Below are 54,523 nucleotides of genomic sequence, written 5' to 3' on the forward strand. Positions count from 1 at the left end.
GCATGCGGCTCTCGGCTGTTCTGGCGTCGTCGGTGCTGACTAACACGCCTTTCATGGCGGATGGTAGCGCGCCCGCGGTTCACGTGACCTGCGGGATTGGAACCGGGCACCGCTCGCTGCAGGCGCCAGTTAACCAGACGTTAGGGTTAACAGTCTATTGCTGGCACGCTCGGCTCGATCATTTGCCCGATTTCGTGAGTCACAGTGCCATGCGTCGACAGTCCATTTTGACCCGGCATCTCGCTTCCGCAGCCCTCGTGGCGGTTTTGGCCGCAGGACTTGGCGGTTGCCAGACCATGTCCGACGTGACGGGATCGATCGCGTCCCGCTCCGACCCGGTGCCCGATGACCCGCGTCGCGGGGTCGAGATCTATGGCGAGCGCTATCGCAAGAACCCCAAGGACGTCGACGCCGCAATCGCATACGGCCAGGCGTTGCGCATGAGCGGACAGCGTTCCCAGGCCTGCGCCGTACTGGAGCAGGCCACGCTTGCCACTCCCGGCAGCAAGCCGCTGCTCGCTGCCTACGGCCGGGCGCTCGCCGACAACGGCAATTCGCAGGCCGCATTCGACGTGCTGAGCCGCGCGCACAGCCCTGATAATCCGGACTGGCGGATCCTGTCGGTACAGGGCACCACGCTCGACAAGCTGAACCGGCACGACGAAGCGCGGCGCTATTACGCCAGCGCGCTGCGACTGGCCCCGGACGAGCCGTCGGTGCTGTCCAATCTCGGTCTGTCCTACATGCTGACCAAGGAATTGCCGAAAGCGGAAGAGACGCTGCGCCAAGCCTATGCCAGCGCCCGCGCCGACACCAGGATCCGGCAGAACCTCGCGCTCGTCGTCGGCCTGCAGGGCCGCTTCGCCGAGGCCGAGACGATCGTCAAGGCCGACCTGCCGGCCGACGAGGCGGCGGCCAATGTCGCCTACCTCCGCGACATGCTGAACCGCAAGGACGGCCCGCGCATTTCATCGCGCGCCGCACCCGTCGTCGCCAGGGACGACTAGCCAATATGGCCACCTTCCAGACCTCTCCTTGAAAAAGGGGGCCTTCGCTCGTCGAGCAAAGCGGTGGGGATCATCTCTCTCCATGTGCAGCGGTGTCTGCGGCTGACCCCCATCCCGGCCTTCCCCCTTTCAGGGGGAAGGAGAAGGGCGGCCGGCGCAGCTCAATGCATCGCGGCGATCTTGATGTAGGACGGCCCGAGGATCACGATGAACAGGCAGGGCAGGAAGAACAGGATCATCGGCACGGTCAGCTTGGGCGGCAGCGCGGCGGCCTTCTTCTCGGCCTCGTTCATCCGCATGTCGCGGTTCTCCTGCGCCATCACGCGCAGGCTCTGGCCGAGCGGCGTGCCGTAGCGTTCGGATTGCTGCAAGGCCATGCACACCGACTTCACGCCTTCGAGCCCGGTGCGGCGCGCCAGGTTCTCATAGGCGGATTTGCGGTCCTGCAAATAGGACAATTCAGCGGTCGTCAGCGCGAACTCCTCCGACAGCGCGATCGACTGTCCGGCGATCTCGTTCGCGACCTTTCGGAACGCGACCTCGACCGACATGCCGGACTCGATGCAGATCAGCAGCAGGTCGAGCGAATCCGGAAAGGCGCGCTTGATCTGGAGCTGGCGCTTGGAGATCGCATTCTTCAGGAACAGCATCGGCGCCTGCAGGCCGGCATAGGCCGCGCCGACGCAGATGCCGATCTTGAGCGTGAGCGACCAGTTCGCGCCCGCGATGAAGAACGTATAGATGATGGCGAACACCAGCATCAAGACCGGCGTGATCGCGCGCGCTGCCAGGAAATAGACATAGGGGGCGTGGCCGCGATAGCCCGCCATCACCAGCTTCTCGATCGCCGCTTCCTGGGCCAGCCATTTGGTGAGGTTGAGGTCATCCACCATCTTGGAGACGGCCTGCTTCGGCGTCTGCCGCAGCGTCACCTTTTCCGACTTCGAGAGCCGTTCGCGCTCGCGCTGCCGGAGGCGCTCGCGCTCGCTGGCGACCGCCTTCATGCGCTTGTTGAGATCGCCGCCGGCGAGCAGCGGCATCACCAGCGTGTAGACCGTCGCGCTTGCCGCGAAGAAGGCAAGCAGCATCGTCATGAACCTGACGTCGTGGAGCTTGGCAATCAGAATATCAATCATGCTGCACCGTCAGAAATCGAAATTGATCATCTTCTTCATCACCAGCACGCCGCACGTCATCCAGAGCGCGCAACCGACCAGCATCAGCTGGCCCATCGAGTTGGTCCACAGCAGGGCGATGTAATCCGGCGTCGTCAGGAACACGAGGATCATCACGATCGGCGGCAGCGAGCCGATGATGGCGGCGGAGGCCTTGGCTTCCATCGACATCGCCTGGATCTTCTCGGCCATCTTCTTGCGGTCGCGCAGCACGCGCGACAAATTGCCGAGTGCCTCCGACAGATTGCCGCCGGACTTCTGCTGGATCGCGATCACGATGCCGAAGAAGTTCGCCTCCGGCAGCGGCATCCGTTCATAGAGCCGGGCACAGGCCTCGCCGAGCGGCATGCCGATCGCCTGGGTCTCGATGATCGCGAGGAACTCGCTGCGCAGCGGCTCCGATGCGTCATTGACCACCGCCTTGAGCGATTCGAACAGCGGCAGGCCGGCCTTGATGCCGCGCACGATGACGTCGACGGCGTCGGGCAGCGCCTTGAGGAAGGCCTTCTCCCGGCGCTTCTTCAGCCAGCCGAGCAGCCAGCGCGGTGCGCCGAGGCCCATGGCAAAGCCGATGCCGGCCGCGCCGAGCATGCCGCCGCCGGCGAGGAACGCGGCGCCGAACCCGAACAGGCCGAGCGCGCCGGAGATCATCCAGAATTTCTGCTCGGACCACTCCAGGCCGGCCTGCGAGATGCGCACGCCGAGCGGGACCTTCCTGTCCTTCTGGCGCCGCGCCTCGAGCTCCTTCAGCGATCCTTCGACCTGCTCGCGGCGGGAGCGCTGCGTGCGGTCGGTGCTTCGCGTCGTCGTGGGCTCGCTGCGCGCCACCGTCGCGCGACGCGACTCGGCCTTCTTCTCCCCCGAGAGGTACGGGTACAGGAAGACCCATGCGATGCCGCCCACCGTGGTGGCAGCGAGGAAGGCCAGGGCAAGGGTTTGCGTCTGCATCCTGCGTTCCCCTAGACCGGCGCCGGCGCGTCGGAGGCGTCCAGCGCCGCCGCCAGCCGCTTCTCTTCATTGTAGTAACGCGCACGCTCCCAGAAGCGCGGCCGGCCGATGCCGGTCGAGCGGTGCTTGCCGATGATCTTGCCGTTGGCGTCTTCCCCGACCACGTCGTAGAGGAAGATGTCCTGGGTGATGATGGTGTCGCCTTCCATGCCCATCACCTCGGTGATGTGGGTGATGCGGCGCGAGCCGTCGCGCAGGCGCGCGGCCTGCACGATGATGTCGACCGAGGCGCAGATCATCTCGCGGATGGTCCGGGACGGAAGCGAAAACCCGCCCATGGTGATCATGGATTCGCAGCGCGACAGCGCTTCGCGGGGATTGTTGGCGTGCAGCGTACCCATCGAGCCGTCATGGCCGGTGTTCATCGCCTGCAGCAGGTCGAACGCTTCGGGTCCGCGGACTTCGCCGACGATGATCCGCTCGGGACGCATACGCAGGCAGTTGCGCACCAGTTCGCGCATCGTGACCTGGCCCTCGCCCTCGATGTTCGGCGGCCGGGTTTCCAGCCGCACCACATGCGGCTGTTGCAGCTGAAGTTCGGCGGCATCTTCGCAGGTGATGATGCGTTCGTCGTGCTCGATATAGTTGGTCAGGCAGTTCAGCAGCGTGGTCTTGCCCGAACCGGTGCCGCCGGAGATGATCACGTTGCAGCGGACCCGGCCGATGATCTGCAGGATGGTCGCCCCTTCCGGCGTGATCGCGCCGAACTTGACGAGCTGGTCCAGCGTCAGCTTGTCCTTCTTGAATTTGCGGATGGTGAGCGCGGGCCCGTCGATCGCCAGCGGCGGCACGATGGCGTTGACGCGGGAGCCGTCGGCGAGGCGGGCGTCGCAGATCGGCGAGGATTCGTCGACGCGGCGGCCGACCTGGCTGACGATGCGCTGGCAGATATTGAGCAGCTGCTGGTTGTCGCGAAAGCGGATGCCGGTGCGCTGGATCTTGCCGGCGACTTCGATGAACACGGTGCCCGCGCCGTTGACCATGATGTCGGCGATGTCGTCGCGCGACAGCAGCGGCTCCAGCGGGCCGTAGCCGAGCACGTCGTTGCAGATGTCGTCGAGCAGCTCTTCCTGCTCGGCGATCGACATCACGATGTTCTTGATCGCGATGATCTCGTTGACGATGTCGCGGATTTCCTCGCGCGCCGACTCGCTGTCGAGCTTGGCGAGCTGGGCGAGATCGATCGCCTCGATCAGGGCGCCGAAGATCGTTGCCTTGACCTGGTAGTAATTGTCGGAGCGGCGGGCTTCGACGGCGGGAGCGGGCGGCGGCTTGCTCGGCGCCAGCGGCGGCGACGAGATCGTCGGTGCGACGGGCTCGCGCACCATCGCAGACGAGCCGGCAGGTTCCGGCGCCTGAAAAGCGGGCTTGGGTGCCCGCACGTCCCCATCGTTTCCGCTACGCTTACCAAACACGACGTCTTGACTCCATGCGGACCACTATTTGGACCGCAGCTTTTCGAGCAGGGGCGACAGGAAGGACCCCCTCGGCTTCTTGGTCTCGCCGCGGCCTGTCAGCCGCTGCGCCATCTGCAGGAACATCTCGACCGCGCGGTGATTGGCGGAAATTTCCGCGATCATCTGGCCGTTATTGGCGGCCGACCCGAAGATCTGCGGATCGAACGGGATCGCGGCGATCGGCTGGCTCTCGATCGCCTTGGCGAACTCGCCCGCCGCGATCTCCGGACGCTTCGGCACGCCGACCTGGTTCAGGCAGTACAAGGGCGCGCGGTCGTTGGGCCGCGACGCCTTCAGCAGGTCGAACATGTTCTTGGCGTTGCGCAGATTGGCGAGGTCGGGCGCCGCCACGATCAGGATGTCGTCGGCCGCGATCAACGCGCGCTTGGTCCAGCCGGACCATTGGTGCGGCACGTCGAGCACGATGCAGGGCATCGTGGTGCGCAGCGTATCGAAGATCGCATCGAACGCCTCGGCGCCGAAATCGTAGACCTTGTCGAGCGTCGCCGGCGCCGCCAGCAGGCTCAGATGATCGGTGCATTTCGACAGCAGCCGGTCGACGAAGGCGGTATCGACGCGGTCCGGCGAGAACACCGCATCGGCGATGCCCTGCGCCGGATCCTGGTTGTAGTTGAGGCCGGCGGTGCCGAACGCGAGGTCGAGGTCGGCGACCACGGAATCGAGCGCCAGATCGCGGGCGATCGCCCAGGCGACATTGTGGGCGATGGTCGAGGCGCCGACGCCGCCCTTGGCGCCGACCACGGCGACGATGCGGCCGACCGCCTTGGCTTCCGGCGCCGAGAACAGGTTGCAGATCGCGCGCACCACGTCGATCGCATGTGCCGGCGCGATCACATAGTCGCTGACGCCGCGGCGCACCAGCTCGCGATACAGCGTGACGTCGTTGATCCGGCCGATCACCACCACGCGGGTGCCGGCGTCGCACACCGTGGCAAGCTGATCGAGGCCGGCCAGGATGTCGCCGCGGCCCTCGGTCTCGAGGATGATGACATTGGGGGTCGGCGCCGAGCGGTAGGCCTCGATGGCGGCCGCCATGCCGCCCATCTGGATCTTGAGATGTGCCTTGGCCAGCCGTCGATCCTCGCCGGCCGACTGCACGGCGGCGGCGGTCTCGACCGTTTCGCAGAACGCCTGGACCGAAACCCGTGGCGCCGGAGCAATATGGTCGTCCACGGCCTGCGGCGGGGCGTCCATCTGCTCTTCGGAGTTTTGCTGCGCGTAGGTGATCATTTTCCTGTGTCGCTTAGCTTGGCCCTGTCGGCCTCGGGATAGGTCGTGGCGGTGGTCGTGCCCTTGCGATACTTCTCGAAGGCGATGTTACGACGCGGCGTGTAGGCAGGGGTTTCCGCGCGCGGCTGCACGAGGTCGGTCGGGTCTTCGACCATGGCTGCGAGGTTGCGCTGATTGGCGCAGCCGAAATTGTAGTACTGCTTGTTCTGGATGTAGGACCCGTTGTGAATCGACGGGCCGAGATCCTCCGGCCAGAGACCGCAGGGTCCGGCCTCCGCCTTCATCTTTGGATAGTTGACGCGGATCGCAGGCATCAGGCGCGGATTCTCGGGACGATATTTGCGGACCAGGATCCCGCGCGGCGGCACGCCGGCGGCGGCGAAAGTCGCCTGGATCTCGCGCAGCGATTCCTGGGCGGGCCGTGCGTTCGCCGTGTCGGTGGGCACGTCGATGGTGACGGCGCCGGTTCCTTCGCGCATCCAGTCCTGCGCCATTCCCATCACCTCGGCGCGCTGCTCTGCGGTCAGGCCGCCGCGGCTGCGGCCGACAAAGACCACGATCGAGCGGTCGGCCTCGGTGACCGCGATCGGATGGCGCAGGCGATAGTCGGCCGGCGAATCCGCCATCGCGAAACTGTTGTCGGCGGCGTGCTGGCAGGCGCCCAGCATCATGGCAAGACTGACGAGCGCTCCGGCAAGACCGATGCGCTTGTAATCGGCGGGTGTCCTGGATGTGGTCTGTGTCATCGTCCGCCTCAGTCGGTAATGAAGCCGTAGGTGCCGCGGTAATTACGTGCCGGCTCGGTGGTGCGGCCGGGCGCGCCATAGATGCGATTGAGGCTGCCCAGCAGGTCGGCCTGCGGATCGGACGCGTTGGCGAAACCGTCATCCGGACGCGACAGGTCTTTCTGCGCCACCGCGCGAACGACATAGGGCGTCACCAGAACCATCAGTTCGGTCTGGTTGTTGACGAAGTCGCGGCTGCGGAACAGCGTGCCGAGCACCGGCAGCGAGGCCAGTCCGGGCAGGCCGTTGATCGCCTGCTTGGTCTGGTCCTGGATCAGGCCGGCCATGGCCATCGAGCCGCCCGAGGGAATTTCCAGCGTGGTCTCGGCGCGCCGGGTCTTGATCGAGGGGATCGTCGTGCCGCCGGCACCGCCGGTCAGCGCGTTCTCGGTCGAGACTTCCGACACTTCCGTCATCACGCGCAGGCTGATGCGTCCCTCGGTCAGCACCACCGGCGTGAAGTTGAGCGAAATGCCGAATTTCTTGAAGCTGACGGTCTGGACGCAATTCCCGATCGTGCCCGTCGACGAGGTCTGACAGGTGACGCCGGTCGGAATTGGAAATTCGCCGCCGGAGATGAAGGTCGCCGATTCGCCCGAGATCGCGGTCAGGTTCGGTTCGGCCAGCGTCCGCACGACGCCGGCGCTCTCCATGGCGCGGATCGTCGCCGACACCGACGATCCGAACGACGTGGTGAGGGCATTGCCGGCAACCAGCGGCGCGCTGTTGGCCGTGAACGGGTTGCTGTTGGCGAATTTCACCACGGTCGTGCCGTAGTTGAGGTTCGCGGTGAGGTCGATGCCGAGCTGCTTGATCAGGCTGCGCGCGACCTCGGCGACCGTGACTTTCAGCATCACCTGGTCGCGGCCGCGGACCGCGATGGAGTTGACGACCTTTTCGGGACCGCCGACCAGCCGCGCGGCGATCTCGCCGGCCTGCTGCGCCTCGACCGGGGTCGCGGCGCTCCCGGTCAGCACGACGCCGTCGCCGACGCCCTCGATCTGGATATCGGAATTCGGCATCGCCGCGCGCAGCGCGGCGCGCACGCCGTTGAGGTCGCGCTTGACGGCGATGTCATAGGCCGCGATCTGCTGGCCTGCGGCATCGAAGAACACGATGTTGGTCTGGCCGACCGTCGCGCCGATGATGTAGGCGCGTTGCGCAGAGCGGACCACGGCGTTGGCGATCTTGGGATCGGCGACCAGCACGTCCTTGATGTCCCGGGGCAGGTCGATCACCACCGACTTGCCGACGCCGAGGGCGAGAAAACGCGCGTTCATCTGGCCGTCGGCCGTGCTGGGAGCCGGCGCGGCACGGTAGTCGCTCGCCACCACCGGCGTCAGCGCCGGGTTGAGCGTGAGCGCCGCGACGGCCGAGAACGACAATGCGCGGACCATGAAGGCCCGCATCGTCCGTTGAGTTGCCCCGCCCTTCATCACGTGTGTCCTCATGCTCACTTCTGCATCGTCGCCTGGTTGGCAACGCCGAAGCGGATGACGTTGATCGTCTCACCGCGCTTCTGGTGGTTGTCGTCGCTCTTGGTCTCGGGCGCGTTGTTGTCGGCGATGCTGCGCAGCGCCAGCGACAGGACGCCGCTCTGCCGTGCGCGCGCCAGCGTCTCGGTCTGTTCGGGCTTCAGCTCCAGCGTCACCGTCTTGCCGATCAGCGCGTTGGTGCCGTCCTTCTCCTTCGGCGCCTGGTCGATCGCGAGCACGCGGACATTGGTCAGGATGACTTCGGAATTGACGATGTCGGCGCCGTTGCGATCCGGATTCTTGTCCCGCTTCGACAACAGGACGTCGACCCGGTCATTCGGCAGGATGAAGCCGCCGGCGCCGGTCTCGGGCGAGATTTCGGTCGATACCGCCCGCATGCCGGTCGGCAGGATCGCGGCCATGAAGCCGCTTCCGTCGGCCTTGACGAGCTTCTGCTCGCGGATCGGCTCGCCCTGGATGAACGGGGCGCGCGCGATCGAGCCGGTGACGTCCTTGATGGCGTCGGCGTTGCTGTCCTTGCGCATGAAGCTGGCGCTGGCGGTTGCCGCCGGCCAGGTCTGCCATTGCACGTCGTCGGGCTTCACGGCCTGGCCGAGGCCGATGTCGGTGCGTGCGACCAGGATGTCAACCGTGGGCAGCTGCGCGACCGGCGGAGGAGCCGCGGGCTTGTCGTCGCTTCCGCTCGCCAAATAGAGCGCCGCAAGGCCGGCGCAGCCTGCGATAGCCAAGACCAGAATGCGGGCCCTATCCATTACGCTTCACTTTCCACATGACGCCGCGACGCTGCCGCCGCCGTGATGGGAGTTGACCAGCTATTCGTCAAAGCATGGTTAATGAGGCGTATCTAAATCGCCTTAACGGGCGGTTACCGCTGCTTTCTCAAAGCATCGCGAGGTGCGCGAGATTGATCGTCTTGATCCAGTCGGTCTCGGGGTAGATCAGGAGAGCACCGAGGGCGAGGGCGATGCCGTAGGGGATGCCGGTGTGTTTGTCGTGCAGGCGGCTGAGCCAGGCCTGGGACGCGAGCCGATAGGGCAGCGGCCACTGCCGCAGCTGCAGCAGCAGCACGGTCAGCGCACCGCCGAACAGCGACGCGAACACCAGATAGGGGAGCAGGTGCTCGAACCCGAACCACAGACCTGCCGCGGCCGCGACCTTGGCGTCGCCGCCGCCGACCCAGCCCATCGCAAACATGCCGAACGCCACCACCAGGACCAGCGCACCGGCGCCGGCATGGCTGAGGATCTCGTGGATGCCCATTCCGGTCAGCGGCGCGAGGATGAAGAAGCCGGCCACCAGCGCCAGCGAGATCCGGTTCGGGATCGTCATGGTCAGGAGATCGCTCGCCGCCGCGAAGGCCATCAGGGCCGGAAACAGCATCAAGCGTGCGATGTCGAGGATCATGGATTCATGCCGTCAAGCTGGAGCTGCGGTCGAGACCCGACGCTAGCGGCCAATGGTGAACATTCGGGAAAGGCTGCCATCGCCGCAATCGGGGCGCCGATCACCTGTCCCCCAAATAGCAAAGGTCCCGGGGGTTACCGGGACCTTTGATGCGAATTCGTCGGACCCGGCTTACTTCAGCGAACCGGCGATCGTGCTGAAGGTGCCCGAGAGATTCTTGCCGACGCCGTTGACTGCCGCGATGATCGCGATGGCGATACCGGTGGCGATCAGGCCGTATTCGATGGCGGTCGCGCCGGATTCGTCCTTCACGAAGCGCGAAACGAGGTTCTTCATAAATTCACTCCTGTGTACACGTGGCTGGTCGAACTAGTTTTGGTCCCGTCGGCGTTCTCAGCACCGTGACCATTGCGGCAACGTACGGATCGACAATTTCGGTGCAGTTAATTTGATCGTATAAACACCGCGGGAACCCGCAGTTGTTGGGCACAGTAAATTTGGCATTAAGCGGCCCGCTAAGATTGCAGATTGTTGCCGCGGCCGGCTGCCGGCACCTGTTCACGGCTCCTTAAGCGCCCATCTGTACCCATGGGGCTTCCGTCAAATGAGGTCGTGATGCCCGCCCTTCCCCTTGAAGTCATCGAGATGATCGGCGAGACGATGATGAAGGTGCTGCCGATCACGGTCGCGCTGGCCGTGTTCTTCTCGGTGCTCACCCATTTCTGGGCCTGCAATCCCGGCAAGCCGTGGTGGCAGAAGCGCGAGCTGGTCACCGACATCTGCTACTGGTTCTTCGTGCCGGTGTTCGCCCGCGTGCTGCGCATCGGGCTGCTGGTGGTGGGCGCCGCCGCGGTGTTCAACGTTCACGGCGCCGATGACCTGATCGCGTTCTACGAGAACGGGCACGGCCCGCTGGCGCAGCTTCCGCTGTGGCTGCAATCGATCATCTTCCTGGTCGGCTCCGATTTCATGCTGTACTGGCTGCACCGCATGTTCCACGGCGGCGGCTTCTGGAAGTATCACGCCATTCATCACTCGTCCGAGGATCTTGAGTGGATCTCAGCGGCGCGTTTCCATCCGGTCAATCTTCTGGTCGGCACGATCACGGTCGACGTCATCCTGCTGATGGCGGGCATCTCGCCTAACATCATGCTGTGGGTCGGGCCGTTCACCACATTCCACTCGGCATTCGTGCACGCCAATCTGAACTGGACGCTCGGTCCGTTCAAATACGTGATCGCGACGCCGGTGTTTCACCGCTGGCATCACACCGGGCTCGAGGAGGGTGGCGACACCAATTTCGCGGGCACGTTTCCGCTCTGGGATATTCTGTTCGGAACGTACCGCATGCCCGAAGGCAAGCTTCCGGAAGATTACGGTGTCGACGCCGGGCAGGGCGTGCCGACCGAGATCGGCGGACAGTTGGCCTATCCGTTCCGGCAGTGACGCCGTTGGCCGGCCGGTGCCGTCATGAGCACTGAGACCGCGACGTTCCCGCGGGCGAAAGCCTCCGCCTTCACCGAGATCCCGGCCTGGTTCTGGATCGCATGCGGCGTCTATGCGCTGCTCTTGACCGTCGGCGGCCGGCTGCTCGCCGATCCCGACACCTACTGGCAGATTGCCGTCGGCCGCTGGATCCTCGATCACCACGCGCTGCCGTCGGTCGACATCTATTCGTTCACCAAGGCCGGCGAGCCGTGGGTGTCGTCGTCATGGCTGGCGCAGGTGCTGTTCGCGAAGGCCTATGACCTCGCCGGATGGACCGGGCCCGCGGCGCTGGCCGCGGCCTGCAGCGCCGCCACTTTCGCGCTGCTCGCCGCCATCCTCGGCCGTGCGCTGCCGCCGGTCTATGCGAGCCTGGTCGCCCTTGCGGCGCTGGTTCTGACCTGCCAGCACCTGCTGGCCCGCCCGCATGTGCTGGTGATGCCCATCATGATCGTCTGGGCGAATGGCCTGATGACCGCCAGCGAACGCCGCGAGGCGCCCTCGTTCTGGCTGCTGCCGTTGATTGCGCTGTGGGGCAACCTGCACGGCAGCTTTCTGTTCGGCCTGGTCCTGGCCGCCGCCTTTGCGCTCGATGCGATGTGGAATGCCCTGCCGGCCCAGCGGCCGGCGCTGGCGTTGCGCTGGGCGGCGTTCGGCATCGGTGCGCTGGCGGCGTGCTGCGTTACTCCATATGGCTGGGGCTCGATCCTCGCCTCGCTCAGGATTCTCGGTCTCGGCGAATTGCTGAATCTCATCACGGAGTGGCGGCCGGCGAATTTCAGCGAGATCGACGCGTTCGGAGTGTCCATCCTCGGCCTGATCGGTGCCGCGCTCTATTGCCGGGTGAAGTTGCCGCTGCCGCGCATCGTCCTGGTGCTGGGCCTGCTGCACATGGCGTTGTCTCACGTCAGAAATCTCGAGCTCTTCGCCCTGCTGCTGCCGCTGGCGGTGCTGACGCCGGTCGCAACCCAGTTCGGGTTGCGTGCCGCCGCCGCCCTCCGTTTGAGGGCCGCTCCGGCAGTTATCCTTGTCGTCGCGCTGTGCGCGCTGACCTCGCTCGTCGCGGCGCGCCAGGCCATATCGCCACCGCCGGTCTATGCGCCGGCTGCCGCCGTCGACGCGATGAAGGCGTACAATGCCAAGCGCGTGCTCAACGATCTGGAGTTCGGCGGCTATCTGATCTGGCGTCAGATGCCGGTGTTCATCGACGGGCGCGCCGAGCTCTACGGTGAGACGTTCGGGATGACTTTCTACCGCGCGCTTCAGCTCAAGGACGTCAACGGCTTTCTCGATCTTCTCAAGACCCGCGACATCGATGCGGTGATGCTCGATCCGGCCACGCCGGCCTCCAGATTGCTGGATCACATCGGCGGATGGCGGCGTCTCTATGCCGACGAGCGCGTGGTGGTTCACGTCCGCGCCGGCGGCTGAAGCCGTTGCGGCGAGGTCGCGCGGCCGTGGAAGGGATACCGCTATTGCTGCGGCCTAGGCCGTGCGCACCGACGGCCTCGCAGAGCGACGAACCACCAGGATGGCGGCAATGGTCAGGCCGCCGCCGGCCAGCACGTCGGCGAGGTGATGGCCGCCCACCGGCATCGTCGCCACGATCATCGTGGCATTGACGACCAGCACGGGAATGACGAGCCAGCGCGTGTCACGCGCTGCATAGGTGGTCATGACGCCGAGCATGGTATGAAACGAGGGAAAGCTGACGATGCCGTCGACCGCCGACAGGTCGACCACCGAGAGCGATCCGTCGCGCAACATCGCGAAGGTTCGGCCGAACGTCCACATCTCGCCGTGCGCGGCGAAGTTCGCGTAACTGGGCGGTGCGGGATTGAAATAGGCGAACGCGCCCGCGGCCAGAATCAGCCACATGCCGATGCACAGCGCGACCGCGCTCAGGCTGAGCACCGCGATGAATTCCGCGAGCCGGTCGCCACGCCGTTGCAGGATGAGCCACACCAGGACCACCTGGGACAATACGCCGGTGCTTTGATAGGCCGTGGTCAGCAGCGTCGCGATCAGCGAGTTCGAATTGGTCGCAGCCAGGAAGCTCGGCCAGTCGAAGCCGAGCAGATGATCGACGCCGGCCAGCACGTCGTCTCCGAGCGGCAGCTTCGATGCTGCGATCAGGTAGCTGAGCGTGCTGCCCGCGGTCAGCAGCGCGCTGATCGGCAGGAGTGCACGCCAGAACAACTCGGTCGCAAACAGGCCCCATCGCAACATGACGGCCGGGCGTCGTTGGTCGGTGCCGAGCCGCCTGGAGGCGAAAGTGATGAACGCGGCGGCAATCCCGTAATACGCGATGCATTTCAGGATCGCGATCCAGTTCGAGGCCGCGAATGAAAGGCCGGAGTTCGGCAGCCAGATGATGTCGGCGAGGGTGCATGCGACGATGCAGGACCAGACGATCGCCATGTGGCGCTGCGCGGCATCGCCAAAGTCGCTGAACATCAACCAGCGCGCGGCGGCGTCACGGATCCGGATCGGGTCGACGATCAGGCCGCGCGCGCCGGAATCGACGGCGCGCTTCTCGATTCTTGATATCGACGACACCTGCTGCCCCGCGGTTGTGGCTGGCGCAGAAACTGCTTGGAGACTCTTAAGATAGCTATAATCGCGGACCGACGGGTGCGATGGCGCCGCCGATGCAACCAGCGCTCGGGGCGGGTCGGCGTGTCGGCCCGGGTCGTCGTGACATCTAAGCAATTCGGCGGTCGATTTTTGCTCTTCTTAAATGAATTGCCGTCAGATTTGCCTGCGTCGGGCGCCGGTCCGCTGCGTATCGTTTTTGCCGGCTCGTTAACGTCCCGGGGTAGAGTATGTCGTTTCAGTCCCAACCTATTCGCGCCGTCACGCGCATTGCAATCATCTCGCTGGCCGCAGCCGTGCTGCTGGGGCCCGCGCACGCAACGGCTGCGCCGGATCCCGACAGGATCGCGGTCAATGTCGATCAGGCCAAGCTCGTCAAGCTGCCCGGCGGCATTGCCACGATCGTGGTCGGCAATCCCTTGATCGCCGACGTCACCCTGCAGAATGGCGGGGTCGTCGTCGTGACCGGCAAGGGCTATGGCGCGACCAATTTCATCGCCCTCGACCGCACCGGCCAGGTGCTGGTGGATCGCCAGATCCAGGTCGAAGGTCCGAGCGACCAGCTCGTCACCGTCTATCGCGGCGTCGATCGCGAGACCTACACCTGCATGCCGGTCTGTCAGCGCCGCATCACGCTCGGCGATGGCGAGACCTATTTCCGCGCGACCATGGAACAGGCCGGGACGCTCAACAGCCAGGCGTCCGGCTCTGGCGGCGCCGGCAAGCCGCAGAATTGACGCGTGTCCGCTCCGGCGCCGCGCACGCCGGGGCCGCGGCCGATCGCGGGCCGTTGCTCGATATGGTTAGCAAAGAGCTAACGGATCGGGTCGCCCTGTCTCGATCCGGCGAAATAGTTCGACAATGAGTTTTGGGTAGTTGTTGCCGCCATGTTGATCCGGGGTCGTTGATGCCGCTGCCCACTCGCTCCTTCGCGAGCCTCCTCCGTCGCTTTCACCGCAACCGCCGTGGCGTGACCGCGGTCGAATTCGCGCTGGTCGCGCCGCTGTTTTTCGGGCTGCTGTTTGCGATCATCGAAGTGGCCATGATCTTCTTTGCCAGCCAGGTGCTCGAGACGGTGACGCAGGATTCCTCGCGCATGATCATGACCGGTCAGGCCCAGGGCGCAAATTATACCCAGCAGCAGTTCAAGGACTTCGTCTGCGGGCGGGTCAACGCGTTGTTCGATTGCACCAACGGTGTCTATGTCGACGTGCGCAGCTATCCGGCGACGAGCTTTTCCACCGTCAACCTCACGCCGATCACCGATCCGACCCAGGTGAAATGGTGTCCCGGCAAGGACGGCGACGTCGTCGTGGTGCGGCTGTTCTATCAGTGGCCGCTGTTCGTCACCAAGCTTTTCGCCTCCACCAACCTCACCAACGGCAAGCGGCTGCTGATTGCGACCGCGACGTTCAAGAACGAGCCCTCCGGAACGGCCGGGACGACATGCTCATGAGCAAGGTCATGAAAACGCTGCCTGCTGACGTGCTGCGCTTTGTCGTTGCTCTCGCGCATGACCGCCGGGGCCTCGCCGCCGTCGAGTTCGCTTTCATCGTGCCGCTGATGCTGGTGATGTTCTTCGGCACTGTCGAGTTTTCATCCGGCGTCGCAGTCGACCGCAAGGTTACGCTGATGGCGCGCGCGGCATCGGATCTGACCTCGCAGGCGACCCAGGTGGTGGATGCCGACCTGCAGAACTTCTTCAGCGCCAGCGTCGGCATCATGACGCCCTACGATCCGACGCCGACCAAGGTCACATTGTCGGAAATCTATGTCGATAAATCGAATATCGCGAAGATCGCGTGGAGCAAGGCCGGAGTGATGACCGCAGGCTCCACGCAGGCCTCGGTGACGGGCTCGAGCCGCAGCACGGGCGATATCGTGACGAGCATCGTTCCGGCGGCGCTGCTGGTTGCGGACACCTATCTGATCTTGGGCGAAGTCAGCTACAAATACGTTCCGACGGTCGGCTACGTGATGGCCAAGAGCGGCATCCCTCTCGGCGACGTTGCCTATACCAGGCCGCGGCAGTCGCGTTGCGTCTACTATGCCGCGACGACCGCCACCCTGCCGACGAGTTGCCCGTACTAAAACGCGGTGAGATGAGGCTGAGTCTTTCGGACCGCTTCGCGCTTTGCGCTGGTCCGGATCATGCTTTGACCCGCGCCGGCTTCCGATCCAGCCGAGCCCGCGATCCAGACAAAAAGGGCCGCACCCGAAGGTGCGGCCCTTGATGCTTTAACGACAATTTCCCGGAGCTGCGCGCTCCCGGAAATCGGCTTATCCGGCGGCGCGCAGATTGTCGGCCGAGGATTTGCCGGAACGGCGGTCAGCAACGATCTCGTAGGAGATCTTCTGGCCTTCACGCAGGGTGCCAAGGCCGGCGCGCTCGACTGCACTGATGTGCACGAACACGTCGTTCCCGCCTTCATCCGGCTGGATAAAGCCGTAGCCCTTGGTCGCGTTAAACCACTTCACGGTTCCCATGCTCACGTGGGTAGTCCCTTCTCAGATATACAAGTTCAAGACCCGCTGATCGGCGGGGTGGTGAGATCGAATTTTTGGAAGGGTCGTCAGCGTCTGAACCGGCTGTACCGGTATTGGCTAATGTCGTCCGGCCGAAAATCGATGGGTAGGATATTATTCGATAGAAGGCTTCAAAACAATCCTGACGTGCGCGATTTTTTGGCCGGCGCAGCCGCCGGCCAATTGCTGCGCAGGACATCAAATCGTCATGCGCGCAGCGGTTGCAATGTCGCCGCTAGCGGCGGCGGAACTGGCCGCCGCGCTGCGCTCCGCCCCGCGGCGGACCGCCGGGCGCGCCGCTCGGACGTTCGTCCTTGTGCCGGAAGATCAGGCGGCCCTTTTCGAGATCGTAGGGCGACATTTCGATCGTCACGCGGTCGCCGGCCAGCGTCTTGATGCGGTTTTTCTTCATCTTGCCGGCGGTGTAGGCGACGATCTCGTGTCCGGCGTCGAGTTGCACCCGGTAGCGAGCGTCGGGGAGGATTTCGGTCACCAGTCCTTCGAACTGGATCAGCTCTTCCTTAGCCATATGTTTCTCCAGATCGAGCGACGGCTAGTGCTTCGGTCGGTTGTTGCGGTTGTGTTGCGGATTCGGCCGGCTCTCGCGATGCAAGAAGGCGACGCCCTGGATGCCTTCGCTGTTGCCGGCCTGCGACGGACGCGGCGACTCGCCCCGGCTCGTCTGCGGCGCGCCATTATTACCACCCCGACGGCGGCGGCGGCGAGGGCCTTTTGCGCTTGGAGCGGCCTCATTCCCACGGACATTGTGCGCCCGCGGCGCAGAGCGTCCGCCACGATGGGGGTGGGTGGACTGCGCCGGCGCGGCGGTAGCCTCGCGGCCGCCCTGCTGGGTGCGGCGGTCTTCCCGCGGGACGGTAATCCGGATCAGCCGCTCGATATCCTTGAGGTAGCCGATCTCCTCGGCGCCGGCGATCAGCGAGATCGCGACCCCGTCGGCGCCGGCCCGCGCGGTGCGCCCGATCCGGTGGACGTAGGTTTCCGGGATGTTGGGCAGGTCGAAATTCACGACATGGCTGACGCCGTCGACGTCGATGCCGCGGGCGGCGATATCGGTCGCCACCAGGGTACGGATCTCGCCGGAACGGAACGCCGCCAGCGTGCGCTCGCGGTGGTTCTGCGATTTGTTGCCGTGGATCGCATTGGCCTCGATCCCGGCCTTGGCAAGGCTCTTCACCACCTTGTCGGCGCCGTGCTTGGTGCGGGTAAACACCAGGGCGCGGTTGACCGGTTCCTGCTTCAGCAGCTGGGCCAGAACCGCCGGTTTGGCGGCGAAATCGACCTGGATCGCGCGCTGGGCGATGCGATCCACGGTCGAGGCCACCGGCGTCACCGCCACGCGGGCCGGGTCGCGCAGCATCGCCTCGGCGAGCTCGGCGATGTCCTTGGGCATGGTGGCCGAGAAGAACAGCGTCTGGCGCCGGATCGGCAGCTTGGCGACGATTTTGCGGATGTCGTTGATGAAGCCCATGTCGAGCATACGGTCGGCTTCATCGAGCACCAGGAACTCGACCTGGTTGAGCTTCAGCCCGTTGCTCTGCACGAGATCGAGCAGGCGGCCGGGGGTGGCGACCAGCACCTCGACGCCCTGCATCAGCGAACGCACCTGGCGGCCCATCGGCACGCCGCCGATCGCGAGCGTCGAGGACAGCCGGATGTGGCGGCCATAGGTGTTGAAGCTGTCGAGGATCTGCCCGGACAGTTCGCGGGTGGGCGAGAGCACCAGCACGCGGCAGCTCTTGGGCTGCGGGCGGATGCGGTTCTCGAGCAGCCGGTGCAGGATCGGCAGCGCGAAGGACGCGGTCTTGCCGGTTCCGGTCTGGGCAATGCCGACGACGTCGCGGCCGGCGAGTGCGAGCGGGACGGTCTGGGCCTGGATGGGGGTCGGCGTGAGATAGTTTTCTTCTCGAAGCGCGCGGGCGATGGGATCGGCGAGGCCGAAATCCTGAAAGGAGGTCAAAAGATGTTTCTTTCCATAAAAGCCGTCATCGTCCCGGCCCAATCGGCCGGAATCGCATGAAGGCATTCGGGGACACCCGCGTGTCTGGGGCGTCAAGCTGGGTTAGCTGAAAGGCGAGCCAGAAGCCGCTTGGGGCAGCTTGAACACGCAGCTCGCGAAGGCACCGCGATGTCGCGGGCATGGCGAGGATATGGACCAGGAACTGGGCGGTTTCAAGGTGGTATCGCCTGGATTGGCACCCGAACTTCGCCGAACCATCGCGCAAACTGTCACAAATCGATGCCGGAAATTTAGCCAATGTGGCGATTTTGCCTACAAAATAACCTGATTGCTCCTTCGGCAGTCAATTTTTCGGCTCAATGATTGGGCAGTCGCTGTCCGTATTTGCCCGGAACTCATGAAATTATCTAGCTGGTTCATCAACTTACGGTGCCCCCGCACCGTGGCACAGTTCTTGCGATTCCCTTAACCGCAGGCGGCCAAGCGGCCGTTTCGCGAGCGTTCACGCCTGCGTCAGGGAGACGACATTTCATGCTTACTCAGCTTACTCACAAAATAACGACGATGACCCGCCGCCGCGCGCTCGCGGCGACGGCCGGCCTGGTTTTGGGCTTGGCTGCGTCCTCGTCGTTCGCGCCCGCGCAAGCGGCCGATGACACCATCAAGGTGGGCATCCTGCACTCGCTGTCGGGCACCATGGCCATCAGCGAAACCACGCTGAAGGACACGATCCTTTTCCTGATCGACGAGCAGAACAAGAAGGGCGGCGTGCTCGGCAAGAAGCTCGAGCCGGTCGTGGTCGACCCCGCTTCGAACTGGCCGCTGTTCGCCGAGAAGGCGCGCGAGCTGATCACCAAGGACAAGGTTGCGGTCGTGTTCGGCTGCTGGACCTCGGTGTCGCGCAAGTCCGTGCTCCCGGTGTTCAAGGAGCTGAACAACATCCTGTTCTATCCGGTGCAGTATGAGGGCGAGGAGTCCGAGCGCAACGTGTTCTACACGGGCGCGGCGCCGAACCAGCAGGCGATCCCCGCCGTCGACTATCTGATGAAGGAAGAGAAGGTGAAGCGCTGGGTGCTGGCCGGCACCGACTACGTCTATCCGCGCACCACCAACAAGATCCTGGAAGCCTATCTGAAGTCCAAGGGCGTCGCCCAGGACGACATCATGATCAACTACACGCCGTTCGGTCACTCCGACTGGCAGACGATCGTGGCCGACATCAAGAAGTTCGGCTCGGCCGGCAAGAAGACCGCCGTGGTCTCCACCATCAACGGCGATGCCAACGTTCCGTTCTACAAGGAGCTCGGCAACCAGGGCATCAAGGCGACCGACATCCCGGTGGTGGCGTTCTCGGTCGGCGAAGAAGAGCTCGCCGGCATCGACACCAAGCCGCTGCTCGGCCATCTCGCCGCCTGGAACTACTTCGAGTCGATCAAGACTCCGGCGAACGAGAAGTTCATCAAGGAGTGGCAGGCCTACACCAAGAATCCCAAGCGCGTGACCAACGATCCGATGGAAGCGCACTACATCGGCTTCAACATGTGGGTGAAGGCGGTCGAGAAGGTAAAGTCGACCGATCCGGACAAGGTGATCGACGCCCTCCCGGGCATCGAAGCGCCGAACCTGACCGGCGGTACCTCGAAGATGCTGCCGAACCACCACATCACCAAGCCGGTGTTCATCGGCGAGATCAAGGGCAACGGCCAGTTCGACGTGGTCTGGAAGACCCCGGGCCTGGTGGCCGGCGACGCCTGGTCGAAGGAGCTCGAGGGCTCCAAGGACCTGATCGGCGATTGGGTCGGCAAGAAGTGCGGCAACTACAACACCAAGACCAACAAGTGCGGCGGCCAGGGCTCGTAAGCTCCTGAGCTGATCAACGACACAACACAACCTTCCAACACCGGAGAAGGCGGCATGCTCGCCGCCTTCTCCTCCACTCCTGCCGGGGTACTGACGTGTTTGCCAATTGTATTGATCGCTTTCGCGCGCTGCTTCTCTCGATCCTGCTGCTGAGCTGTCTGGTGGTGCCGGCGCTGGCCGGCCCGTTCGAGGATTCGGTCGCCAAATTCGCCACTGACGATTTCTCCGACACCGAGGCTGCGATCGGCGAGGTCGCCGCATCCGGCAACGCGCTGGCATCGCCCATCATCAGCGCGCTGCAGGACGGCCGGCTGTCGGCCGATCCGGACAGCAAGAAGGTCTTCATCACCCAGGCCGACGGCAAGATCGTCGACGCCGCCACCGGTGCTGCGGTCGACAAGCTGCCCGACAACGCCGCGGCGGTACGTCTCAACAATCGTCTGCGCCGCACCGTGGAGGCCGCGCTCGGCGGCCTGACCTTGCTGTCGCCGGACCCGGCCAAGCGGCTCGCCGCGGCGCAATCGGTGTTCAAGAGCCACGAAGAGAACCTGCTGCCGACGGTGGAGGGCGCGCTCGCCAAGGAGAGCGTCAAGCCGATCAAGCAGGCCTTCGCCGAGGCGCGCGCCGCCATCATCCTGTTCAAGTCGGACGCGTCCGACAGCGACAAGCTCGATGCCGTCGCCGTGCTCAAGGCGCGCGGCGACCAGGAGGCGCTGGCACTGCTCACCTCCCTCGGCACCGACCAGCCGCCGCTGGTCGCCAAGGCGGCCGCAGGCGCGGTGTCCTCGATCCAGAGCAATCTTGCGATGTGGTCGATGGTGCAGAATGCCTGGTATGGCCTGTCGCTCGGCTCGGTGCTGCTGCTCGCCGCGATCGGGCTTGCCATCACGTTCGGCGTGATGGGCGTCATCAACATGGCGCATGGCGAGATGGTGATGATCGGGGCCTACACCACCTTCGTGGTGCAGGAGGTGATCCGCACCCGCTATCCGGCGCTGTTCGACTATTCGCTGCTGATCGCGGTGCCGCTTGCTTTCGTGGTCGCAGGCTTCATCGGCGTCCTGATCGAGCGCACCATCATCCGCTTCCTCTACGGCCGTCCGCTGGAGACGCTGCTCGCGACCTGGGGCCTGTCGCTGGTGCTGCAGCAGGCGGTGCGCACCGCGTTCGGCCCGACCAACCGCGAGGTCGGCAACCCGTCCTGGATGAGCGGCGCCTTCGAGCTCGGCCAGATCACCATCACCTATAACCGGCTCTGGATCCTCTGCTTCACGCTTGCGGTGTTCGCGATCCTGCTCGCGATGCTGCGCTACACCGCGCTCGGGCTCGAGATGCGCGCGGTGACGCAGAACCGCCGCATGGCGGCCTCGATGGGGATCGCCACCTCGCGCGTCGACGCGCTGACCTTCGGCCTCGGCTCCGGGATCGCCGGCATTGCCGGCGTGGCGCTGTCGCAGATCGACAATGTCAGCCCGAATCTCGGCCAGAGCTACATCATCGACAGCTTCATGGTCGTGGTGTTCGGCGGCGTCGGCAATCTCTGGGGCACGCTGGTCGGCGCCTTCACGCTCGGCATCGCCAACAAATTCCTCGAACCGATGGCAGGCGCGGTGCTCGGCAAGATCGCGATCCTGGTCTTGATCATCCTGTTCATCCAGAAGCGGCCGCGCGGCCTGTTCGCGCTCAAGGGCCGGGCGGTGGAAGCATGACGCCGCACATCCTGACCCGTTCGCTCGACCGCGCCGCGACCGCGTTCGTCCTGCTCGTCGCCGCGGTCGGCGTGCTGATCCCGTTGTCGAACCTGCTGTTGCCGCAGGGCTCGATGTTCCAGGTGCCGACCTATCTGGTGGCGCTGTGGGGCAAATATGTCTGCTACGCCATCCTCGCGCTCTCGATCGATCTGATCTGGGGCTATTGCGGCATCCTCTCGCTGGGCCACGGCGCGTTCTTCGCGCTCGGCGGCTACGCCATGGGCATGTACCTGATGCGCCAGATCGGCAGCCGCGGCGTCTACGGCAACCCGGTTCTGCCCGACTTCATGGTGTTCCTGAACTGGGACAAGCTGCCCTGGTACTGGTACGGCTTCGACAAATTCGCCTTCGCGGCGCTGATGGTGCTCTTGGTGCCGGGCCTGCTCGCGTTCTGCTTCGGCTGGCTCGCCTTCCGCTCGCGCGTCACCGGCGTCTATTTGTCGATCATCACCCAGGCGATGACCTATGCGCTGCTGCTGGCGTTCTTCCGCAACGATTTCGGCTTCGGCGGCAATAACGGCCTGACCGACTTCAAGGACATTCTCGGCTTCAACGTGCAGGCCGAAGGCACCCGTGCCGCGCTGTTCCTGCTCAGTTGCCTGGCGCTGATCATCGCTTTCCTGATCTGCCGCGCCATCGTGACCTCGAAGCTCGGCAAGGTGCTGATCGCGGTGCGCGACGCCGAAAGCCGCACCCGCTTCCTCGGCTACCGCGTCGAATCCTACAAGCTGTTCGTGTTTACGCTGTCGGCCTGCATGGCCGGCGTCGCGGGCGCGCTCTACGTGCCGCAGGTCGGCATCATCAATCCGAGCGAGTTCGCGCCGGGCAATTCGATCGAGGCGGTAATCTGGGTCGCGGTCGGCGGCCGCGGCACGCTGATCGGGGCGGCGATCGGTGCCGTCGTGGTCAATTACGCCAAGACATTCTTCACCTCGGGGCCGCTCGCGCCGTACTGGCTGTTCATGCTCGGCGCGCTGTTCATCCTGGTGACGCTGTTGCTCCCCAAAGGCATCGTCGGCACCTTCAGCAGCTGGCGTGAGACGCGGCGCAGTGCGGCGATTGCGGCCGACAGGAACAGCGCCGCGCGCGAAGACGGCGTCGGCGCGCCGAACCCGGCGGAGTAGGCAGATGAACGTGATGGATACCCGCGCCACCTCGGCCATGCTCTATCTCGACGGCGTGCACGTCTCATTCGACGGCTTCCACGCCATCAACAACCTGTCGCTGGCGCTCGAGCCCGGCGAGATGCGCGCCATCATCGGCCCGAACGGCGCCGGCAAGACCACGATGATGGACATCATCACCGGCAAGACCAAGCCGGATGAGGGCACCGTGCTGTTCGACGGCACCGTCGACCTGACAAGGCTTGACGAGACCCGCATCGCCGAGCTCGGCATCGGCCGCAAATTCCAGAAACCGACGGTGTTCGAGAGCCAGACCGTGCAGGACAATCTGCTGCTCGCGCTCAATGTCGATCATTCCGTGCGCGGCACGCTGTTCTGGCGCGGCAGCAAGGCGGAGTCCGAGCGGATCGACAAGGTGCTCGAGACCATCCGTCTGACCGATGCGCGCAACCGCCTCGCCGGCAGCCTCAGCCACGGCCAGAAGCAATGGCTCGAGATCGGCATGCTGCTGGCGCAGGACCCGAAGGTGCTGCTGGTCGACGAGCCGGTCGCGGGGATGACCGATGTCGAGACCCATCTGACCGCGGAGCTGCTCAAGGAGATCAACAAGAACCACACCATCATGGTGGTCGAGCACGACATGACCTTCGTGCGCGAGCTCGGCGTCAAGGTCACCTGCCTGCACGAGGGCACGGTGCTCGCCGAAGGTTCGATCGACCAGGTGTCGTCGAACGAGCGGGTGGTCGAAGTGTATCTGGGGCGCTAGGGCGATGCTGAAGGTCGACAACATCAATCTGTTCTACGGCGCGGCGCAGGCGCTGCGCGGCGTGTCGCTGACCGCCGAGCCCGGCAAGGTCACCTGCGTGCTCGGCCGCAACGGCGTCGGCAAGACCTCGCTGCTGCGCGCCATGGTCGGCCAGTATCCGATCGCCTCCGGCGCGATCAATTTCGACGGCAAGGACATCACCGCGCTAAAGCCCTATGAGCGGGCGCGGCGCGGCATCGGCTTCGTGCCGCAGGGCCGCGAGATCTTCCCGCTGCTGACGGTGGAGGAAAATCTGAAGACCGGCTTCGGCCCGCTGAAGCGCGAGGACCGCAACATCCCCGACGACGTGTTCTCGCTGTTTCCGGTGCTGGAGACCATGCTGGGCCGCCGCGGCGGCGACCTTTCCGGCGGGCAGCAGCAGCAGCTTGCGATCGGCCGCGCGCTGGTGATGCGGCCAAAACTCCTGCTGCTCGACGAGCCGACCGAGGGCATCCAGCCCTCGATCATCAAGGACATCGGCCGCGCCATCTCCTATCTGCGCAACCTCGGCAACATCGCAATCGTGCTGGTCGAACAATATCTCGACTTTGCCTGCGAACTCGGCGACAGTTTTGCGGTGATGGACCGGGGTGCGGTGAAATATGCCTGTGATCGCGCAAGCCTCGATCCCGCCGAGATCAGCCGCCAGATGGCGCTGTGAACAGGATGTGACGCCGCCCTTCGTGGCGTGGGTTGAGGGAGCGTCGGGGGATGCGGACTGGGATCGCAGGCGCGGCAGCGGCGACGTTTGCGGCAAACCGCGCCCAGGGCGCGGTCCGGTTCGACGTGCATCTGAAGGATGGAGCGACCCGCCGCGGCGACCTGCATGAGTCAGGCTCGCTGCGTGTCCGTTTTCCGTCACCGGAGGACGACGGCCTCTCGGCCATGTTCGTCAACACTGCCGGCGGCATTGCCGGCGGGGATCGCTTCGAGATTGGCATCGAAGCCGGCGAGGGCGCCCGCCTGACCTTGACCACCGCGGCGGCCGAGAAGATTTACCGTGCACCGGCGGCTGCGGCGCGGCTCGACATCGCACTGACCGTCGCGAACGGCGCGCATCTCTCCTGGCTACCACAGGAGACGATCCTGTTTGATCGCGCCCGCATTGTCAGGAGCTTTGACATCGATCTTGCCGAAGGCGCCTCGCTGCTGCTCTGCGAGATCGTGGTGTTCGGCCGCGCCGCGATGGGCGAGACCATGCGCCATGGCGAGTTCGTCGACCGCTGGCGGCTGCGCCGTGGCGGCCGGCTGGTGTTTGCCGAGACCATCAGGCTCGACGGCGAGATCGGCGAGAAGCTTGCTCGGCCCGCGATCGCGAACGGCGGCATCGCGATCGGCACGGCGCTGATCGTGCCGGGCGACGAGGCGCTGGTCGAGCGCATCCGCGAGGCCTCGGACAGCTTCGGCGGCGAGGTCGGCATCTCCGCCTGGAATGGCTTTGCAATGGCGCGCTTCTGTGCCCAAGATGCGGCCCGGTTGCGCGCCGACATGATGACGGTGCTCGGCCGCGCCTCCACTGTCCCGCTGCCAAGACTCTGGCTTAACTAAAGGCCTGTGGCTCAACTAATCCTTTTAGAACGATCAGAGTGCACGCATGAATTTGTCTCCCCGCGAAAAGGACAAGCTGCTGGTTTCGATGGCCGCCATGGTGGCGCGCCGCCGGCTCGAGCGCGGCGTCAAGCTGAACCATCCCGAAGCGGTGGCGCTGATCACCGATTTCATCGTCGAGGGCGCGCGCGACGGCCGCACCGTCGCCGAACTGATGCAGGCCGGCGCCAAGGTCCTGAGCCGCGCGCAGGTGATGGATGGCATCCCGGAGATGATCCATGACATCCAGGTCGAGGCGACATTCCCCGACGGCACCAAGCTCGTCACCGTGCACGAGCCGATCCGATAGGAGCGCAACATGATCCCCGGCGAACTCTTCATCAAGGACGGCGAGATCGAGCTCAATGCCGGCCGCAAGACCGTGACGCTGTCGGTCGCCAACACCGGCGACCGCCCGATCCAGGTCGGCTCGCACTACCATTTCTTCGAGACCAACCCGGCGCTGAAATTCGACCGCAAGAAAGCCCGCGGCATGCGCCTCGACATCGCCGCCGGCACCGCCGTCCGCTTCGAGCCCGGCCAGACCCGCGACGTCAAGCTCGTCGCACTCGCCGGCAAGCGCGTGGTCCACGGCTTCCGCGCCGAGGTGAAGGGGAAGCTTTAGTGCCTGCGAGATTCGCCGTGATGTCAGGTGAGGTGAGCACGCTGGCCGGGCTCCCTCCTCCCTTGCGGGGGAGGGTTGGGGAGAGGGGTGAGCCCCGAACTCAGGCAGAAGTGATTTCGCGATTCCCCGCCAATTGCCATGCCATCAGACACGAAGGGACGCTGTAGCCGCATGCTCCCTCCGCTCCGCATGGTCTCCGAAGCCGCCGAGCTTGCCGCACGTCGTCACAACGGGATGGCGCGCAAGGGGCGGGGGAGCGAGCCGTACATCAACCATCTTGCCGAGGTTGCCAACCTGCTGGCGCAGGTGACCGACGGCGCCGATGCCGAGCTGGTGGCGGCCGGCTGGCTGCACGACACCATCGAGGACACCGAGACCACGCGCGACGAACTCGCGCAAAAGTTCAGCGCGCGCGTCGCCGATCTCGTCGTCGAATGCACCGACGACATGAGCCTCGCAAAGCCGGTCCGCCGGCAGAAGCAGATCGAGGACGCTCCGCACAAATCGCCCGGTGCAAAGCTGATCAAGACCGCCGACAAGGTCAGCAATATCGGCGCGCGGATCGTGCCGCATCCGAGCAAGGACGAACGCGACGATCTCGCCGACTATGCGGCCTGGGCCGACAAGGTCGTTGCCGGCTGCCGGGGGATCAATCCGCGGCTCGACCGCATTTTCGACGACACCATTGCGCGCGCCAGGGCCGCGCTGGCTGAAACTGGGGGCTGATATGGCCGTGAAGATCAAGCGTTCCGTCTATGCCGACATGTTCGGGCCGACCACCGGCGACAGGGTGCGGCTCGCCGACACCGATCTGATCATCGAGGTCGAGAAGGATCTCACCACCTATGGCGAGGAGGTGAAGTTCGGTGGCGGCAAGGTGATCCGCGACGGCATGGGGCAATCGCAGGTGACCAACGCGCAGGGCGCGGCCGACACCGTCATCACCAACGCGCTGATCGTCGATCACTGGGGCATCGTGAAGGCCGACGTCGCGATCAAGGAGGGCATGATCGCGGCGATCGGCAAGGCGGGCAATCCGGACATCCAGCCCAACGTCACCATCATCATCGGCCCCGGCACCGACGTGATCGCGGGCGAGGGCAAGATCCTCACCGCCGGCGGATTCGACAGCCACATCCACTTCATCTGCCCGCAGCAGATCGAGCACGCGCTGATGTCGGGCGTCACCTCGCTGCTGGGCGGCGGCACCGGCCCGTCGCACGGCACCTTCGCCACCACCTGCACGCCCGGTCCGTGGCACATGGGGCGGATGATCCAGTCGTTCGACGCCTTCCCGGTCAATCTCGGCATCTCGGGCAAGGGCAACGCCTCGCGTCCGGCGGCGCTGGTCGAGATGGTCAAGGCCGGCGCCTGCGCGCTGAAGCTGCACGAGGATTGGGGCACCACGCCGTCGGCGATCGACACCTGCCTTTCGGTCGCGGACGATTACGACGTCCAGGTGATGCTGCATTCGGACACGCTGAACGAATCCGGATTCGTCGAGGATACGATCAAGGCCTTCAAGGGCCGCACCATCCATGCCTTCCACACCGAAGGCGCCGGCGGCGGCCATGCGCCTGACATCATCAAGGTTGCCGGCCTGAAGAACGTGCTGCCATCCTCGACCAATCCGACGCGGCCGTTCACCCGCAACACCATCGACGAGCATCTCGACATGCTGATGGTGTGCCATCACCTCGATCCGTCGATCGCCGAAGACCTCGCCTTCGCCGAAAGCCGGATCCGCAAGGAGACCATCGCCGCCGAGGATATCCTGCACGATCTCGGCGCGCTCTCGATGATCTCGTCGGACTCGCAGGCGATGGGCCGGCTCGGCGAAGTCATCATCCGTACCTGGCAGACCGCCGACAAGATGAAGAAGCAGCGCGGGGCGTTGCCGCAGGACAAGGGCAACGACAACGACAATTTCCGCGTCAAGCGCTACATCGCCAAATACACCATCAACCCCGCGATCGCGCATGGCGTGTCGAAGCTGATCGGCTCGGTCGAGAAGGGCAAGATGGCCGACCTCGTGCTGTGGTCGCCGGCGTTCTTCGGCGTCAAGCCGGACTGCATCATCAAGGGCGGCTCGATCGTGGCGGCTCCAATGGGCGATCCCAATGCCTCGATCCCGACGCCGCAGCCGGTGCACTACCAGCCGATGTTCGCCGCCTTCGGCAAATCTCTTACCGCGTCCTCGGTGGTGTTCACCTCGAAGGCCGCGGTCACCGGCGGCCTCGCCCGCAAGCTCGGCATCTCGAAGAAGCTCTACGCGGTGCAGAATACCCGCGGAAAGATCTCCAAGAAGAGCATGATCCACAACGACGCGACGCCCGAGATCGAGGTCGATCCCGAGACCTATGAGGTACGCGCAGACGGCGAGCTCCTGACCTGCGCCCCGGCCGAGGTGCTGCCCATGGCACAGCGCTATTTTATGTTCTAAAACCGCTCCCGGTATCCAAAGCCAAAACAGAAAACCGGGAGGAATTTCCGTGATTTACGTCGTTGCCACGCTGACCATCAAGCCCGAGACCCGCGCCGAATTCATCGCTGCGGCAACCGCCTGCATCAAGGAAACCCGCAAGGAGCCCGGCAACATCGCCTACGATCTGCACGAGAGCGTCACCGACCACAGCAAGATGGTGTTCGTCGAGCAGTGGGAAAACGCCGACGCGCTGGTGCCGCATCGCACCGCCGAGCACATGAAGACGTTCGGCCGGGTCGCGGTGAAGTGCATGGCCGCGCCCCCGAAGATCGAGGTGATCACGCCCGAGAAGGTCGACGTCCGCTAATAAAAACAAGAACGGGAGAGCCAGCATGATCTATGTGATCGCCACCACGCCGATGAAGCCGGAAAACAAGGACGACTTCATCAAGGGGCACAAGGCGTGCATCGCCGAGACCCACAAGGAGAAGGGCTGCCTCTCCTACGAGGGCCATGTCAGCGTCAACGATCCCAATCTGTACGTCGTGGTCGAGCGCTGGGAAACCCGCGACGATCTCACCGCGCACAGCAAGGCGCCGCATATGAAGGTGTGGCGCGAATATTCCGCCGACATGAAGACCGGGCCGACGGTGATCGAGATCATCAGCGACGGCAAGGTTCAGAAGCTCTGAGGCATTCGATGATCCGCGCAACCAAGGTCCTGGGACAGCATCGCTGGACGGAAGCCGCAGCCGATACCGTCGTGCTCGATTTCGACGACCGGCACCGGCGGCGGATGGCGATGACCGGGACGCGCGGGCTCGAATTCCTGCTCGATCTCGAGAACGCGGTCGCCTTGCGCGGCGGCGATGCGCTGGTGCTGGAGGACGGCCGCCTCGTCGAGGTGGTCGCAGCCCCCGAGCCGCTCGCGGAAATCCGCGGCAGCGATCCGCATCATCTGATCCGGGTCGCCTGGCATCTCGGCAACCGCCATCTGCCGACGCAGATCATGCCGAAGGGCCTGCGCATCCGCAGGGACCACGTGATCGAGGCGATGGTGACGGGACTGGGAGCCCGCGTCATCGAGATCGAAGCCCCGTTCGATCCCGAAGGCGGCGCCTATGCCGAGCATGCGCATGCCGAGGCGCACGCGCACGCGCACGCTGATGCCGGCCATGATCATGCCCACAGCCATGCGCATGATCATGGTCACCACCACGATCACGGGCATCACCATGATGCCCACGACCACCATCATGATGAGCATTGCGATCATGCCCATCATCACCACGACCACTCCCATGCTCATGACCACAAATGAGCCTGATCCCGCCGCGTTGCGCGGCGGGATGGCGGAGGACGAGGCAGCCGCGCTGTACCGGCTGATGACGTGGCTGTCGCCGTCGTTTCCGGTCGGCGCGTTCGCCTATTCCAGCGGCATCGAGTGGGCGGTGGAGGCCGGCGACATCACCGATGCCGCGACGCTGCGCAGCTGGCTCGCGGCGATGCTCGCCGACGGCAGCGGGTTTTGCGACGCCGTGTTTCTCGCGCAGAGTTTTCGCGCGGCGTCCGAGCCTGATCCGGCCGGGCTGAAGGCGATCGCCGAACTCGCGGCCGCCTTCGTGCCCTCGCGCGAGCGGCAGCTCGAGACCACGACGCAGGGGCGCGCCTTCATCGAGATCGCCCGTGCCGTTTGGAATTCGCCCGGCCTCGACGCCAGGGTCGCGGCCTGCGACGGGCCGATCGTCTACCCGGTCGCGGTCGGCGTGGTCAGCGCTGCGCATGGCATCCGGCTGGCACCCTCGCTGCATGCCTTCCTGCATGCCGTGGTCTCCAACTGGATTTCCGCCGGCAGCCGGCTGATCCCGCTCGGGCAGACCGACAGCCAACGCGTGCTGGCCGATCTCGAGCCGGTCGTCACCGCGACCGCAGCGCGGGCCATTGCGGCCTCGCTCGACGATCTCGGCAGCGCGACGTTTCGGGCCGATCTCGCCAGCCTGCGTCACGAGACGCAATATACGAGGTTGTTTAGGTCATGAGGCGCAATCAAGCGACGATACGTCCGCATCCTCAGCCGTCGTCCCGGCGAAGGCCGGGACCCATAACCACAGGCTTCTGTGATTGTTCAATGCTGTGGCCTCAGCTTCGCGCAACAATTCAATTCGGTGGTTATGGGTCCCGGCCTTCGCCGGGACGACTAGGAAGGAGCATCTGACATGCCCACTTCTCATGGCCCGCTGCGCGTCGGGGTCGGCGGTCCGGTCGGCTCCGGCAAGACCGCGCTGATGGATCTGCTCTGCAAGTCGATGCGTGAGCGCTACGACATCGCCGCGATCACCAACGACATCTACACCAAATGGGATGCCGAATTTCTGGTGCGCTCCGGCTCGCTGACGGCCGACCGCATCGCGGGTGTCGAGACCGGCGGCTGCCCGCACACCGCGATCCGCGAGGACGCCTCGATGAACCTCGCCGCGGTCGCCGACATGCGGGCGAAATTCCCCGACCTCGATTTGGTGCTGATCGAATCCGGCGGCGACAATCTGGCCGCGACCTTCTCGCCGGAATTGGCTGACCTCACGATCTACGTCATCGACGTCGCCGCCGGCGACAAGATCCCCTCCAAGGGCGGCCCCGGCATCACGCGGTCCGACCTCTTGGTGATCAACAAGATCGACCTCGCGCCCCATGTCGGTGCCTCGCTCGAGAAGATGGATACCGACGCCAGGCGGATGCGCGGCGAGCGGCCGTTCGTGATGACCAATCTGAAGAAGAGCGACGGCCTCGACCGCATCATCAGCTTCATCGAGACCAAGGGCGGCCTGCGGCCGCAGGGTTCAGGCAAGGCGGGTTAGGCGTTAATCATTGTGGCGGGGCGAATGCTTATTCCGTCATCCCGAGGAGCGAGCTTTGCGGCGCAATTGCGCCGCAAGGCTCGCATCTCAGATCACGGGGTGGTCCATTGGCTGACCCGCGCCCGCCGCAAAAAAGCTGCGCAATCGCCGGAACAAATTCCAACTTTGACGATTAGCAACCTTTGGCGCCGCCAAAGACCGCCGGGTGGCGTCGTCGTTAATGTTGCCGACCGGCTCCTGTTGCGTACCGATGATCGCTATTCCATATTCCATTGCGGCTGGCGTTCATCGCACCCTGATTTGTCGCCGCTCCCGCAGAAGCCAGATGCCGACCGTCCCCTTTCGCCACCCCCTGATTGCCGAGTAAGCGTGTGGTTCGACTGGGCTTCATCGTTGCATTGATTGCGCTGATCGGAGTTCTGCTCTCCGGTCTTGCCGCCTATCGGGTGCACGATCAGGAGCTCGCGATCGACGGTATCGCGCTGGCGCGGGCGATCGACGTCCATGCCAGCCTGGTGCAGGACCGCCTGACCGAGCGCGAGTTGCTGGCGCGGGTGGCCTCGGGTCTGTTCCGGACGCCGTCGATGGTGAAGGCCAACATGCTGCAGCCGCTGCGCTCGGCGATCTACGCCTTCAAGACCGACTTCGTCGTCGCCGCCTGGATCGCGCGGCTGAAGCCGAACGAGCTGACCGCGGCCGAGGCCGAGCTGAAGGCCACCGGCTTCACCAACCCCTCGATCCGCGATTTCGACGACCAGGCGCTCGACCTCAAGGCGCTCGACAAGCCGATCAACGTGCTGATGGACGTCGAGCCGCGCAATCCGGAGACCCTGAGCATCCCGGGCCGCGCCTTCGATCGCCACTCGGTGGTCGGCCCGATGCTGGCCAAGGCGATGGAGAGTGCCAAGCCCGTGGCCTCGGACCCGGTGCCGCTGCTGCGGCAGAACGGCCCGGTCGGCGTCGTGCTCGCCGCGCCGGTGTTCCAGGAGGGCGCCTCCGAGCCGGCCGGCTTCATCACCTTTTCCTACGAGCTTTCGTCGCTGATGCTGACCAACGACGATTCCTCGCTGTTCGCGGTGGCGCTGAAGGATCCGCGCGATTCCAACGACGAGTTCACCGCCAACGAGCAGGGCATCGTCACCTCGCGCGCGGTGCGCCAGGACGGCCCGTCGCCGTCGATGGTGCGCACGGTGACGTTCGGCGGCCGTGACTGGTCGCTGGATTATTACGCCAAGAGCAACGCCACGGTGCGTGCGCAGCAGACCGCGACCATCGTCGCGGCGATCGGCCTCGCGCTGACCGGCATTGTCTGCGGCCTGTTCGGCTACGTCGCCTACAACAATTTGCGGCTCAGCCGCGAGATCGAGGTCCGGATCGGTTTCGAGCGGCGGCTGACCGCCGTGATCGACGAGCTCAACCATCGGGTCAAGAACATCCTCGCGGTGATCCAGTCGATCGTGACCCGCACGCTGCGGCATGGCGCCGATATCGACGTCGCGCGCGAACTGTTGATCGGGCGCATCCACGCGATGTCGAACGTCGTCACGCTGCTCAGCGAGAGCCAGTGGCAGGGCGTCAAGCTGAAGGGCCTGTTCGAGTCGCGCGCGATCCCGCACGCCGACCGGATCGCGGTGAACGGACCCGACATCACGGTCAGCGCGCGCGCCGCGCAATCGCTGTCATTGCTGTTCTTCGAGCTCGCCTCGCACTCCGACGAAGGGCTGTCGCTGGTCGGCAAGCATCCGCACATCGTCGCCAACTGGGAGGTCACGGGCGAGGATGCCGACGGGGTCTTCCACTTCCGCTGGGAGGAATTCAACACCAGCCAGGCGACGCGTCGCGCCGACAGCGATTTCGGCCTGATCCTGCTCGACCGCGTCGCGCCCGAGGCACTCGGCGGCACCGCAAAGCGCTACTTCACCGACGTCTCCTATGTCTATGAGCTGACCGCGCCGATGGACACCGTGGTCGACATGACCGAGCGCGACCGCACCGAGCAGTTCTCGGCGCCGCTCCGTCCGGTGAAGAAATAGCCGCAGCGCCGCCACAGGTTGTGTGGCTCCGTCGCTGCGCGGATTGATCGAAATCAGGCTTTTGGGAAGCGGCTCCGGTGTCATCCGTGACCGGCGGCCGGTCTCCGTAATAGACCGCAACCGATTGTTAATGCTTCGTTGAACATGCTTCGGCATATACCGAGCAGGATACCGTCTGAGGACCCCGATGAGGCTTTGGGTCAGCCTGACCTTGCTCGCGGCAGTTTTGCCCGTAGGGCTGTCGCTTGCCCTGACCCCGGCGGCGGCGCCCAAGGACAATGCCCAGGAGCCTGCCAAGGACCCTGCGACAATTCGTGCCAGCTATCGCCGTCCGGATGTGGTTCCGTTCCCGAGCACCAATCCCTATTCCGAGGCGAAATCCGCGCTCGGCCGGATGCTGTTCTTCGATCCGCTGCTGTCGCGGTCGAAGACGCACTCCTGCGCGAGCTGCCACAAGCCGAGCCTGTCCTGGGCCGACGGCCTGCCGCGCGCCATCGGCGAGGATCCGAAAGGCCTGCCGATCCGTTCGCCGACGCTGATCGACGTGGCCTTCTTCGAGCCGCTGGGATGGGACGGCAAGTTCAAGGATCTGGAATCCGTCGCGTTCGGGCCGATCCTGAGCCCGATGAACCTGAACATGACCGAGCCGGAATTGATCGCGCGCCTTGCCGCGATCCCGGGCTATGTCGATGCGTTTAACCATGCCTTCGGCGACGGCGCGATCACGCGGCCGCGGATCGAGCAGTCGCTGGCGACCTTCGAGCGCTCCATCGTCGCGGGCGAGGCGCCGTTCGACCGCTGGATCAAGGGCGACGAGAGTGCGATCAGCGCGTCCGCCAAGCAGGGCTTTGAGCTGTTCAACGGCAAGGGGCGCTGCTCGTCCTGTCACAGCGGCCCGTCGTTTTCCGACGGCTCGTTCCAGGATATCGGCACCGCCAAGGGCCACGACATCGGGCGCGGCCGCTTCTTCCCGACGTCGGCGAAGCTGAAATACGCGTTCAAGACCCCGACATTGCGCGACGTCGCGCGCCGCGCGCCTTACATGCACGACGGATCGGTCGCAACGCTGGAAGATGTCATCGAACTCTACAACAGGGGTGGGATCGAGCGGCCGAGCCGGTCGCCGGACATCAGGCCATTGTCGCTGACGACGGACGACAAGAAGGACCTGATCGCCTTCCTGCAAACCCTGACTGCCACGGCTCCGCCGGTGGCGGGGATTCCCAAATTGCCGCGCTGAGGCGCGAGGTTGCCCGGGACAGGGCTCGTCAGGCGAGGTGGGGCAGCGCGGCGCCCAACAGGCCAAGTCCGACCAGCAGGAACGCGCCGGCGCAGGTTTCGAGGGCCGCTGTGCGCGACGCCGACGATTTGGTCACGTAGGCGAGGGCCGACCCCACCCCGATACTCACGACGCTCAACGCTCCGAACATTTAACCGGCCTCCCGATCCGATTTGTCCGGGTTTCACTACGACAGTTGAATTGAGCTCCCGTGCCGGAATTAGCTAAAATTCGATGGAACCAGCTCGAAAGACTGCATCGGGACGCAGGCTGGGGCCCGCCCGATCACGATTAACCACAATGCAACCGAGAGCTGTCGCAGGCGGGCGCAAAGCGTAAAATTTGATATAAGTTAAACAAGTCCTTAAGTGTGTGTGGGCGGTTGGTTCAATGTTTAGTTGGCAGGGGCGAGATGCCGGTTCGGCTGTGCGCTCCTTTTTCGCCACGTGCCTTGCGGCGGTGTTGTTTTGCGTTGTGGCCGCGCGCAGTGCCGAGGCACATGTCAAATGGTTCTGCGCCTACGATGTCGCCGGGCAGCCGCGCGGACTCGAGAATGTGCTTTGCCTCGACTTTGAGCTGCTGCTCGGTATCGCCGTGTTCTGGCTGTTTGCGGGCAGCCTGATCGAGCCGACGTCGCTCGGCGATGCGACCATTCGCGTGCTGGACCGCATCACCGAGGGGCTACGGCTGCACACCGAGACGATGATGCGCGCCGTGGCCGCGTTCTTCTTCATCTCGATCTGGGCGGTGGGCGGCATCCTGCTGACGCCCGAGTTGAAGACGACCTCGCCGCTGGTCGGCGCGTTGCAGCTTGCGATCGCCGCCGGCATGCTGTCGCGGCGTACGCTGCCGCTGTCGGCGGTGGGGATGGCGATCCTGTTCGGCATCGGCGTCCGCGGCTACGGTGTCTTCCATCTCGCCGACTACCCGATTTTCCTCGGCGTTGCCGCCTATTTTGCGCTTATCGGGCTGAACAAGGATCTGTTCGGAATCCGGCCGATCGACGTGATGCGCTACGCCGCGGCGGTGACGCTGATGTGGGCCTCGATCGAAAAATGGGCCTATCCGGAATGGAGCTTCCCGCTCCTGATCGAGCATGCCTCGATGACGCTCGGCTTCGACAACGAGTTCTATATGCGCGCCGCCGGCATGGTCGAATTCACGCTCGCCTTTGCCTTGATCTGGACTCCACTGATCCGGCGCTGCGCCGCCGCGGTGCTGACCGGGATGTTCATCAGCGCCTGCTTCGAGTTCGGCAAGATCGACACGATCGGACACTCGGCGATCATCGCCGTGCTGCTCGCGATCGTCGCCGACAACAAGGTGTTGCCGCGCGATCGCCGCGCGCCGTGGCTGGCGCCGGTCGCGCTCTGCGCCGCGCTGTCGGTGACGTTGTTCGTCTACTATTTCGGCCACGCCGCGCTGTTCAAGACGACGATCCTGTAGATCGTCGCGCTATTTGGCGACGTGGACGGCAAGCTTCATCTTCGGATGAATGCCGCACAGCACGGTGTAGTCGCCGGGGGCCGTAAAGGCGACGTCGAACTTGCTGCCCGGCTGCTGGTCGCCCGAGTCGAAACTGAAGGTATCGCTGCTCAAATAAGCGTGATGCAGCAGCTCGCCGTCATCGTTAATGAATCGTAAAACCTCGCCGCGCTTGATCGAGATCTCCGCGGGCTTGAATTCACGATCCTTTTGCGAAATCACGTAGGGACCGGCACCCAGGGCGGCTCCGGCAAGCGCTCCCGTAACAATCGCCGCGGCAAATGGCACGCGTCCGAACCGGCCCAGGCGCAAGCCGCGCAACAAGCCTGACTGCATGAGACCCCCGCTTGAACCTCGACACCCGACATCGGCTACCCCGGGGGCAGATCGTGCCTCCCGGATTACCTGTAACGATGATTATCGCCAGCTGATCTTAACGATTTCAGCATCAGTTCCAGTCACTACTAATGCAATTTTGAGCAGACAGTCATTTTTCCGCAGCGCTGCGCGTTTCTGCGTGGCTTGAACATCGAGCACTACGGCGAAACGCGGGTATGGAAAGCCTATTAGGCAACCTCAGGGCGAAGAGCGGTGCAGCCATCCGGTTTGCAACCGGCCGCCTGTCGCGTCTTGCCCTGACCAAGGGTTCGATCCGCACCCAGATTCTGATTTTTTGCCTTGCGATGAGCGCAGTCGCGGTTGCGCTCGGCGGATACTCCATCCTTGGCATCCGCCATGCCGGCGATCTGGTGGCGAAGACGTTCGACGAATCCCTGATGTCGATCAACTACGCCCGCGCGGCCGGCGCCGACTTCGCCTCGATGCGGGTCGCCTCGTCGCAGCGCCTGCTGACCACGGATCCGGAGATCCGCGCCAATTTGGATAGCCAGATCGAGAAGCTCGCGAAGACGCTCTCGGAGGATCTGACGATCGCAGCCGACCGGTCGCAGTCGTCGCGGGCCGCGCAGGCCGCCGCCAAGGTGCAGGAAGCCGCCGACGCCTGGATGGCGCTGCACCGCCGCGCCGTCGGATCGCCGCTGGAGGGAGGCGCCGCGGCTGATCCGCAGGCACCGGGCGCCACGGTCGGCGACGTCGATCGCTACTCCAAGATCGTCAGCCAGCAGGTCGAGCTGCTGGTCAACTACACGGCCGGCGACGGCTTCCTGTTCAGGCAGAAGGCGCTCTCGACGATCAAGCGGGATCTGCAGCTCAACGTGGCCGGGCTGACCGTCGCGCTGTTCCTGTCGGCGCTGTTCTCGTGGCTATTGGCGCGCCGCATCATCGGACCCGTCGCCATCGCATCGCGGGCCGCGCGCAGCATCGCCGGTGGCGATCTCGACGCGACCGTGCCCAAGGGCGGCACCGACGAGCTCGGCACGCTGTTGACCGCCATGGAAACCATGCGCGACAACATCAGGCGGATGGTCGATCAGGAGGTATCGCAGCGCCGCTCCGCGCAGGCGCGGCTGTCCGATGCGCTTGAAACGTCGCGCGAAGGCGTCGTGCTGCTCGATGCGGACGGCCAGATCGCGCTGGCCAACTCGCGCGCCAGCGAATTCATCCGGCTCTCGCCGCAGCTGCTGCAGTCGGATCGGCTCGGCGCCCCGAGCCTGGCGCCGGCCGACGGCGACATCGACGGCTTCGCGAGCGAGGCGCAGCTTTCGGACGGCCGCTGGCTGCGCGTCAGCCGCAGCGAGACGCAGGAGGGCGGTGTCGTCCTGGTCTACAGCGACATCTCCGCGCTGAAGCAGCAGAAGGCCGAGCTGCACGAAACCAATCTGCGGCTCGATGCGGCGCTCACGCATATGTCGCAAGGTCTGTGCCTCTACAACAGCGAGGCGCGGCTGCAGGTCGCCAACCGCCGGTTCTGCGAGATATTCGATATCTCGCCGGAGCTCGTGGTTCCCGGCATGACCATGGAAGACGTGCTCGGGCTGAGCGTTGCCGCCGGCAATCACGGCGAGCGGACCGTCGCCGACCTGCTGGCGGAGCGCGAGCGGTCGATGGCGTTGAACGAGGGCGGCACTTATCTGCAGCATCTCAGCGATGGGCGGATCATTGCCATCGCGCAGCGGCCGACGACCGACGGCGGCTGGCTCGTGACCTGCGAGGACGTCACCGAACAGCAGCGCGCCGAGTCGCAGATCGCGTTCATGGCCCGGCACGACGCCTTGACCAAGCTGCCGAACCGGACGCTGCTCGCGGAGCGGATCGAGCTGGCGGTCGCCCAGGTTGGCCGCGGATCGGGCTTTGCGGTGTTCTGCCTCGACCTCGACAATTTCAAGCAGGTCAACGACACGCTCGGGCATCCGGTCGGCGACGAACTGCTGTGCGCGGTCGCGGACCGGCTCAACGCCTGCGTCCGCGAGATCGATACCGTCGCGCGTCTGGGCGGTGACGAGTTCGCCGTCATCCAGTGCGGCGTGCAGGCCGGCGACGAGGCCGAACGCCTCGCCCGCCGCATCGTGGAATGCGTCGGCGCCCCGTACGAGCTGAACGGGCATCGCGTCGTGGTCGGGTGCAGCGTCGGCATCTCGATGTCGCCGGGCGACGGCACCACCGGCGAGAAGCTCCTGAAGAACGCCGACGTCGCGCTGTACCGCGCCAAGATGGAAGGCCGCGGCACCTGGCGCTTCTTCGAGCCTGCGATGGACGCCAGCCTGCAGCGGCGCCGCGCGATCGAGCTCGATCTTCGCGAGGCGATGGCCAAGGACGAGTTCTCGCTGTACTACCAGCCGCTCTACGATCTCAATCTCGACCGCATCTGCGGCTTCGAGGCGCTGCTGCGCTGGCATCATCCGAAACGAGGCATGGTGCCGCCCGACCAGTTCATCCCGATTGCCGAAGAAATCGGGCTCATCATTCCGCTTGGGGAATGGGTGCTCAATCGAGCCTGCGAGCAGGCAGTCACCTGGCCCAGCGAGATGAAGCTCGCAGTCAACGTTTCCGCGGTCCAGTTTCGCGACGCCGACTTCATCGACGTCGTGGTCAATGCGCTCGCGGCGTCAAAATTGTCGCCGCGCCGGCTGGAGCTCGAGATCACCGAATCCGTTTTCCTCGCCAACAGCAGCGAGACGCTGGCAACGCTGCACAAGTTGAAGGCGCTGGGGCTGCGCGTTGCGCTGGACGATTTCGGTACCGGCTATTCCTCGCTGAGCTATCTGCGCAGTTTCCCGTTCGACAAGCTCAAGATCGACAAGTCCTTCGTGCGCGACGCCACCGCGACGCATGGATCGAAATCGATCGTCCGCGCCGTCATCAGCCTCGGCCGCAGCCTCGGCATGACCACGATCGCGGAGGGCATCGAGACCGTCGAGCAGCTGGATCACATGCGGGCCGAAGGCTGCAACGAGGCCCAGGGCTTCCTGTTCAGTCACCCGGTCCCGGTGACCGAGATCGCGGGCAAGATCCTCGAATTGAGGAACGGCTTCAAGCCGCCCGCCGTCAAGCAGGCGATGGCGGGCTAGCCTTTCGTCTTGACGCGTTTTCTTCACGCGGACCGGTGCCCGCTTCGCTCCAAAACGCTCTATCGCGTCTGGCGGTCGCGCGGACGTGATCTGCTCTTCCCCATCAAAAAGGCGGCCCGATCGGGCCGCCTTTTCGCATTCCAGGTTTGCCGTGCTCAGCCGCCATTGCCGCCGATCACGGCGCGCACGGTGTTGTCCGGGCCGAAATCCTCGGCGCTGTCGACATAGAGCAGCGCGGAGAGCTTCGATCGCGCGCGGTTGACGCGGCTCTTGATGGTGCCGACCGCGCAGCCGCAGATCGCCGCGGCATCCTCGTAGGAGAAGCCGGAGGCACCGACCAGGATCAGCGCCTCGCGCTGGTCCTGCGGCAGCTTTTCGAGCGCAGCGCGGAATTCCTCGAACTCCAGATGCGCCGCCTGCGACGGCTGGCTCTTCAGCGTCTTGGCATAGTTGCCCTCGGCGTCCTCGACCTCGCGCCGACGCTTCCGGTAGTCGGAACGAAACAGGTTGCGCAGGATCGTGAACAACCACGCGGGCAAGTTCGAGCCGGGTTGGAACGAGTCGATATTGGCGATCGCGCGCAGCAGGGTCTCCTGCACCAGATCGTCGGCGCGGTCACCATTACCGGACAGCGAGATCGCGAACGCGCGCAGGCTCGGGACCGACGCAAGGATATCGTCGCGAAGTTCATTCGTGAGAGGCATTAGTCCCCTCCATTGTTCTTGTCGGTATCGCCCCCGGCCACGGCCGCCGCGGCGGCCTCGGGCCCGTCGAGTTTGCGGATCAGCTCCGCAAAGCGGTCGGGCACCCCCTGCCGCACCACGTCGTCGTACATGGCGCGCAGCTGATGGCCGATCCTCGATTGAATCTCGGCGTTGAGACCGCCCTGCTTCTTTACTTCCTTCATGATGTGATCCACGCTTCCCCGGGAGTTAAGTCTCTGATTTCCAAGATGTTTCCTCGAAAAAAGAGGCTGGCCGCGTTGCCTCGTCGGTCAGGAGCTAATGCAAAGTTGCGCATAAAGTTCCGGAAGGCTGGAACTATTTCGTGGAACTTTTCCGGCTTTCGCGCGTAGTCGGGCATGCAGGGGAACCGGGGGCGCCCCGGAAACTGGATTCTCTAAACCGGATTCTGTCGTCCCCAGACACGGGTTTCAGGCCGAAAGGCCTCACGAACAAGGATGGAGTGGGAATGTCCCGATCGCAGATCGTTGCCGAACACCTTCCGCTGTTGCGTCGTTACGCTCGCGCACTGACCGGAAACCAGGCGTCGGGGGACGCCTATGTCGGGGCCATGCTCGAGGCCCTGTTGCAGGACGGCTCATTGCTGGATCAGACGCACGGTCCGCGCGCCGGGCTGTTTCGGCTGTTCACCCAGATCTGGAATTCGGTGTCGGTGAACAACAACGACAATGAAGACGTGGCGACGCTCTCGCTGCCGCCGGAGCGCCGGCTCTCCAACATCACGCCGCTGCCGCGCCAGGCCTTCCTGCTGCTGTCGCTGGAAGGCTTTTCGGAGGAGGAGGTCGGCTACATTCTCGGCACCGATGTCGCCGAGACGCGCAAGCTGACCGATGCCGCCGGCCGCGAGATGGCCGCCGAGATCGCCACCGATGTCCTGATCATCGAGGACGAGACCTTCATCGCGATGGACCTCGAGAGCCTGGTGAAGAATCTCGGCCACAACGTCATCGGCGTTGCGCGCACGCATTCCGATGCGGTGGCGCTCGCCAAGAACAAGAAGCCCGGCCTGATCCTCGCCGACATCCAGCTCGCCGACGGCTCGTCCGGCCTCGATGCAGTGAACGAGCTGCTGCGCACCTTCGAGGTGCCGGTGGTGTTCATCACCGCCTATCCGGAGCGCTTCCTGACCGGCGAGCGGCCGGAGCCGGCGTTCCTGATCTCGAAGCCGTTCCAGCCGGCGATGGTGTCGGCGGTGGCGAGCCAGGCGCTGTTCTTCCAGCGCAATTCGCGCAACCGCACGCCGCGCGCCGCGTCGGCATGATCTGAGTTTACGCAACAGGGCAAAGTGCAAGCCGGCGTACCGAAAGGTACGCCGGCTTTTTTTGAGCCGGTTTTTTTTGAGGAGGTCGATGCGACGCAAGCGGAGAGGCTCGCACGCGTAGGAACCGGAACTATCGGTGCGAGTTTGCCTTTGATTGTTCAGGCTTGGCGGGAGCCGTTGTGTCGAGATTGCAAACTCCGGCGACATTGCGTGGCGAGACCACCGAACGACTTTTCATCGGCAACAGCGAACTTGCCGCGCTCAGCAAGGATTTTGACTGGGCTGCCACGTCGATCGGACCACCTGAACGGTGGCCTGACAGCCTGAAGACGGCGGTTCGCATCATGCTGACGTCGCAACAGCCGATCTGGATCGGCTGGGGCGACGATCTGACGTTCCTCTACAACGATCCCTACAAATCGATCATCGGCGGCAAGCATCCGCGCGCGCTCGGCGAGCCGACCCGCGTGGTGTGGCGCGAGATCTGGGATGACATTGCACCGCTCCTCACCAAGGCGATGAGCGGGAGCGAGGGGACCTATGTCGAGGCCCAATTGCTGATCATGGAGCGCAACGGCTTCCCCGAAGAGACCTACTACACGTTCTCCTACAGCCCGATTCCCGATGCCGACGGTCTGCCCGCCGGAATCTTCTGCGCCAACACCGACGATACGCAGCGCGTCATCAGCGAACGGCAGCTCTCGCTCCTGCGCGAGCTTGCCAGCCGCGCCGCCGAGGCGCGAAGCGTCGGCGGGGCTTGCGAGCGCAGCGCCGCGGCGCTGGCGACCGATCCTCAGGATCTGCCCTTTGCGATGATCTATCTGATCGATCCGCAGGAGCAGGTTGCGCGGCTCGCTGCGACCAGCGGCATTGATCGGCATCATATCGGAGTGAAGCCGCAGCTGGCGCTCGACGGCAGCGAAGCGTGGCCGATCGCCGAGGCCCAGGCGGGCCGTGACGGCGTGCTGGTGCATGACCTGAAAACTCTGTTCGGTCTTGATTTTCCATCCGGCGGCTGGCGCCAGGCGCCGGACCAGGCTGTTGTCCTTCCGGTGCTTGCTGCCGGTGATGCGATCGCCGGCTTTCTGATCGCAGGCCTCAATCCATTCCGGCTCTACGACGAACGCTACATCAGCTTCCTCGGGTTGGTATCGGCGCAGATCGCCGCCGCAATCAACAATGCCCAGGCCTATGAGGATGAACGCCGCCGCGCCGAGGCGCTGGCCGAGATCGATCGCGCCAAGACCACCTTCTTCTCCAATGTCAGCCACGAATTCCGCACGCCGCTCACATTGATGCTGAGCCCGCTCGAGGAACTGATATCCAGGGCGGACGGTCATCTGCCGCAAGAGCAGCGTTCGCTGCTCGACATCGCACATCGCAACGGTCAGCGCCTGCTGAAGCTGGTCAACACGCTGCTGGATTTCGCGCGTATCGAGGCGGGTCGAAGTTCCGCCACATACGAGCCGGTCGACCTTGTGGCGCTGACGTCCGACCTCGCGTCGAGTTTTCGTTCGACTGTCGAAAAGGCCGGTTTGGGTCTTGTGATCGAGACCGAGCCACTCCCGGAGCCCGTCTATGTCGACCGCGACATGTGGGAGAAGATCGTCCTCAATTTGCTCTCGAACGCATTCAAGTTCACATTCGATGGAGAGATTGCGGTCTCCATCAAGGCCTCGCCGGACGGTGCTGCGGCCGAGATCGTCGTGGGTGACACGGGGACCGGCATTCCGGCGCCAGCGCTGCCGCACATATTCGACCGGTTTCAGCGCGTCGAGGGCGCGCGCGGCCGCTCCTTCGAGGGAAGCGGTATCGGCCTTGCGCTGGTACGCGAACTGGTGAAGCAGCATGGCGGGCAGATCCGCGTCGACAGCGAGATCGATCGCGGGACCAGCTTCATTATCGTGTTGCCGTTCGGAACGGAGCATCTTCCGGCCGAGCAGATCAGTGCGGGCAACGCGGCCGCATCGAGCAGTCTTCGTGCACAGGCCTATCTCGATGAGGCAATGGGATGGCTGCACGGCGGTGGCCCCGACGACCGACCCGATCCCTCGTCATCGGAGGATCTCGGTTTTGCAGCGCCTGCGGTTGCCGGACGGCGGCAACGCATCCTGCTCGCCGACGACAATTCCGACATGCGCGAATATGTGCGCCGCCTGCTCGCCCCGCTCTACGATGTCGAGGCGGTCGAAGATGGGCAGGCCGCGCTGGAGGCGGCCTGGCGGCAGCGGCCCGACCTCGTACTGAGCGACATCATGATGCCGCGCCTTGATGGCATCAGCCTCCTCAATGCGCTGCGCTCCGACCGGGATCTGAAAGGCCTGCCGGTCATCTTCCTGTCGGCACGCGCAGGTGAGGAGGCGAAGGTCGAGGGCCTGCAGATCGGCGCCGACGATTATCTCGTCAAGCCGTTCAGCGCGAGGGAGCTGCTGGCGCGCGTCGCCGCCAACCTTGAACTGTCTACCTCCCGGTCGGAGCGCGCCGTGCGGCTTGAAGAGGAGGCGCACGTCCTCGAGCTCTTGAACAAGGTCGGCAGTGCGGTTGCGGGCGAGCTCAATCTGGATCGTGCGGTTCAGATCGTCACCGATGCGGCGACCGAGTTGACCGGCGCATCCTTCGGTTCGTTCTTTTATAATGTGATCAACGACAGGGGCGAGAGCTACATGCTCTATGCCCTGTCTGGTGCGCCGCGCGAGGCGTTCTCGCGATACCCGATGCCGCGCAACACGGCGGTGTTCGCGCCGACCTTCAATGGCGAGGCGATCGTGCGGTCCGACGATATCCTGAAAGATCCCCGCTACGGCAAGAACGATCCGCATTACGGGATGCCGAAAGGGCATCTGCCGGTGCGCAGCTATCTCGCGGCGCCCGTCGTGTCGCGCTCCGGCGAAGTGCTGGGTGGCCTGTTCTTCGGTCATCCCGAGCCGGGCGTCTTCGGCGATCGTGCGGAGCAGCTGATCGCCGGTATCGCCGCGCAAGCGGCGACAGCGATCGACACCGCGCGGCTATTCCAGGCCGCCGAACGTGAGGTCGCCGAGCGGCGCCGCGCCGAAGCCGCGCTGCAAGCCCTCAACACGACCCTGGAGCAGCGGGTTGTGGAAGAGGTCCAGGAGCGGACCAAGGCCGAGGAGCAACTGCGACAGATCCAGAAGATGGAGGCCGTCGGCCAGTTGACCGGCGGCATCGCTCACGACTTCAACAACATGCTGGCGGTGATCATCGCCGGCCTCAATCTGATCCAGCGCAAGCTTGCGAAGGGCGAAACCGATGTCGAGCGTTTCGTCGAGGCCGCCGTCGATGGCGCGCAGCGCGCCGCGGGCCTCACCCAGCGCCTGCTTGCCTTCTCGCGTCAGCAGCCGCTCGCGCCGGTCACGCTTGACGGCAACAAGATGATATCAGGCATGGCCGAGTTGCTGGCGCGCACGCTTGGCGAGACCATCGGTCTTGAAACCGTGCTGGCGGCCGGCCTGTGGCGAGTTCGCGCCGATTCCGGCCAGCTCGAAAACGCCATCCTCAATCTCTGCGTCAACGCCCGCGATGCGATGCCGGGCGGCGGCAAGCTCACGCTCGAAACCGCCAACAGCTATGTCGACGAGATCGCGGCGAAGGCATATTCGATTCCGCCCGGCCAGTACGTCATGATCGCCGTGGCGGACAACGGCAGCGGGATGACCGAAGGGGTCATTGCCAAGGCGTTCGATCCCTTCTTCACCACCAAGGGGGTCGGCAAGGGAACTGGCCTCGGCCTCAGCCAGGTCTATGGCTTCGTGCGCCAGTCTGGTGGCCATGTGAAGATCTACTCGGAAATCGGGGTCGGTACGACCGTCAAGATCTATCTGCCGCGGTACCGCGGCGAAGCAGGCCCGGACCTTGTCAGGCGTGCGCCGATCGCCTCGTATCGCGGCCACAACAACGAGGTGCCTGGTGGTCGAGGATGAGGATCGTGTGCGGGGCGTTTCCGTCGAGGCACTCCGGGAACTCGGCTACACCGTGGTCAGTGCTGCCAATCCCCTCGAAGCCCTGCAGCTCCTCGACGGCGGGCTTTCGGTGGCGTTGCTGTTCACCGATGTGGTGATGCCCAGCATGTCGGGGCACGATCTCGCGGTACGGGCGCGCGAGCGCATCCCGGGCCTCAAGGGGCTCTACACCACCGGCTACACCCGCAATGCCATCGTCCACAACGGCATCCTCGACCCCGGCACCAATCTGCTGCCGAAGCCGTTTTCGATCGACGAATTGGCGACCAAGGTGCGCGAGGTCCTGGACGGGATCTAGCGGGTGGTCCGGCGCTTGCTCGAATCTATTTCCGTGTGACTCGGACCGGCATCGTGCTGAGCGCCCGCAGGCCCGAGCTGTCGCGGAACGCCGTGGGGCCTGCGATCTCGAACTGCTTCACGCGGGCCGCGAGCGCTGCGATCACGGCCTCGGCCTCCAGCCGCGCCACCATCTGGCCGACACAGCCGTGGATGCCGACGCCGAAGCCCATGTGGCCGGACAGCCGTCGCCTGACGTCGAACCGGTCGGCACGTTCCCACCGCGTCTCGTCGCGGTTGGCGGAAGCAAGCAGCAGCAGCACCTTCTCATGCTTGCCGATCCCGATGCCGGCGATCTCGGTGTCATGCGGCGTGGTGCGGAACACGAACGGCGCCGGTGAGTCGAACCGCAGCGTCTCGTCGAACGCGGCGCGCGACAGCGACGGATCGGCGGCGAGCAGCGACCATTGCTCGGGATGGCGCGCGAGCGTGTACAGCGCCATGCCGATCGCGCTGATCGTGGTGTCGAGCCCGGCCGAGAGCAGCGAGCGCACCAGCAATGGCGCTTCCTCCGCGCTGATCTCGCCGGCGTCGGCCGCTTCATAGACCTGCGCGCCGAAGCTGCCCGGGCGCAGCGCATCGCGCTGGCAGCGCGCCGCGACCCACGGCAACACGCGCGGCGCCTCTCGCATCAGATCGCGGAAATAGTCGTTCTCGGGCCCGAAGCCCGCGAACACCATCGCGCCATAGGTCAGGAAGTTCTCGCGGCCCTCCTGGTCGATGCCGAGCGCGTCGGGAAACACGCTGACTGGAAACACCTCCGCGATGTCCCTGATCGCGTCGAACGAGCCGCGCGCGACCAGTCCATCGACCAGCGTTGCGGCCTTCGCCTTGAAATCATCCGCGAGCCGCCGCATCGCGCCGGGCGAGAGGATCCGCGCCAGCACCGCGCGGGTCCGCGTGTGCAGCGGCGGATCGGCTTCGAGCACGATGCTCGGCGGCCGCCATGGCTTTTCCTTGAAGTGGTTGGCGAGGCCGGCGCCGCCGGCGTTGCTGAAATTGACATGGTCGCCGAAGATCGCCTTGACCTCGGCAAAGCGCGGCACCGCCCAGATGTCGTATCTGGTCAGGCGAACCACCGGCGCCGCGGCGCGCAGCTCCGCATAGGTGCCGTAGGGATCGGCCCGCGTCGCCGGGCTGAACGGATCGAAATCGCTGCGGACAATGTCGCCGGCAAGGGGGCTCGCATGCGCGCTCATGGCATCCTCCCGTCTTGTGATCAGTTAATTGACCATAGTCAATTAACTGATGTATGGCAAGGGCGCCCCGTTGCGATTCCATCGGAACGGAAAAGGCTCTAGGAGACGGCCAAGAGACGGCCAAGAGACGGTCAGGAGACGGCCAAGGGACGGCAATGTCGATCGAGGAGCGGGCCAGCAAGGGGGCGCGGCGCTTTCAGCGCAGGGCGCGCCAGGACGCCGACAAGGAGGCGCTGAAGGCGCTGATCCTCGCGACCGCGCGCAAGGAGTTCGCCGCCGGCACGCTCGAGACCGTCTCGATCCAGAAGATCGCCGACGCGATCGGCTACTCCAAGGGCACCGTCCTCAAATACTACCCGACCAAGCTGTTGCTGCTGCTCGCCGTGAAGCAGCAGAATCTCGAGGCGGTTGCCGAGCGGCTCGAACGGGTCCGCGCCCAGACCGCCGACAGCGAGCAGCGGCTGCGGCGCGTTATGGAGACCTATCTCGATTACTGGGCCGACAACCCCGATCACTTCCGTTCGCTGTTCTCGATGTCGGGCACGGTCGAGGACCGGCGGTTTCCCGACGGCGTCTATTTCGGCGAGACCGAGATCGCGCGCCGCAGCTACGAGCTGTTCGTGATCTCGGTGCGGGAATATCTCGCGGCGCATGGCGCCCAGCCAGCGCCGGGCCTGCCGCAGCGGCTGGCGACCGCGCTGCTTGCGGCAACCCATGGCGTGGTCGCGCTGACGCTCGGCACGCCGACCATGAAGCTGCCCGACATGCGCGGCACCGGGCGCCTCTTGATCGCAAGCCTGATCGATGCCTGGACCGGCAGGCTTGCCGTCGCACGGAAAAGCGAGAGTTGGCCAAGGATCACGATCGGGACCTTTGCCTGACAGGCGATGCGGCATGCACGCCGCGCTGTGGAATCGCGCGCCGCCGCCTGCTAAGCGCGGCCGATGGAACCGACGCAACGCGATCGAACGATCGGCTTTCTCTGCCTGGTGGTGACGGCGTTCGGCTGGGCCCTGAACTGGCCGCTGATGAAGCTGTTGCTGCAGCAATGGCCACCGCTGTTCGCCCGCGGCCTTGCCGGCACCTGCGCCGCGGTGATCCTGGGCAGCCTCGCGCTGGCCCGCGGGCAATCGCTTGCCGTTCCGCGCGAAGCTATCCCGCGGCTGCTGTTCGCCTCCTTCACCAATGTCTTCGCCTGGATGGGTTTCGGCACCATCGCGATGAAATTCGTCACGGTCGGCGAGGGCGCGCTGCTCGCCTACACGATGCCGATCTGGGCGATGCTGTTCGCCTGGCCGGTGCTGCACAGCCGACCGACATTGCGCGACCTTGCGGCGCTGGCGCTCGGCGTCGCCGGCGTCGCGCTGCTGCTTGGCGGAGGCGGCTTTGCGTTCAGCGCCGACAAGCTCACCGGCATCGCGCTGGCGCTCGCCTGCGCCATCCTGTTCGCGCTCGGCAACGTGCTGAATCGCAAGCCGCTGCCGATGCCGCCGCTCGCGGTGGTCGCCTGGCAGGTCGGCATCGGCTGTCTCGTGATGCTGCTGCTCGGCATCCTGTTCGAGCATCCGAACTATGCCGCGATCACGCCGTACGGCCTTGCCTGCTTCGCCTACATGACGCTGATGCCGATGGGGATCTGCTATCTCACCTGGTTCGAGACGCTGCGCCGCCTGCCGCCGACATCGGCATCAACGGGGATGCTGCTGGTGCCGGTGATCGGCGTGGTCTCGGCCGCGATCATCCTCGGCGAGCCCGTGGGGCTGCGCGAGATCGGCGCCATGGCGCTGACGCTCGGCGGCGTGACGCTGGCGCTGCAGCGGGGCTGAGCGGCGGCCGCAGGAACGGACCTTCGCAAGACACGTTCTCCCCAAAAGGGAGCTTGGTCATGCGCAAGGCGATCGCGCGGCTCGATGCCGAGCAGAAGGCGCAATTGCTTTATCTCGCGGATCTCGGCACGGCGATGTTCACGTCGGCGCTCGTGGTCTGCACCCTGAAGGCGGTCGTGGACCTCGTCGTCGGCGGCTGAGCCGCCACATCAGCGCCAATGCGCGCTACTCCTCTTGCGGCGCGTCCCCTTGGGTGTGCCCATCGGGCCCCCGGTTGAACACCCCATACTCGCTCGACTTCACCCCGGCGCCTCCGTCGATGCCGTTGCCGGCCAGGCCGAGCTTGAGCAACTCGCGAACCGCCGCGGCGCGGGTCGGCATCCGGTGCTTGAATCGGAAATCGTCGAGGGCAGCCAATTCCTCGGGAGACAACATGACTTGAAGACGTTCAGCGCGAAGCTCATTCATCGCAAACCGCCCAGAATTAGTTAGTTGAGTAATTTCCTCAACAAACCAAGTTGCGTTGGGTTCCACAGACTCAGATAAAAACGCCGATTGAGTAGATTAATCAAATAAAATCAATATGTTAGATAGAAATTTGGGGAACGATCCGCCGACCTCCCCGTTGTCTGACGGGAGTGATGTGATGCCATGACCAACCACGTCAAGCTGCCCCGAAAATTATCCGAGGAGCCGGAAGCCCCAACGCCGCGGCGTCCGAGCCATGCACAGGTCATCGATCAACTGGACCGCTGGGCCAATAGTCCCGGTCTGCAACCGCCAAGGATGAGTGATGGAGAGGATGATTCGGAAGCGGAAGCGATCTGAGCCCCACACCTTCGAGCAGCGCCTCGAGGAACACCGGGTACGGCTCGAGAGCCAGCTCGAGGAACTGCCGCGCGGCGCCAAGCGTGAACAGATCGCCGCGCGGATCGAGCAGCTGCGGACCGCGGTCGAGCTGAACGCGATGCTGTCGATGCACGAGTGACGACAACACCGGCGCGGCGGGACACCACTTGCTCCCGCCGCGCCGCTCGCCTACCATTCCCGCGTTGATGGGGATGGAGTCCCCCGATAACCGCCGCAAGGCTGATGACTCCTACCGGGCGCGACAGCGTCGGTAGGAGCATGCGCCACCGCCGATCCGCTGTGTGCCCCGCGAACGAGAAGGGGCAGAGCATGACGGGTCTTCCCGGGTCACTCTCAATCGCATTGTCGCTGGTCGGGTCGATCTGGCTCGTCGGTGTGGTCGCCCTGCTGGTCGACGCGCCGGGCGAGCTGGTCGCCGCGACCTTTGTGGTTGGGCTCGTGACAGGCATCGCCGAGTGGCGAGGCGGAAGGGTGAAGCATTGAACGTTCAGTTGTTGGCGGCGGTCGCGATCGGCGGCTCGCTGGGATCGGTCGCGCGCTATCTGGTGGCGATCGGCGCCGGGCGCCTGGTCGGCGCCGAATTTCCCTGGGGCACGCTGGTGATCAATATCGTCGGCTCGTTCCTGATCGGCGTGTTCGCGGAGTCCTTCGCGCTGAGCTGGAACGTCAGCCAGGCCGTGCGGGTGTTTCTCACCGTCGGCATCTGCGGCGGCTTCACCACCTTCTCGACCTTCTCGCTCGATGCCATCGTGCTGATGCAGCGGGGCGAGCTGTGGTCGGCCGGCGCCTATATCGCCGCCTCCGTCGTGCTTTCGATCCTGGCGCTGTTCGGCGGCCTGCTGCTGGTGCGGGCGTTCGCGGCCTAATGTTCAACGACACGCGCCCGTTTCCGTCATCCTGAGAGAATGTGAATGCATTCAGCGTCGTCCTGGCTTTCGCCAGGACGACGCTGAGGGGATGACGGGTCGATAGGCGCACCCCACGCTAATCGGTGGGATGGCGGCCAGTGCGCGGATTGATCGGCGAGGTCGGCCGCCGCCGCAGCGCTTCGGGCAGGAACGCCTCGCCGGGCTTCGGCGAGGCATCGGCGCGCACATCGGCAGCCCATTGCGCGCGTTCGTGCGCGGTCTGGTTGTCGTCGAAGGTCCGCTTGACGTCGACCCCGCCGACCGGGTCATTGACGCCGTTTCGGCTGGCCGGATGGTCGACGCCGTTGTGGATGTCGCTGGAATTGCCCATTGCTGCCTCCGCATTCGGTCCGGACCAACGTGGCCCGCGCGCGCGCCGTTCCAAAAAGCCGCGCTCCAAAAAAGTGCGAAAAAGTGAAGGCGTGGAGGTATCGTCTGCCGCCCGGAATCCTTGGCGCATGCGGGGCCAGCCGGTAGGATGGAACCCGGATGGCGATCAGGGATCCAGGGAAAGAGCGAGGGATGAAGCATGTCGACGTCGCGGTGATTGCTGCCACGCTGTGGCTGCTGGCGTCGATGGTGCTGGACATCCTGACGCCGAAGTCGATTACCGCGCTGATGATCGCTGCCGCGCTCGCCCCGCCGTTCCTGATCGGGATCGGCATCCATTTCGCGCGCGAATATTTCAAGGCCAAGCGGCGCAGCTATCCGCCGCCGCGGCTCGACGAACACTTCGAGAACTGAAGGGGGCGGGCGGCAGGGCTGCGGGAAGGCCGCACCTGCTGCATTGAACTGCGCGGATGGCTTGTTAAGCTTGGGCCATGACCGAGCATCTCCCCGATACGATCAGCCGCCTCTACACCGACCCCGGCGAATATGTCGACAGCGACCATCCCGCGGTCGAGGCGTTCGCCCGCGGCGCCGTCCCACCCGGCGCCGGCGCGCGCGACATCGCGAGCCGGCTCTACACCGCGGTGCGCGACGGCATCCGCTACAACCCCTATGTCAGCATGCGCTCGGCGGAGAGCTACCGGGCCTCCAGCGTGCTGGCCGCCGGCAACGGCTACTGCGTCGGCAAGGCAGCGCTCTATGCGGCTGCCTGCCGGGTCCACGGCATCCCGGCACGGGTCGGCTTCGCCGACGTCCGCAACCATCTCACCACCGAGAAGCTGCGCCAGAGCATGGGCTCGGACCTGTTCACCTGGCACGGCTTCACCGAAGTGTTCGTCGACGGTGCCTGGCGCAAGGCGACCCCGACCTTCAACGACACGCTGTGCGCCAAGCTCGGGGTCAAGCCGCTCGATTTCGACGGCCATTCCGATGCGCTGCTGCATCCCTTCGACGGCGCGGGGCGCGCCTACATGCAGTATGTCAACGACCACGGCTCCTATCACGACGTCCCCGCCAAATTCCTGATGCGCGAGATGGCGCGCGAATACGCCAACATGCAGGGCGAGGACATGTCCGGCCGCGACATGGAGCGGGAGGCAGCGGAGCAGTAGCGCGCAGCCTGAGAAGGGGGGCGGCGCCGACGCGAGCCGTCCTGGTCAATTGCGCGCCGGCCGAGGGGGTGTCATGGATGCGGAGCCGCCGAAGGCTCAGGTCGGCCGGCCGGCGCCGGGCTGGGAGGACGCGGTCGCGCTGACCGGGTTCATCCTGGTCGCGGTCGGCCAGGCCTCCAACCAGGTGCTGGCGCGCGGCCTTGCCGGCTCGGTGCCGCCGTTCTCGCTGGCCTTCTTCCGCTGGAGCATCATCGCCATTGGCCTCGCGCCGTTCGCGATCGCGGCTGTCAGGGACGGCAAGATCCCGCTGGCGCGGAATTTCTGGCCGATCCTCGCCGCGGGTTTTCTCGGCATGTTCCTGTGCGGCGGCCCGGTCTACATCGCGGGCATCACCACCACCGCGATCCACATCGCGCTGATCTTCGCGCTGTCGCCGATCATGGTGCTGTTGATCTCGGCCGCGCTCGGCATCGAGCATATCGGTCCGCTGCAATGGCTCGGCACCGCGCTGGCACTCGCCGGCGCGCTCCTGATCGTCTCCGGCGGCCATCTGGAAACCCTGACGCAATCCAGTGCGGCCTGGGGTGATCTGCTGGTGGTGTGCGCGATGCTCGGCTGGTCCGGCTACACGCTGGTGCAGTCCCGGGTCGCGCCCGGCGCCTCGCTGCTGGCGCGGGTCAGCCTGTTCTCGGCGGCCGGCGCGCTGTTCTCGCTGCCGCCGGCGCTGCAGGAAATGTGGGCGACGCCGGCTGCGGTGTTCAACACCAGGGCGTTCGAGGCCTATGTCTTCGCCGGCATCGTCCCGGGCCTGCTGGCCTATGCCGGTTTTGCCTGGCTCGGCGCCCGATTCGGCTCGGTGCGGACGTCGCTGGTGCTTTACGTCGCGCCGATCGCGAGCGCGCTGTTGTCCTGGATCATCCTCGGCGAGCCGCCGAAGCTGATCCACCTGGTCGGCGGCCTTTTGATCCTCGGCGGCGTCTGGGCGAGCCTGCGCAAATAGATCCGGTTCCTTCCCAGGTGCAACCTTTTCCGGCCTCGTGCGTTGAATCCAGCGTTGATTCAAGAAGTTAGTTGGAGGTCGTATGAATCTTACTCCCCAGCAGCGCAAGCTCCGCAACGAACAGCGTCAGCAAGACGCGTCGCAGGCGATGAAGGAGCACCTCGCCCACGAGAAGGCGTTCTACGACAATTTCCGGCGCCTCAAGGCCGAGCGGCAGGCGCGCGAAGCCGCGGAGTCACGCAAGGCGCGATCCGCTTCGAAATAAGCACCTGGAGCAAAGCCCATCCGGCTGGCCCGGATCTGACAGACCGAGAGGAGCGGAAGCTAACGGGGCGAGCGCGGCGCAAGCGGGCTCGCCCCGATGACGAGATGAAATCTCCAGGCTTATGGAGGACGTCAGATGTATTTTGCCGATCAGAAAACAGTCACCTGCAAATGCGGCGAGCCGTTGAGCGAGTTGATGCTCGTCGACGACCAGACCACCGGGATCAAGTTTCACGTCGGCCGTTGCCCGTCATGCCGTGAGGTGACGGTTGTTCGATCCCAGGACATGCCATCGAACGACAATGGCTGAAGCAGAGTGTTCGCTCGCCTGCGGGAGGACCGCTGCTTGCGTGTCTTGCTTTGATTGCGACGGGTGAGTGACAGGCCGGCTGACGCATCGGTCGCGGCAACCCCAAAACGACCGCCGAAAAAGAGCAGGGCGCGACCGGCATCACCACGGTCGCGCCCTACGTCGCCGGTCAATGGGGCAGGGGGAATAACCGGCTGTTGCAATGACTCGCAGACCCCCGGACTCGTTCCGTGCGCGTGAAAATAATTTCGTACACGGTTAAGTGATGGCCGGACGCGAGAACTCCACAGGTTTCGCTCGCGTTGTGTCCGTGATCGCCAACGGGAATTTCCATGGGGCGAGGGACATCACCATGTCAAAGATTCAAAAGGGAATTTTCGCTGCGCTGGCGCTCGGATTGACGCTGGGCGCGGTCCAGCTGGCATCCGGTCACGATCTCATTGGCGGTCAGCAGGTCACCACCGCATTGGCGCCGGAGAGCGCCGTCAATCGCGCCGCCAAGACCGATCGCGCCGCGGTGGCCGCGACCGGCCTGCCGAGCCGGACCGTCGCGCTGAAGCTCGATCAGCTTCCCGAGACCTCGGTCCTGGTTCGGGTTCCCGTGGCGCGGGAAGAGGCCCGCAATCATCCCGCATCGCCCGCCCGGGCGCGCCCCGGCGAAACCCGCAAGGTGGCCTGCGAGCCCGTGGTCAGCGTCCTGACCGAAGTCGCCAAGCTGCTGCAACCCGGCCGCTGCGTGACCTGAGCAGGCGCACTTTCACCAAGCAAACGCTGTCATCGCCCGGCCTGTGCGCAATTGCGCACATGGACCGGGCGATCCAGTACGCCGCGGCCCATCCGTATAATCACAACCGTCTCTGGAAT

61 protein-coding genes and 1 riboswitch (1 of these 62 running past the window's edge) are annotated in these 54,523 nt (G+C 65.0%); of the genes, 40 read left to right on the forward strand and 21 right to left on the reverse strand.

All coding sequences use genetic code 11. The features are described from left to right. Positions 1–4, reverse strand: partial view of a M17 family metallopeptidase gene (locus BRSPCE3_RS12890; RefSeq protein WP_244066185.1) — the 5' portion only. The gene continues 1,376 nt to the left of window position 1, outside the view; 4 of the gene's 1,380 nt are visible here — the first part of the coding sequence; the start codon lies at positions 2–4; its stop codon lies off the left edge, out of view. A gap of 205 nt (positions 5–209) precedes the next feature. Here BRSPCE3_RS12890 and BRSPCE3_RS12895 point away from each other — a divergent pair, with 205 nt between their 5' ends. Further along, complete coding sequence (locus BRSPCE3_RS12895) at positions 210–1,007, forward strand: tetratricopeptide repeat protein (protein WP_244066535.1); 798 nt, start codon at positions 210–212, stop codon at positions 1,005–1,007. Positions 1,008–1,168: 161 nt separating this feature from the next. Here BRSPCE3_RS12895 and BRSPCE3_RS12900 read toward each other — a convergent pair whose 3' ends face one another. From BRSPCE3_RS12900 to BRSPCE3_RS12940, 9 genes are all read right to left on the reverse strand, one after another. Further along, positions 1,169–2,143, reverse strand: a complete 975-nt coding sequence (locus BRSPCE3_RS12900) for a type II secretion system F family protein (protein WP_244066186.1) — start codon at positions 2,141–2,143, stop codon at positions 1,169–1,171. 9 nt (positions 2,144–2,152) lie between these two features. Next, entirely contained in the window at positions 2,153–3,130 is a 978-nt protein-coding gene (locus tag BRSPCE3_RS12905; protein WP_244066187.1) for a type II secretion system F family protein, read from the reverse strand. Positions 3,131–3,141: 11 nt separating this feature from the next. After that, a complete protein-coding gene (locus tag BRSPCE3_RS12910) occupies positions 3,142–4,605 on the reverse strand; it encodes a CpaF family protein (protein ID WP_244066188.1) in 1,464 nt (487 codons plus the stop codon). A gap of 24 nt (positions 4,606–4,629) precedes the next feature. Then, a complete protein-coding gene (locus BRSPCE3_RS12915) occupies positions 4,630–5,898 on the reverse strand; it encodes an AAA family ATPase (RefSeq protein ID WP_244066190.1) in 1,269 nt (422 codons plus the stop codon). Continuing rightward, on the reverse strand, positions 5,895–6,644 hold the full coding sequence (locus BRSPCE3_RS12920) for a CpaD family pilus assembly protein (protein WP_244066192.1): 750 nt from the start codon (positions 6,642–6,644) through the stop codon (positions 5,895–5,897). Before BRSPCE3_RS12920 ends, BRSPCE3_RS12915 begins: the two co-directional genes overlap by 4 nt. An 8-nt stretch (positions 6,645–6,652) precedes the next feature. Next, positions 6,653–8,134 (reverse strand): type II and III secretion system protein family protein, encoded by a 1,482-nt coding sequence (locus tag BRSPCE3_RS12925; protein WP_244066194.1) that lies wholly within the window; start codon positions 8,132–8,134, stop codon positions 6,653–6,655. 2 nt (positions 8,135–8,136) lie between these two features. Next, on the reverse strand, positions 8,137–8,931 hold the full coding sequence (cpaB, locus tag BRSPCE3_RS12930; protein WP_244066195.1) for a Flp pilus assembly protein CpaB: 795 nt from the start codon (positions 8,929–8,931) through the stop codon (positions 8,137–8,139). A gap of 127 nt (positions 8,932–9,058) precedes the next feature. Next, on the reverse strand, positions 9,059–9,583 hold the full coding sequence (locus BRSPCE3_RS12935; protein WP_244066197.1) for a prepilin peptidase: 525 nt from the start codon (positions 9,581–9,583) through the stop codon (positions 9,059–9,061). Between the two features lie 171 nt (positions 9,584–9,754). Further along, a complete protein-coding gene (locus BRSPCE3_RS12940; protein WP_021076848.1) occupies positions 9,755–9,919 on the reverse strand; it encodes a Flp family type IVb pilin in 165 nt (54 codons plus the stop codon). 279 nt (positions 9,920–10,198) lie between these two features. Between BRSPCE3_RS12940 and BRSPCE3_RS12945 the strand changes: the two genes are divergently transcribed. After that, positions 10,199–11,029 (forward strand): sterol desaturase family protein, encoded by an 831-nt coding sequence (locus tag BRSPCE3_RS12945; RefSeq protein ID WP_244066199.1) that lies wholly within the window; start codon positions 10,199–10,201, stop codon positions 11,027–11,029. Positions 11,030–11,053: 24 nt separating this feature from the next. Continuing rightward, entirely contained in the window at positions 11,054–12,499 is a 1,446-nt protein-coding gene (locus BRSPCE3_RS12950; protein ID WP_244066200.1) for a hypothetical protein, read from the forward strand. Positions 12,500–12,553: 54 nt separating this feature from the next. Here BRSPCE3_RS12950 and BRSPCE3_RS12955 read toward each other — a convergent pair whose 3' ends face one another. After that, positions 12,554–13,627 (reverse strand): phosphatase PAP2 family protein, encoded by a 1,074-nt coding sequence (locus tag BRSPCE3_RS12955; protein ID WP_244066201.1) that lies wholly within the window; start codon positions 13,625–13,627, stop codon positions 12,554–12,556. A gap of 266 nt (positions 13,628–13,893) precedes the next feature. Between BRSPCE3_RS12955 and BRSPCE3_RS12960 the strand changes: the two genes are divergently transcribed. The 3 genes from BRSPCE3_RS12960 (at position 13,894) to BRSPCE3_RS12970 (ending at position 15,754) form a co-directional block, all read left to right on the forward strand. After that, positions 13,894–14,400: a pilus assembly protein N-terminal domain-containing protein gene (locus BRSPCE3_RS12960; protein WP_244066202.1), complete on the forward strand. Its 507-nt coding sequence runs from the start codon at positions 13,894–13,896 to the stop codon at positions 14,398–14,400. 170 nt (positions 14,401–14,570) lie between these two features. Next, positions 14,571–15,119: a TadE/TadG family type IV pilus assembly protein gene (locus tag BRSPCE3_RS12965; protein WP_244066203.1), complete on the forward strand. Its 549-nt coding sequence runs from the start codon at positions 14,571–14,573 to the stop codon at positions 15,117–15,119. Between the two features lie 8 nt (positions 15,120–15,127). Beyond that, entirely contained in the window at positions 15,128–15,754 is a 627-nt protein-coding gene (locus tag BRSPCE3_RS12970) for a TadE/TadG family type IV pilus assembly protein (protein ID WP_244066204.1), read from the forward strand. Positions 15,755–15,943: 189 nt separating this feature from the next. Here the strand turns inward: BRSPCE3_RS12970 and BRSPCE3_RS12975 are convergent, their stop codons facing one another. The 3 genes from BRSPCE3_RS12975 to BRSPCE3_RS12985 all read right to left on the reverse strand — a co-directional run bounded on the left by BRSPCE3_RS12975 (position 15,944) and on the right by BRSPCE3_RS12985 (position 18,167). Next, positions 15,944–16,156 (reverse strand): cold-shock protein, encoded by a 213-nt coding sequence (locus BRSPCE3_RS12975; protein ID WP_016842648.1) that lies wholly within the window; start codon positions 16,154–16,156, stop codon positions 15,944–15,946. A 268-nt stretch (positions 16,157–16,424) separates the two neighbouring features. Further along, positions 16,425–16,718 (reverse strand): translation initiation factor IF-1, encoded by a 294-nt coding sequence (gene infA / locus BRSPCE3_RS12980; protein ID WP_016842649.1) that lies wholly within the window; start codon positions 16,716–16,718, stop codon positions 16,425–16,427. A 24-nt stretch (positions 16,719–16,742) separates the two neighbouring features. After that, on the reverse strand, positions 16,743–18,167 hold the full coding sequence (locus tag BRSPCE3_RS12985) for a DEAD/DEAH box helicase (RefSeq protein ID WP_244066205.1): 1,425 nt from the start codon (positions 18,165–18,167) through the stop codon (positions 16,743–16,745). 531 nt (positions 18,168–18,698) lie between these two features. Between BRSPCE3_RS12985 and urtA the strand changes: the two genes are divergently transcribed. The 17 genes from urtA to BRSPCE3_RS13070 all read left to right on the forward strand — a co-directional run bounded on the left by urtA (position 18,699) and on the right by BRSPCE3_RS13070 (position 34,472). Beyond that, the gene (gene urtA, locus BRSPCE3_RS12990) at positions 18,699–20,027 is read left to right on the forward strand and encodes an urea ABC transporter substrate-binding protein (RefSeq protein ID WP_244066206.1); all 1,329 of its coding nucleotides are present in this window, start codon (positions 18,699–18,701) and stop codon (positions 20,025–20,027) included. Positions 20,028–20,137: 110 nt separating this feature from the next. Beyond that, positions 20,138–21,736, forward strand: a complete 1,599-nt coding sequence (urtB, locus tag BRSPCE3_RS12995) for an urea ABC transporter permease subunit UrtB (protein WP_375709910.1) — start codon at positions 20,138–20,140, stop codon at positions 21,734–21,736. Continuing rightward, positions 21,733–22,902, forward strand: coding sequence for an urea ABC transporter permease subunit UrtC (urtC, locus tag BRSPCE3_RS13000; protein WP_244066209.1), 1,170 nt, complete (start codon positions 21,733–21,735; stop codon positions 22,900–22,902). The genes urtB and urtC overlap by 4 nt, the downstream gene beginning before the upstream one ends. A 4-nt stretch (positions 22,903–22,906) precedes the next feature. Continuing rightward, positions 22,907–23,668, forward strand: coding sequence for an urea ABC transporter ATP-binding protein UrtD (urtD, locus tag BRSPCE3_RS13005; RefSeq protein ID WP_076860838.1), 762 nt, complete (start codon positions 22,907–22,909; stop codon positions 23,666–23,668). Positions 23,669–23,672: 4 nt separating this feature from the next. Then, positions 23,673–24,368, forward strand: coding sequence for an urea ABC transporter ATP-binding subunit UrtE (gene urtE, locus BRSPCE3_RS13010; RefSeq protein WP_244066210.1), 696 nt, complete (start codon positions 23,673–23,675; stop codon positions 24,366–24,368). 50 nt (positions 24,369–24,418) lie between these two features. Further along, positions 24,419–25,255: an urease accessory protein UreD gene (locus tag BRSPCE3_RS13015; protein WP_244066211.1), complete on the forward strand. Its 837-nt coding sequence runs from the start codon at positions 24,419–24,421 to the stop codon at positions 25,253–25,255. Between the two features lie 46 nt (positions 25,256–25,301). After that, positions 25,302–25,604 carry an urease subunit gamma gene (locus tag BRSPCE3_RS13020; RefSeq protein WP_244066213.1) on the forward strand — a complete coding sequence of 101 codons (303 nt, stop codon included), beginning with the start codon at positions 25,302–25,304 and terminating at the stop codon, positions 25,602–25,604. Positions 25,605–25,613: 9 nt separating this feature from the next. Then, the gene (locus BRSPCE3_RS13025) at positions 25,614–25,919 is read left to right on the forward strand and encodes an urease subunit beta (RefSeq protein ID WP_244066214.1); all 306 of its coding nucleotides are present in this window, start codon (positions 25,614–25,616) and stop codon (positions 25,917–25,919) included. Positions 25,920–26,090: 171 nt separating this feature from the next. After that, positions 26,091–26,645 (forward strand): HD domain-containing protein, encoded by a 555-nt coding sequence (locus BRSPCE3_RS13030; protein ID WP_244066216.1) that lies wholly within the window; start codon positions 26,091–26,093, stop codon positions 26,643–26,645. A gap of 1 nt (position 26,646) precedes the next feature. Beyond that, a complete protein-coding gene (ureC, locus tag BRSPCE3_RS13035; protein ID WP_244066217.1) occupies positions 26,647–28,362 on the forward strand; it encodes an urease subunit alpha in 1,716 nt (571 codons plus the stop codon). Positions 28,363–28,411: 49 nt separating this feature from the next. Further along, positions 28,412–28,711 carry a putative quinol monooxygenase gene (locus BRSPCE3_RS13040; RefSeq protein WP_016847277.1) on the forward strand — a complete coding sequence of 100 codons (300 nt, stop codon included), beginning with the start codon at positions 28,412–28,414 and terminating at the stop codon, positions 28,709–28,711. Positions 28,712–28,736: 25 nt separating this feature from the next. Further along, positions 28,737–29,036: a putative quinol monooxygenase gene (locus BRSPCE3_RS13045; protein ID WP_244066218.1), complete on the forward strand. Its 300-nt coding sequence runs from the start codon at positions 28,737–28,739 to the stop codon at positions 29,034–29,036. Positions 29,037–29,044: 8 nt separating this feature from the next. Continuing rightward, positions 29,045–29,665, forward strand: coding sequence for an urease accessory protein UreE (gene ureE / locus BRSPCE3_RS13050; RefSeq protein WP_244066219.1), 621 nt, complete (start codon positions 29,045–29,047; stop codon positions 29,663–29,665). Further along, positions 29,646–30,383, forward strand: coding sequence for an urease accessory protein UreF (locus BRSPCE3_RS13055; RefSeq protein WP_244066220.1), 738 nt, complete (start codon positions 29,646–29,648; stop codon positions 30,381–30,383). The genes ureE and BRSPCE3_RS13055 overlap by 20 nt, the downstream gene beginning before the upstream one ends. A gap of 177 nt (positions 30,384–30,560) precedes the next feature. Next, positions 30,561–31,199, forward strand: a complete 639-nt coding sequence (gene ureG / locus BRSPCE3_RS13060) for an urease accessory protein UreG (protein WP_244066221.1) — start codon at positions 30,561–30,563, stop codon at positions 31,197–31,199. Between the two features lie 371 nt (positions 31,200–31,570). After that, on the forward strand, positions 31,571–33,232 hold the full coding sequence (locus BRSPCE3_RS13065) for an HWE histidine kinase domain-containing protein (RefSeq protein WP_244066222.1): 1,662 nt from the start codon (positions 31,571–31,573) through the stop codon (positions 33,230–33,232). Positions 33,233–33,419: 187 nt separating this feature from the next. Continuing rightward, the gene (locus tag BRSPCE3_RS13070; RefSeq protein WP_244066223.1) at positions 33,420–34,472 is read left to right on the forward strand and encodes a cytochrome-c peroxidase; all 1,053 of its coding nucleotides are present in this window, start codon (positions 33,420–33,422) and stop codon (positions 34,470–34,472) included. A gap of 28 nt (positions 34,473–34,500) precedes the next feature. Here the strand turns inward: BRSPCE3_RS13070 and BRSPCE3_RS13075 are convergent, their stop codons facing one another. Then, a complete protein-coding gene (locus tag BRSPCE3_RS13075) occupies positions 34,501–34,662 on the reverse strand; it encodes a hypothetical protein (protein WP_244066224.1) in 162 nt (53 codons plus the stop codon). Between the two features lie 311 nt (positions 34,663–34,973). On the opposite strand from BRSPCE3_RS13075, the gene BRSPCE3_RS13080 reads away from it, so the two are divergent. Continuing rightward, on the forward strand, positions 34,974–35,957 hold the full coding sequence (locus tag BRSPCE3_RS13080) for a hypothetical protein (RefSeq protein WP_244066225.1): 984 nt from the start codon (positions 34,974–34,976) through the stop codon (positions 35,955–35,957). A gap of 9 nt (positions 35,958–35,966) precedes the next feature. On the opposite strand, the gene BRSPCE3_RS13085 is transcribed toward BRSPCE3_RS13080, so the two are convergent. Beyond that, entirely contained in the window at positions 35,967–36,332 is a 366-nt protein-coding gene (locus BRSPCE3_RS13085; protein ID WP_244066226.1) for a methylamine utilization protein, read from the reverse strand. A 218-nt stretch (positions 36,333–36,550) separates the two neighbouring features. On the opposite strand from BRSPCE3_RS13085, the gene BRSPCE3_RS13090 reads away from it, so the two are divergent. Then, on the forward strand, positions 36,551–39,463 hold the full coding sequence (locus BRSPCE3_RS13090) for an EAL domain-containing protein (RefSeq protein WP_244066227.1): 2,913 nt from the start codon (positions 36,551–36,553) through the stop codon (positions 39,461–39,463). Positions 39,464–39,618: 155 nt separating this feature from the next. On the opposite strand, the gene BRSPCE3_RS13095 is transcribed toward BRSPCE3_RS13090, so the two are convergent. Both BRSPCE3_RS13095 and BRSPCE3_RS13100 read right to left on the reverse strand, forming a co-directional pair. Further along, the gene (locus BRSPCE3_RS13095) at positions 39,619–40,167 is read right to left on the reverse strand and encodes a sigma-70 family RNA polymerase sigma factor (protein WP_016847265.1); all 549 of its coding nucleotides are present in this window, start codon (positions 40,165–40,167) and stop codon (positions 39,619–39,621) included. Beyond that, on the reverse strand, positions 40,167–40,370 hold the full coding sequence (locus BRSPCE3_RS13100) for a NepR family anti-sigma factor (protein ID WP_018269610.1): 204 nt from the start codon (positions 40,368–40,370) through the stop codon (positions 40,167–40,169). Before BRSPCE3_RS13100 ends, BRSPCE3_RS13095 begins: the two co-directional genes overlap by 1 nt. Before the next feature lie 284 nt (positions 40,371–40,654). On the opposite strand from BRSPCE3_RS13100, the gene BRSPCE3_RS13105 reads away from it, so the two are divergent. The 3 genes from BRSPCE3_RS13105 to BRSPCE3_RS13115 all read left to right on the forward strand — a co-directional run bounded on the left by BRSPCE3_RS13105 (position 40,655) and on the right by BRSPCE3_RS13115 (position 45,742). Beyond that, on the forward strand, positions 40,655–41,467 hold the full coding sequence (locus BRSPCE3_RS13105; RefSeq protein ID WP_050405410.1) for a response regulator: 813 nt from the start codon (positions 40,655–40,657) through the stop codon (positions 41,465–41,467). 179 nt (positions 41,468–41,646) lie between these two features. Then, entirely contained in the window at positions 41,647–45,405 is a 3,759-nt protein-coding gene (locus BRSPCE3_RS13110) for an ATP-binding protein (protein WP_244066229.1), read from the forward strand. Between the two features lie 7 nt (positions 45,406–45,412). Beyond that, positions 45,413–45,742 (forward strand): response regulator, encoded by a 330-nt coding sequence (locus BRSPCE3_RS13115; RefSeq protein WP_244066231.1) that lies wholly within the window; start codon positions 45,413–45,415, stop codon positions 45,740–45,742. Positions 45,743–45,767: 25 nt separating this feature from the next. On the opposite strand, the gene BRSPCE3_RS13120 is transcribed toward BRSPCE3_RS13115, so the two are convergent. Next, complete coding sequence (locus BRSPCE3_RS13120) at positions 45,768–46,979, reverse strand: cytochrome P450 (protein ID WP_244066232.1); 1,212 nt, start codon at positions 46,977–46,979, stop codon at positions 45,768–45,770. A gap of 155 nt (positions 46,980–47,134) precedes the next feature. Here BRSPCE3_RS13120 and BRSPCE3_RS13125 point away from each other — a divergent pair, with 155 nt between their 5' ends. The 3 genes from BRSPCE3_RS13125 to BRSPCE3_RS13135 all read left to right on the forward strand — a co-directional run bounded on the left by BRSPCE3_RS13125 (position 47,135) and on the right by BRSPCE3_RS13135 (position 49,005). Further along, positions 47,135–47,860 (forward strand): TetR/AcrR family transcriptional regulator, encoded by a 726-nt coding sequence (locus tag BRSPCE3_RS13125; protein WP_244066234.1) that lies wholly within the window; start codon positions 47,135–47,137, stop codon positions 47,858–47,860. 63 nt (positions 47,861–47,923) lie between these two features. After that, complete coding sequence (locus BRSPCE3_RS13130; protein ID WP_244066236.1) at positions 47,924–48,805, forward strand: DMT family transporter; 882 nt, start codon at positions 47,924–47,926, stop codon at positions 48,803–48,805. Positions 48,806–48,864: 59 nt separating this feature from the next. Further along, entirely contained in the window at positions 48,865–49,005 is a 141-nt protein-coding gene (locus tag BRSPCE3_RS13135; protein WP_244066237.1) for a hypothetical protein, read from the forward strand. A gap of 25 nt (positions 49,006–49,030) precedes the next feature. Here the strand turns inward: BRSPCE3_RS13135 and BRSPCE3_RS13140 are convergent, their stop codons facing one another. Further along, positions 49,031–49,273, reverse strand: coding sequence for a hypothetical protein (locus tag BRSPCE3_RS13140; RefSeq protein WP_029077723.1), 243 nt, complete (start codon positions 49,271–49,273; stop codon positions 49,031–49,033). 325 nt (positions 49,274–49,598) lie between these two features. On the opposite strand from BRSPCE3_RS13140, the gene BRSPCE3_RS13145 reads away from it, so the two are divergent. The 3 genes from BRSPCE3_RS13145 to crcB all read left to right on the forward strand — a co-directional run bounded on the left by BRSPCE3_RS13145 (position 49,599) and on the right by crcB (position 50,541). Beyond that, positions 49,599–49,793 carry a hypothetical protein gene (locus BRSPCE3_RS13145; RefSeq protein ID WP_244066239.1) on the forward strand — a complete coding sequence of 65 codons (195 nt, stop codon included), beginning with the start codon at positions 49,599–49,601 and terminating at the stop codon, positions 49,791–49,793. 60 nt (positions 49,794–49,853) lie between these two features. Next, positions 49,854–49,914: riboswitch (Fluoride riboswitch) on the forward strand. Between the two features lie 70 nt (positions 49,915–49,984). After that, positions 49,985–50,158: a hypothetical protein gene (locus tag BRSPCE3_RS13150; protein ID WP_244066241.1), complete on the forward strand. Its 174-nt coding sequence runs from the start codon at positions 49,985–49,987 to the stop codon at positions 50,156–50,158. Next, positions 50,155–50,541, forward strand: a complete 387-nt coding sequence (gene crcB, locus BRSPCE3_RS13155) for a fluoride efflux transporter CrcB (protein ID WP_244066242.1) — start codon at positions 50,155–50,157, stop codon at positions 50,539–50,541. The genes BRSPCE3_RS13150 and crcB overlap by 4 nt, the downstream gene beginning before the upstream one ends. A 118-nt stretch (positions 50,542–50,659) precedes the next feature. On the opposite strand, the gene BRSPCE3_RS13160 is transcribed toward crcB, so the two are convergent. Then, complete coding sequence (locus BRSPCE3_RS13160) at positions 50,660–50,914, reverse strand: hypothetical protein (RefSeq protein WP_244066243.1); 255 nt, start codon at positions 50,912–50,914, stop codon at positions 50,660–50,662. A 191-nt stretch (positions 50,915–51,105) separates the two neighbouring features. Here BRSPCE3_RS13160 and BRSPCE3_RS13165 point away from each other — a divergent pair, with 191 nt between their 5' ends. From BRSPCE3_RS13165 to BRSPCE3_RS13190, 6 genes are all read left to right on the forward strand, one after another. Next, positions 51,106–51,327, forward strand: a complete 222-nt coding sequence (locus tag BRSPCE3_RS13165) for a hypothetical protein (RefSeq protein ID WP_097673775.1) — start codon at positions 51,106–51,108, stop codon at positions 51,325–51,327. Positions 51,328–51,404: 77 nt separating this feature from the next. Continuing rightward, positions 51,405–52,085 carry a transglutaminase family protein gene (locus BRSPCE3_RS13170; protein WP_244066244.1) on the forward strand — a complete coding sequence of 227 codons (681 nt, stop codon included), beginning with the start codon at positions 51,405–51,407 and terminating at the stop codon, positions 52,083–52,085. A 73-nt stretch (positions 52,086–52,158) separates the two neighbouring features. Next, positions 52,159–53,085, forward strand: coding sequence for a DMT family transporter (locus tag BRSPCE3_RS13175; RefSeq protein WP_244066245.1), 927 nt, complete (start codon positions 52,159–52,161; stop codon positions 53,083–53,085). 82 nt (positions 53,086–53,167) lie between these two features. Further along, complete coding sequence (locus BRSPCE3_RS13180; RefSeq protein ID WP_244066246.1) at positions 53,168–53,350, forward strand: hypothetical protein; 183 nt, start codon at positions 53,168–53,170, stop codon at positions 53,348–53,350. A gap of 135 nt (positions 53,351–53,485) precedes the next feature. Continuing rightward, on the forward strand, positions 53,486–53,659 hold the full coding sequence (locus tag BRSPCE3_RS13185; protein ID WP_244066247.1) for a hypothetical protein: 174 nt from the start codon (positions 53,486–53,488) through the stop codon (positions 53,657–53,659). A gap of 352 nt (positions 53,660–54,011) precedes the next feature. Beyond that, complete coding sequence (locus tag BRSPCE3_RS13190; RefSeq protein WP_244066248.1) at positions 54,012–54,404, forward strand: hypothetical protein; 393 nt, start codon at positions 54,012–54,014, stop codon at positions 54,402–54,404. The last annotated feature ends 119 nt before the right edge of the window (positions 54,405–54,523 follow it).

The organism is Bradyrhizobium sp. Ce-3 (assembly GCF_022835695.1).
GTDB lineage: Bacteria > Pseudomonadota > Alphaproteobacteria > Rhizobiales > Xanthobacteraceae > Bradyrhizobium.

Bases quoted from the DNA above. Each gene is read 5' to 3' on its own strand.
- BRSPCE3_RS12925 (WP_244066194.1), bottom strand. From the start codon at position 8,134: ATGAGGACACACGTGATGAAGGGCGGGGCAACTCAACGGACGATGCGG.
- BRSPCE3_RS12940 (WP_021076848.1), bottom strand. From the start codon at position 9,919: ATGAAGAACCTCGTTTCGCGCTTCGTGAAGGACGAATCCGGCGCGACC.
- BRSPCE3_RS13100 (WP_018269610.1), bottom strand. From the start codon at position 40,370: ATGAAGGAAGTAAAGAAGCAGGGCGGTCTCAACGCCGAGATTCAATCG.
- BRSPCE3_RS12920 (WP_244066192.1), bottom strand. From the start codon at position 6,644: ATGACACAGACCACATCCAGGACACCCGCCGATTACAAGCGCATCGGT.
- BRSPCE3_RS13140 (WP_029077723.1), bottom strand. From the start codon at position 49,273: ATGAATGAGCTTCGCGCTGAACGTCTTCAAGTCATGTTGTCTCCCGAG.
- BRSPCE3_RS12960 (WP_244066202.1), top strand. From the start codon at position 13,894: ATGTCGTTTCAGTCCCAACCTATTCGCGCCGTCACGCGCATTGCAATC.
- BRSPCE3_RS13160 (WP_244066243.1), bottom strand. From the start codon at position 50,914: ATGGGCAATTCCAGCGACATCCACAACGGCGTCGACCATCCGGCCAGC.
- BRSPCE3_RS12945 (WP_244066199.1), top strand. From the start codon at position 10,199: ATGCCCGCCCTTCCCCTTGAAGTCATCGAGATGATCGGCGAGACGATG.
- BRSPCE3_RS13175 (WP_244066245.1), top strand. From the start codon at position 52,159: ATGGATGCGGAGCCGCCGAAGGCTCAGGTCGGCCGGCCGGCGCCGGGC.
- BRSPCE3_RS13055 (WP_244066220.1), top strand. From the start codon at position 29,646: ATGCTCATGACCACAAATGAGCCTGATCCCGCCGCGTTGCGCGGCGGG.
- BRSPCE3_RS13045 (WP_244066218.1), top strand. From the start codon at position 28,737: ATGATCTATGTGATCGCCACCACGCCGATGAAGCCGGAAAACAAGGAC.
- BRSPCE3_RS13015 (WP_244066211.1), top strand. From the start codon at position 24,419: ATGCGGACTGGGATCGCAGGCGCGGCAGCGGCGACGTTTGCGGCAAAC.
- BRSPCE3_RS13090 (WP_244066227.1), top strand. From the start codon at position 36,551: ATGGAAAGCCTATTAGGCAACCTCAGGGCGAAGAGCGGTGCAGCCATC.
- BRSPCE3_RS13085 (WP_244066226.1), bottom strand. From the start codon at position 36,332: ATGCAGTCAGGCTTGTTGCGCGGCTTGCGCCTGGGCCGGTTCGGACGC.
- BRSPCE3_RS12935 (WP_244066197.1), bottom strand. From the start codon at position 9,583: ATGATCCTCGACATCGCACGCTTGATGCTGTTTCCGGCCCTGATGGCC.
- BRSPCE3_RS13185 (WP_244066247.1), top strand. From the start codon at position 53,486: ATGTATTTTGCCGATCAGAAAACAGTCACCTGCAAATGCGGCGAGCCG.
- BRSPCE3_RS13025 (WP_244066214.1), top strand. From the start codon at position 25,614: ATGATCCCCGGCGAACTCTTCATCAAGGACGGCGAGATCGAGCTCAAT.
- BRSPCE3_RS13130 (WP_244066236.1), top strand. From the start codon at position 47,924: ATGGAACCGACGCAACGCGATCGAACGATCGGCTTTCTCTGCCTGGTG.
- BRSPCE3_RS12915 (WP_244066190.1), bottom strand. From the start codon at position 5,898: ATGATCACCTACGCGCAGCAAAACTCCGAAGAGCAGATGGACGCCCCG.
- BRSPCE3_RS12900 (WP_244066186.1), bottom strand. From the start codon at position 2,143: ATGATTGATATTCTGATTGCCAAGCTCCACGACGTCAGGTTCATGACG.
- BRSPCE3_RS13165 (WP_097673775.1), top strand. From the start codon at position 51,106: ATGAAGCATGTCGACGTCGCGGTGATTGCTGCCACGCTGTGGCTGCTG.
- BRSPCE3_RS13150 (WP_244066241.1), top strand. From the start codon at position 49,985: ATGACGGGTCTTCCCGGGTCACTCTCAATCGCATTGTCGCTGGTCGGG.
- BRSPCE3_RS12950 (WP_244066200.1), top strand. From the start codon at position 11,054: ATGAGCACTGAGACCGCGACGTTCCCGCGGGCGAAAGCCTCCGCCTTC.
- urtA (WP_244066206.1), top strand. From the start codon at position 18,699: ATGCTTACTCAGCTTACTCACAAAATAACGACGATGACCCGCCGCCGC.
- BRSPCE3_RS12905 (WP_244066187.1), bottom strand. From the start codon at position 3,130: ATGCAGACGCAAACCCTTGCCCTGGCCTTCCTCGCTGCCACCACGGTG.
- ureC (WP_244066217.1), top strand. From the start codon at position 26,647: ATGGCCGTGAAGATCAAGCGTTCCGTCTATGCCGACATGTTCGGGCCG.
- urtD (WP_076860838.1), top strand. From the start codon at position 22,907: ATGAACGTGATGGATACCCGCGCCACCTCGGCCATGCTCTATCTCGAC.
- BRSPCE3_RS13030 (WP_244066216.1), top strand. From the start codon at position 26,091: ATGCTCCCTCCGCTCCGCATGGTCTCCGAAGCCGCCGAGCTTGCCGCA.
- urtC (WP_244066209.1), top strand. From the start codon at position 21,733: ATGACGCCGCACATCCTGACCCGTTCGCTCGACCGCGCCGCGACCGCG.
- BRSPCE3_RS13180 (WP_244066246.1), top strand. From the start codon at position 53,168: ATGAATCTTACTCCCCAGCAGCGCAAGCTCCGCAACGAACAGCGTCAG.
- BRSPCE3_RS12895 (WP_244066535.1), top strand. From the start codon at position 210: ATGCGTCGACAGTCCATTTTGACCCGGCATCTCGCTTCCGCAGCCCTC.
- BRSPCE3_RS13125 (WP_244066234.1), top strand. From the start codon at position 47,135: ATGTCGATCGAGGAGCGGGCCAGCAAGGGGGCGCGGCGCTTTCAGCGC.
- BRSPCE3_RS13020 (WP_244066213.1), top strand. From the start codon at position 25,302: ATGAATTTGTCTCCCCGCGAAAAGGACAAGCTGCTGGTTTCGATGGCC.
- BRSPCE3_RS12965 (WP_244066203.1), top strand. From the start codon at position 14,571: ATGCCGCTGCCCACTCGCTCCTTCGCGAGCCTCCTCCGTCGCTTTCAC.
- BRSPCE3_RS13075 (WP_244066224.1), bottom strand. From the start codon at position 34,662: ATGTTCGGAGCGTTGAGCGTCGTGAGTATCGGGGTGGGGTCGGCCCTC.
- cpaB (WP_244066195.1), bottom strand. From the start codon at position 8,931: ATGGATAGGGCCCGCATTCTGGTCTTGGCTATCGCAGGCTGCGCCGGC.
- BRSPCE3_RS12970 (WP_244066204.1), top strand. From the start codon at position 15,128: ATGAAAACGCTGCCTGCTGACGTGCTGCGCTTTGTCGTTGCTCTCGCG.
- BRSPCE3_RS13070 (WP_244066223.1), top strand. From the start codon at position 33,420: ATGAGGCTTTGGGTCAGCCTGACCTTGCTCGCGGCAGTTTTGCCCGTA.
- ureE (WP_244066219.1), top strand. From the start codon at position 29,045: ATGATCCGCGCAACCAAGGTCCTGGGACAGCATCGCTGGACGGAAGCC.
- BRSPCE3_RS13190 (WP_244066248.1), top strand. From the start codon at position 54,012: ATGTCAAAGATTCAAAAGGGAATTTTCGCTGCGCTGGCGCTCGGATTG.
- urtE (WP_244066210.1), top strand. From the start codon at position 23,673: ATGCTGAAGGTCGACAACATCAATCTGTTCTACGGCGCGGCGCAGGCG.
- BRSPCE3_RS13120 (WP_244066232.1), bottom strand. From the start codon at position 46,979: ATGAGCGCGCATGCGAGCCCCCTTGCCGGCGACATTGTCCGCAGCGAT.
- BRSPCE3_RS13105 (WP_050405410.1), top strand. From the start codon at position 40,655: ATGTCCCGATCGCAGATCGTTGCCGAACACCTTCCGCTGTTGCGTCGT.
- BRSPCE3_RS13135 (WP_244066237.1), top strand. From the start codon at position 48,865: ATGCGCAAGGCGATCGCGCGGCTCGATGCCGAGCAGAAGGCGCAATTG.
- infA (WP_016842649.1), bottom strand. From the start codon at position 16,718: ATGGCTAAGGAAGAGCTGATCCAGTTCGAAGGACTGGTGACCGAAATC.
- BRSPCE3_RS13095 (WP_016847265.1), bottom strand. From the start codon at position 40,167: ATGCCTCTCACGAATGAACTTCGCGACGATATCCTTGCGTCGGTCCCG.
- ureG (WP_244066221.1), top strand. From the start codon at position 30,561: ATGCCCACTTCTCATGGCCCGCTGCGCGTCGGGGTCGGCGGTCCGGTC.
- BRSPCE3_RS13170 (WP_244066244.1), top strand. From the start codon at position 51,405: ATGACCGAGCATCTCCCCGATACGATCAGCCGCCTCTACACCGACCCC.
- BRSPCE3_RS13145 (WP_244066239.1), top strand. From the start codon at position 49,599: ATGGAGAGGATGATTCGGAAGCGGAAGCGATCTGAGCCCCACACCTTC.